This is a genomic window from Paenibacillus sp. FSL R5-0912 (genome assembly GCF_000758605.1).
Classification (GTDB): domain Bacteria; phylum Bacillota; class Bacilli; order Paenibacillales; family Paenibacillaceae; genus Paenibacillus_AQ.
Window position 1 is genome coordinate 5,707,964 of record NZ_CP009282.1, and the last position, 57,671, is coordinate 5,765,634.

55 protein-coding genes and 1 pseudogene (2 of these 56 running past the window's edge) are annotated in these 57,671 nt (G+C 45.4%); 15 read left to right on the forward strand and 41 right to left on the reverse strand.

The genetic code is table 11. The annotated features are described in order from the left end of the window. The 5 genes from carB to pyrR form a co-directional block, all read right to left on the reverse strand. Nucleotides 1-1,624: the 5' portion of a carbamoyl-phosphate synthase large subunit gene (gene carB / locus R50912_RS24190; protein ID WP_042238473.1), read on the reverse strand. The gene continues 1,598 nt to the left of window position 1, outside the view; the window shows 1,624 of its 3,222 coding nt (coding positions 1-1,624); the start codon lies at nt 1,622-1,624; its stop codon lies off the left edge, out of view. A 1-nt stretch (nt 1,625) separates the two neighbouring features. Then, nucleotides 1,626-2,804: a glutamine-hydrolyzing carbamoyl-phosphate synthase small subunit gene (gene carA, locus R50912_RS24195; RefSeq protein WP_042139367.1), complete on the reverse strand. Its 1,179-nt coding sequence runs from the start codon at nt 2,802-2,804 to the stop codon at nt 1,626-1,628. A gap of 76 nt (nt 2,805-2,880) precedes the next feature. Beyond that, a complete protein-coding gene (locus R50912_RS24200) occupies nt 2,881-4,161 on the reverse strand; it encodes a dihydroorotase (protein ID WP_042238474.1) in 1,281 nt (426 codons plus the stop codon). A 116-nt stretch (nt 4,162-4,277) separates the two neighbouring features. Further along, nucleotides 4,278-5,186, reverse strand: a complete 909-nt coding sequence (locus R50912_RS24205) for an aspartate carbamoyltransferase catalytic subunit (protein WP_042238475.1) — start codon at nt 5,184-5,186, stop codon at nt 4,278-4,280. A 2-nt stretch (nt 5,187-5,188) separates the two neighbouring features. Continuing rightward, nucleotides 5,189-5,767, reverse strand: coding sequence for a bifunctional pyr operon transcriptional regulator/uracil phosphoribosyltransferase PyrR (gene pyrR / locus R50912_RS24210; RefSeq protein WP_042243170.1), 579 nt, complete (start codon nt 5,765-5,767; stop codon nt 5,189-5,191). A gap of 79 nt (nt 5,768-5,846) precedes the next feature. On the opposite strand from pyrR, the gene R50912_RS35750 reads away from it, so the two are divergent. After that, nucleotides 5,847-6,149: a hypothetical protein gene (locus tag R50912_RS35750; protein WP_197072975.1), complete on the forward strand. Its 303-nt coding sequence runs from the start codon at nt 5,847-5,849 to the stop codon at nt 6,147-6,149. A 173-nt stretch (nt 6,150-6,322) separates the two neighbouring features. Here R50912_RS35750 and R50912_RS24215 read toward each other — a convergent pair whose 3' ends face one another. Then, nucleotides 6,323-7,135: an inositol monophosphatase family protein gene (locus tag R50912_RS24215; protein ID WP_042238476.1), complete on the reverse strand. Its 813-nt coding sequence runs from the start codon at nt 7,133-7,135 to the stop codon at nt 6,323-6,325. A gap of 281 nt (nt 7,136-7,416) precedes the next feature. Between R50912_RS24215 and R50912_RS24220 the strand changes: the two genes are divergently transcribed. Further along, entirely contained in the window at nt 7,417-7,980 is a 564-nt protein-coding gene (locus R50912_RS24220; protein ID WP_052416661.1) for a GNAT family N-acetyltransferase, read from the forward strand. 288 nt (nt 7,981-8,268) lie between these two features. Here R50912_RS24220 and R50912_RS24225 read toward each other — a convergent pair whose 3' ends face one another. The 5 genes from R50912_RS24225 to lspA all read right to left on the reverse strand — a co-directional run bounded on the left by R50912_RS24225 (nt 8,269) and on the right by lspA (nt 12,596). Next, a complete protein-coding gene (locus R50912_RS24225) occupies nt 8,269-9,168 on the reverse strand; it encodes an IS3 family transposase (protein ID WP_052416189.1) in 900 nt (299 codons plus the stop codon). A 35-nt stretch (nt 9,169-9,203) separates the two neighbouring features. Continuing rightward, nucleotides 9,204-9,527, reverse strand: coding sequence for a transposase (locus tag R50912_RS24230; protein WP_042236251.1), 324 nt, complete (start codon nt 9,525-9,527; stop codon nt 9,204-9,206). Between the two features lie 243 nt (nt 9,528-9,770). Further along, the gene (locus R50912_RS24235; protein ID WP_042238477.1) at nt 9,771-11,024 is read right to left on the reverse strand and encodes an LL-diaminopimelate aminotransferase; all 1,254 of its coding nucleotides are present in this window, start codon (nt 11,022-11,024) and stop codon (nt 9,771-9,773) included. 100 nt (nt 11,025-11,124) lie between these two features. After that, nucleotides 11,125-12,096, reverse strand: a complete 972-nt coding sequence (locus R50912_RS24240; RefSeq protein ID WP_039304352.1) for an RluA family pseudouridine synthase — start codon at nt 12,094-12,096, stop codon at nt 11,125-11,127. Then, entirely contained in the window at nt 12,093-12,596 is a 504-nt protein-coding gene (gene lspA / locus R50912_RS24245) for a signal peptidase II (protein WP_042243176.1), read from the reverse strand. Before lspA ends, R50912_RS24240 begins: the two co-directional genes overlap by 4 nt. Nucleotides 12,597-12,852: 256 nt before the next feature. On the opposite strand from lspA, the gene R50912_RS24250 reads away from it, so the two are divergent. Next, a complete protein-coding gene (locus R50912_RS24250) occupies nt 12,853-13,581 on the forward strand; it encodes a TraR/DksA C4-type zinc finger protein (RefSeq protein ID WP_042238479.1) in 729 nt (242 codons plus the stop codon). A gap of 33 nt (nt 13,582-13,614) precedes the next feature. On the opposite strand, the gene R50912_RS24255 is transcribed toward R50912_RS24250, so the two are convergent. The 8 genes and pseudogenes from R50912_RS24255 to R50912_RS24290 form a co-directional block, all read right to left on the reverse strand. Continuing rightward, entirely contained in the window at nt 13,615-13,917 is a 303-nt protein-coding gene (locus R50912_RS24255; protein ID WP_156123494.1) for a DUF5665 domain-containing protein, read from the reverse strand. Between the two features lie 394 nt (nt 13,918-14,311). Continuing rightward, nucleotides 14,312-17,404, reverse strand: coding sequence for an isoleucine--tRNA ligase (ileS, locus tag R50912_RS24260; RefSeq protein WP_042238480.1), 3,093 nt, complete (start codon nt 17,402-17,404; stop codon nt 14,312-14,314). Between the two features lie 820 nt (nt 17,405-18,224). Beyond that, nucleotides 18,225-18,335, reverse strand: a pseudogene (locus R50912_RS36365) (pseudaminic acid synthase); the annotation flags it as partial. A gap of 183 nt (nt 18,336-18,518) precedes the next feature. Then, complete coding sequence (locus R50912_RS24270; protein ID WP_042238484.1) at nt 18,519-18,863, reverse strand: glycosyltransferase; 345 nt, start codon at nt 18,861-18,863, stop codon at nt 18,519-18,521. 323 nt (nt 18,864-19,186) lie between these two features. Continuing rightward, nucleotides 19,187-20,200, reverse strand: a complete 1,014-nt coding sequence (locus tag R50912_RS24275) for a sugar phosphate nucleotidyltransferase (protein ID WP_042238486.1) — start codon at nt 20,198-20,200, stop codon at nt 19,187-19,189. A 358-nt stretch (nt 20,201-20,558) separates the two neighbouring features. After that, entirely contained in the window at nt 20,559-21,773 is a 1,215-nt protein-coding gene (locus tag R50912_RS33515) for a glycosyltransferase family 2 protein (RefSeq protein ID WP_052416662.1), read from the reverse strand. Nucleotides 21,774-21,813: 40 nt separating this feature from the next. Continuing rightward, a complete protein-coding gene (locus tag R50912_RS24285; RefSeq protein WP_042238488.1) occupies nt 21,814-23,364 on the reverse strand; it encodes a glycosyltransferase in 1,551 nt (516 codons plus the stop codon). 165 nt (nt 23,365-23,529) lie between these two features. Beyond that, nucleotides 23,530-24,189 carry an acetyltransferase gene (locus R50912_RS24290; RefSeq protein WP_042238490.1) on the reverse strand — a complete coding sequence of 220 codons (660 nt, stop codon included), beginning with the start codon at nt 24,187-24,189 and terminating at the stop codon, nt 23,530-23,532. A gap of 182 nt (nt 24,190-24,371) precedes the next feature. On the opposite strand from R50912_RS24290, the gene R50912_RS24295 reads away from it, so the two are divergent. The 10 genes from R50912_RS24295 to R50912_RS24340 all read left to right on the forward strand — a co-directional run bounded on the left by R50912_RS24295 (nt 24,372) and on the right by R50912_RS24340 (nt 34,494). Further along, complete coding sequence (locus R50912_RS24295) at nt 24,372-25,301, forward strand: glycosyltransferase family protein (protein WP_042238492.1); 930 nt, start codon at nt 24,372-24,374, stop codon at nt 25,299-25,301. A 54-nt stretch (nt 25,302-25,355) separates the two neighbouring features. Continuing rightward, complete coding sequence (locus tag R50912_RS24300) at nt 25,356-26,051, forward strand: acyltransferase (protein WP_042238493.1); 696 nt, start codon at nt 25,356-25,358, stop codon at nt 26,049-26,051. 14 nt (nt 26,052-26,065) lie between these two features. Next, complete coding sequence (locus tag R50912_RS24305; RefSeq protein WP_042238496.1) at nt 26,066-27,178, forward strand: DegT/DnrJ/EryC1/StrS family aminotransferase; 1,113 nt, start codon at nt 26,066-26,068, stop codon at nt 27,176-27,178. Next, entirely contained in the window at nt 27,165-28,121 is a 957-nt protein-coding gene (locus R50912_RS24310) for a Gfo/Idh/MocA family protein (protein ID WP_042238498.1), read from the forward strand. Before R50912_RS24305 ends, R50912_RS24310 begins: the two co-directional genes overlap by 14 nt. Before the next feature lie 16 nt (nt 28,122-28,137). Continuing rightward, a complete protein-coding gene (locus tag R50912_RS24315) occupies nt 28,138-29,115 on the forward strand; it encodes an NAD-dependent epimerase/dehydratase family protein (protein WP_042238500.1) in 978 nt (325 codons plus the stop codon). Then, nucleotides 29,112-30,206, forward strand: coding sequence for a DegT/DnrJ/EryC1/StrS family aminotransferase (locus R50912_RS24320; protein WP_042238502.1), 1,095 nt, complete (start codon nt 29,112-29,114; stop codon nt 30,204-30,206). Before R50912_RS24315 ends, R50912_RS24320 begins: the two co-directional genes overlap by 4 nt. A 206-nt stretch (nt 30,207-30,412) precedes the next feature. Beyond that, nucleotides 30,413-31,075, forward strand: coding sequence for a glycosyltransferase domain-containing protein (locus R50912_RS24325; protein WP_042238505.1), 663 nt, complete (start codon nt 30,413-30,415; stop codon nt 31,073-31,075). Between the two features lie 121 nt (nt 31,076-31,196). Further along, on the forward strand, nt 31,197-32,144 hold the full coding sequence (locus R50912_RS24330; protein ID WP_042238507.1) for a glycosyltransferase: 948 nt from the start codon (nt 31,197-31,199) through the stop codon (nt 32,142-32,144). Between the two features lie 12 nt (nt 32,145-32,156). Beyond that, complete coding sequence (locus R50912_RS24335; RefSeq protein WP_042238509.1) at nt 32,157-33,479, forward strand: UDP-glucose dehydrogenase family protein; 1,323 nt, start codon at nt 32,157-32,159, stop codon at nt 33,477-33,479. Between the two features lies 1 nt (nt 33,480). Beyond that, nucleotides 33,481-34,494: a GDP-mannose 4,6-dehydratase gene (locus tag R50912_RS24340; RefSeq protein WP_042238511.1), complete on the forward strand. Its 1,014-nt coding sequence runs from the start codon at nt 33,481-33,483 to the stop codon at nt 34,492-34,494. 23 nt (nt 34,495-34,517) lie between these two features. On the opposite strand, the gene R50912_RS34505 is transcribed toward R50912_RS24340, so the two are convergent. The 3 genes from R50912_RS34505 to R50912_RS24360 form a co-directional block, all read right to left on the reverse strand. After that, a complete protein-coding gene (locus tag R50912_RS34505) occupies nt 34,518-37,070 on the reverse strand; it encodes a glycosyltransferase (protein WP_052416664.1) in 2,553 nt (850 codons plus the stop codon). A 171-nt stretch (nt 37,071-37,241) separates the two neighbouring features. Beyond that, the gene (locus R50912_RS24355; protein WP_052416665.1) at nt 37,242-37,985 is read right to left on the reverse strand and encodes a glycosyltransferase domain-containing protein; all 744 of its coding nucleotides are present in this window, start codon (nt 37,983-37,985) and stop codon (nt 37,242-37,244) included. 103 nt (nt 37,986-38,088) lie between these two features. Beyond that, nucleotides 38,089-39,429: a nucleotide sugar dehydrogenase gene (locus R50912_RS24360; protein ID WP_042238514.1), complete on the reverse strand. Its 1,341-nt coding sequence runs from the start codon at nt 39,427-39,429 to the stop codon at nt 38,089-38,091. 311 nt (nt 39,430-39,740) lie between these two features. On the opposite strand from R50912_RS24360, the gene R50912_RS34510 reads away from it, so the two are divergent. Continuing rightward, nucleotides 39,741-40,007 carry a transposase gene (locus R50912_RS34510; protein WP_442950530.1) on the forward strand — a complete coding sequence of 89 codons (267 nt, stop codon included), beginning with the start codon at nt 39,741-39,743 and terminating at the stop codon, nt 40,005-40,007. Nucleotides 40,008-40,241: 234 nt separating this feature from the next. On the opposite strand, the gene R50912_RS24365 is transcribed toward R50912_RS34510, so the two are convergent. After that, nucleotides 40,242-41,213: a CgeB family protein gene (locus R50912_RS24365; RefSeq protein WP_042238516.1), complete on the reverse strand. Its 972-nt coding sequence runs from the start codon at nt 41,211-41,213 to the stop codon at nt 40,242-40,244. A 112-nt stretch (nt 41,214-41,325) separates the two neighbouring features. Between R50912_RS24365 and R50912_RS24370 the strand changes: the two genes are divergently transcribed. Next, nucleotides 41,326-41,763 (forward strand): hypothetical protein, encoded by a 438-nt coding sequence (locus R50912_RS24370; RefSeq protein ID WP_042238517.1) that lies wholly within the window; start codon nt 41,326-41,328, stop codon nt 41,761-41,763. Between the two features lie 136 nt (nt 41,764-41,899). On the opposite strand, the gene R50912_RS24375 is transcribed toward R50912_RS24370, so the two are convergent. From R50912_RS24375 to murD, 18 genes are all read right to left on the reverse strand, one after another. After that, the gene (locus R50912_RS24375; protein WP_039304308.1) at nt 41,900-42,385 is read right to left on the reverse strand and encodes a DivIVA domain-containing protein; all 486 of its coding nucleotides are present in this window, start codon (nt 42,383-42,385) and stop codon (nt 41,900-41,902) included. Nucleotides 42,386-42,548: 163 nt separating this feature from the next. Then, a complete protein-coding gene (locus R50912_RS24380; RefSeq protein WP_042238520.1) occupies nt 42,549-43,331 on the reverse strand; it encodes a YlmH family RNA-binding protein in 783 nt (260 codons plus the stop codon). 4 nt (nt 43,332-43,335) lie between these two features. Then, on the reverse strand, nt 43,336-43,578 hold the full coding sequence (locus R50912_RS24385) for a YggT family protein (RefSeq protein ID WP_042243191.1): 243 nt from the start codon (nt 43,576-43,578) through the stop codon (nt 43,336-43,338). Nucleotides 43,579-43,612: 34 nt separating this feature from the next. Next, a complete protein-coding gene (locus R50912_RS24390) occupies nt 43,613-44,056 on the reverse strand; it encodes a cell division protein SepF (RefSeq protein ID WP_039304302.1) in 444 nt (147 codons plus the stop codon). 11 nt (nt 44,057-44,067) lie between these two features. Next, a complete protein-coding gene (locus R50912_RS24395) occupies nt 44,068-44,754 on the reverse strand; it encodes a YggS family pyridoxal phosphate-dependent enzyme (protein WP_042238522.1) in 687 nt (228 codons plus the stop codon). Then, nucleotides 44,755-45,612 carry a peptidoglycan editing factor PgeF gene (pgeF, locus tag R50912_RS24400; RefSeq protein WP_042238523.1) on the reverse strand — a complete coding sequence of 286 codons (858 nt, stop codon included), beginning with the start codon at nt 45,610-45,612 and terminating at the stop codon, nt 44,755-44,757. A gap of 145 nt (nt 45,613-45,757) precedes the next feature. Then, entirely contained in the window at nt 45,758-46,102 is a 345-nt protein-coding gene (locus R50912_RS24405; protein WP_039304293.1) for a YlmC/YmxH family sporulation protein, read from the reverse strand. Between the two features lie 165 nt (nt 46,103-46,267). After that, complete coding sequence (gene sigG, locus R50912_RS24410; RefSeq protein ID WP_039304289.1) at nt 46,268-47,050, reverse strand: RNA polymerase sporulation sigma factor SigG; 783 nt, start codon at nt 47,048-47,050, stop codon at nt 46,268-46,270. Nucleotides 47,051-47,128: 78 nt separating this feature from the next. Beyond that, nucleotides 47,129-47,848 carry an RNA polymerase sporulation sigma factor SigE gene (gene sigE, locus R50912_RS24415; protein ID WP_039304286.1) on the reverse strand — a complete coding sequence of 240 codons (720 nt, stop codon included), beginning with the start codon at nt 47,846-47,848 and terminating at the stop codon, nt 47,129-47,131. A 23-nt stretch (nt 47,849-47,871) separates the two neighbouring features. Continuing rightward, nucleotides 47,872-48,837, reverse strand: coding sequence for a sigma-E processing peptidase SpoIIGA (gene spoIIGA, locus R50912_RS24420; protein ID WP_197072976.1), 966 nt, complete (start codon nt 48,835-48,837; stop codon nt 47,872-47,874). A gap of 210 nt (nt 48,838-49,047) precedes the next feature. After that, nucleotides 49,048-49,932, reverse strand: a complete 885-nt coding sequence (locus R50912_RS24425; RefSeq protein ID WP_042238524.1) for an Rpn family recombination-promoting nuclease/putative transposase — start codon at nt 49,930-49,932, stop codon at nt 49,048-49,050. A 127-nt stretch (nt 49,933-50,059) separates the two neighbouring features. Continuing rightward, nucleotides 50,060-51,175, reverse strand: coding sequence for a cell division protein FtsZ (gene ftsZ, locus R50912_RS24430; protein ID WP_042139382.1), 1,116 nt, complete (start codon nt 51,173-51,175; stop codon nt 50,060-50,062). A 64-nt stretch (nt 51,176-51,239) separates the two neighbouring features. Further along, a complete protein-coding gene (gene ftsA, locus R50912_RS24435) occupies nt 51,240-52,502 on the reverse strand; it encodes a cell division protein FtsA (protein ID WP_042238525.1) in 1,263 nt (420 codons plus the stop codon). A gap of 340 nt (nt 52,503-52,842) precedes the next feature. Then, nucleotides 52,843-53,607, reverse strand: a complete 765-nt coding sequence (locus R50912_RS24440) for a cell division protein FtsQ/DivIB (RefSeq protein ID WP_042238526.1) — start codon at nt 53,605-53,607, stop codon at nt 52,843-52,845. A 66-nt stretch (nt 53,608-53,673) separates the two neighbouring features. Continuing rightward, a complete protein-coding gene (murA, locus tag R50912_RS24445; RefSeq protein ID WP_042238527.1) occupies nt 53,674-54,957 on the reverse strand; it encodes a UDP-N-acetylglucosamine 1-carboxyvinyltransferase in 1,284 nt (427 codons plus the stop codon). Between the two features lie 184 nt (nt 54,958-55,141). After that, complete coding sequence (murG, locus tag R50912_RS24450; RefSeq protein ID WP_042238528.1) at nt 55,142-56,257, reverse strand: undecaprenyldiphospho-muramoylpentapeptide beta-N-acetylglucosaminyltransferase; 1,116 nt, start codon at nt 56,255-56,257, stop codon at nt 55,142-55,144. Between the two features lie 5 nt (nt 56,258-56,262). Continuing rightward, a complete protein-coding gene (gene spoVE, locus R50912_RS24455) occupies nt 56,263-57,360 on the reverse strand; it encodes a stage V sporulation protein E (RefSeq protein WP_042238529.1) in 1,098 nt (365 codons plus the stop codon). Nucleotides 57,361-57,409: 49 nt separating this feature from the next. Then, nucleotides 57,410-57,671 carry the final stretch of a UDP-N-acetylmuramoyl-L-alanine--D-glutamate ligase gene (gene murD, locus R50912_RS24460; RefSeq protein ID WP_042238531.1) on the reverse strand. Its footprint extends 1,160 nt past the window's final position, so the window shows 262 of its 1,422 coding nt (coding positions 1,161-1,422); the start codon falls outside the window, past its right edge; the stop codon is at nt 57,410-57,412.

The following is a 57,671-nucleotide window of genomic DNA, read 5'->3' on the forward strand; positions in this document are numbered from 1 at the left end:
TTGAAGCTTCGAATTCGGCGGCGCAGGTATCGACCATTTTGAATACCGGAACCAGACCCTGCTGCAGACGCAGCACGCGTACTTCGGATTCCTTGGTGAATGCCCCGCCCGGACGCCCTTCGGCACGGATCTCGGCAATCGCCCGGTCGGTGAAGCCCTTGCGCTTGGCCTGATAGAGAATTTCTGCGGACAAGGTTTCTTCCGCGCGGATCTCGTCCTCGAAGCTCACGAGGCCTTCGATCTTGGACAGGAACCACCAGTCAATATTCGTCATATCCTGAATATCCTGCAGCCCGTAGCCGCGGCGGAACGCTTCTGCGATCAGGAACAGGCGCTCATCATCCGCTTTGGCGAGTCTATTACGCAGTACACTGTCTTCAAGCAGCTCTGCGCCAGGCAGACGGAAACGGTGCACACCGATCTCCAGCGACCGGATCGCCTTGTGAATCGACTCTTCGAAGGTACGCCCGATGGCCATCACTTCTCCGGTTGCCTTCATCTGGGTACCCAGCTTACGGTTCGCAGAGATGAACTTATCGAACGGCCAGCGCGGGATTTTGCTGACGATATAATCCAGTGTCGGCTCGAAGCAGGCATAGGTCTGTCCGGTAACCGGATTGACGATTTCATCGAGCGTGTAGCCGAGGGCGATTTTGGCAGCCATCTTGGCAATCGGATACCCGGTCGCCTTCGACGCCAGCGCCGACGAGCGGCTTACGCGCGGATTCACTTCAATGACATAGTATTGATAGCTCTGCGGGTCCAGTGCGAACTGCACGTTACAGCCGCCTTCGATATTCAGCGCGCGGATAATCTTCAGTGAAGCGCTGCGCAGCATCTGGTACTCACGGTCAGACAACGTCTGGCTTGGCGCCACTACGATACTGTCGCCTGTATGTACGCCAACCGGATCAAAGTTCTCCATGTTGCAGACTACAATACAGTTGTCGTTCTTATCACGCATCACTTCATATTCGACTTCCTTCATGCCGGCGATGCTCTTCTCCACCAGACATTGGCCGATCGGGCTGTAACGGATACCTGCTTTGACGGTTTCGCGCAGCTCTTCCTCATTGTCACAGATCCCGCCGCCTGTTCCGCCTAGCGTGTAGGCCGGACGGACGATCAGCGGATAGCCGATGCCGGCGGCGAAGCCCATCGCTTCTTCCACACTTGTGATGATGGCACTCTCAGGAACAGGCTGATCCAGCTCACGCATCAGCTCGCGGAACAAGTCGCGGTCTTCTGCTTTCTCGATGGATTCCAGCTGTGTACCCAGAAGCTTCACATTCTCGGATTTCAGTACGCCTGCACGGGCCAGCTCCACTGCCATGTTGAGGCCAGTCTGTCCGCCCAGTGTCGGCAGCAGTCCGTCCGGACGCTCCTGACGGATAATCGCCGTTACGAATTCCAGTGTGATCGGTTCAATATATACTTTGTCAGCCATATTGGTATCGGTCATGATCGTAGCCGGGTTGCTGTTAATCAGCACAACCTCTACGCCTTCTTCTTTGAGCGCCTGGCAGGCTTGTGTGCCCGCATAGTCAAACTCGGCGGCTTGGCCGATGACAATCGGACCGGAGCCGATAACCAGAATTTTTTTGAGTTTATCGTTCTTAGGCATGTTATAGTGCTCCTTTCACGGCTTCAAGCTGTGCTGCAGGTTTCGGTGCCGTGATTCTGGCATTGGCCGCAAGCTGCGCCTGGCGCGAGCCTGCCGGCAGTTTCGCCTTGTGGTCTGCGATCATCTGCAGGAAACGGTCGAACAAGTAGCTGCTGTCATGCGGTCCCGGCGCCGCTTCCGGATGGTACTGCACCGAAAAAGCGGGGTAACGGGTATGCTTCAGTCCTTCGACGGTCTTATCATTGTTGTTAATATGCGTAACTTCCAGATCCGTGTTCACTACGGATTCTTCATTAACCGTATAGCCATGGTTCTGCGAGGTGATGAAGCAGCGTCCGCTCTCCAGCTCTTTGACCGGATGGTTACCGCCGCGATGTCCGAATTTGAGCTTCTCGGTGTCAGCGCCGCATGCCAGCGCGAACAGCTGATGACCCAGGCAGATGCCGAAGATCGGATATTCGCCGAGCAGTTCGGATATGGTCTTAACTGCATATGGCACATCCTTAGGGTCCCCAGGGCCGTTCGACAGCTGGATTCCGTCGGGATTCAGGCGGCGGATCTCATCTGCAGTCACATCGTGAGGCACGACAACCACATCACAGCCGCGGCTGTTCAGCTCGCGCAGAATGCCTGTCTTCGCGCCGTAATCTACCAGCACGATACGTTCCTTATTACCGGGACTGCTATATGTCTTGGTTGTGGAGGTACGTGCTACCTGATTGCGCAATTCTTCAATTGTAGTATCGCCCATCATTTCCATCAGTTCTTCCACACGTTTATTCGAAGTGGTGAGGATCGCCTTCATCGTGCCGTGGTGGCGGATAATGCGGGTCAGCATCCGGGTGTCAATCTCGCTGATTCCGGGAATGCCGTATTCCTTCAGCAGATCGTCTACACTGTATTCAGCACGCCAGTTGCTGGGCACAGTCTCGTGACGACGCACCACAAAGCCGTGCACAAAAGGGCGCACAGATTCGAAATCATCACGGGTAATGCCGTAATTTCCGATCAGCGGATACGTCATGGTGACGATCTGGCCGCAGTACGAAGGGTCCGACAGCACCTCCTGATATCCCGTAATTCCTGTGTTAAATACAACCTCGCCCGTCTTTTCGCCTTCCGCGCCAAATGCGGTGCCTGTAAACAGCGTTCCGTCCTGAAGCAGCAATCTCGCCTGCATTCCCTTCCACTCCTTCTTGTTTCTGTAGTCTGATGCTTATGTCACGGCCGGCAGCCTGGCTGCCAGTAACCGTCAGTTATACTTCACTCCATACGGCTCTGCCGTCTACCCAAGTCTTCACCGGCCAGCCCTTAAGCTTCCATCCGCCAAAAGGAGTATTCCGCCCTTTGCTGGCAAACGTTGCCGGGTCCACTTCCTTCTCTTCATTCATATCAATCAGTGTCAGATCGGCAGGCGCGCCTACTGCAAGGCTGCCAGTGTTCAATCTGAACACCCGGGCCGGATCAGCGGTCATCCGCTGGACCAGCAGGGACAGATCCCATTTGCCAGTGGCCACAAAAGCGGTATACAGCAGCGGGAAGGCTGTCTCAAAACCGACGATGCCAAACGGTGCAAGCTGCATGCCTTTTGCTTTCTCTTCCGCACTGTGCGGTGCATGATCGGTAACGATGATATCCAGCGTGCCGTCCAGCAGGCCTTCGATGCAGGCTTCCACATCGCGGCGCGAGCGAAGCGGCGGGTTCATTTTCCAGTTCGCGTCCATGCCCGGAATGTCTTCCTCCGAGAGCAGCAGATGATGCGGGCACACCTCAGCGGTCACCTTGATGCCGATCTGCTTAGCCTGACGGATCAGCCGTACCGATTGCTCGGTGCTGACGTGGCACACATGGTAGTGAACGCCCGTAGCTTCAGACAGCAGTATGTCGCGCCCTACATGGATGGCTTCCGACTCATTCGGAATTCCCTTAAGTCCATGCTTGTCGGCAAACGTACCTTCCGCTACCGCGCAGCCCTCAACCAGCGAGTTGTCCTCGCAGTGGGCAATGACCGGCATATCCATTCCTGCCGCCAGCTTCATGGCATCCTTCATCATTTGTGCGCTCTGTACGCCTACACCGTCGTCGGTGAAGCCAATCGCTCCAGCCGCTTTCAGTGCCGCAAAGTCAGTCAGCTCAAGTCCCAGCTCATTCTTCGTAATGGCCGCATAAGGCAGCACCTTCACGAGTCCGGCTTCACGCGCCTTATCTTTTACCAGTTGGACGATCTCTGCACTGTCTGTTACCGGGCGTGTATTCGGCATGCAGGCGATAGTCGTGAATCCGCCTTTGGCCGCCGAACGTGCGCCGGTCTCAATCGTTTCCTTATGTTCAAACCCCGGTTCACGTAAGTGCACATGCATATCGATCAGTCCCGGGATCAGCAGCTTGCCTTCCGCTTCGATGATCTCTCCTGCTTCATCTACCGCTTCAGCGGCATCCAGAATCTTAGAGATTACCCCGTTCAACACGACAATATGCTTGCGCTCCAGCACGCCTTCTTGGCCCAGTACACTGGCGTTTTTAATGATCACGGTTATGATTCTCCTTTGTGCCTCAGGCCGCAGCCGTAAGCTCTTTAGTTATTATATAATAAAAATTCATCTTTGTGTATATTTATTAGTAAAGTTATGTGAGGTTTTTTTACGGAATCTTGCTACTGAAGTGCTCTCTCCATCACTGCCATCCGTACCGGGACTCCATTCGCCATCTGCGGGAAAATCCGTGACTGGCTGCTCTCCACCACTGCATCATCGATCTCCACATTGCGGTTGACCGGCGCCGGGTGCATGATGATCGTTCCCTTGTCCAGCTTCGCAGCGCGTTCTTCCGTAAGTCCGAAGTGCTCCCGGTACTCTGCTGCCGATAAAATAATACCGGAGGCATGCCGTTCCAGCTGCACTCTCAGCATCATAACCACATCCGCTTTCAGCGCTTCTTCCATTGAAACGTATGGAGCGTACGCGGCAAGCTCAGGAGCCTGCATATTCGCCGGTGCGCAGAACTGGACGCTTGCGCCCATCTTGGTCAATGCCCACAGGTTGGAGCGTGCCACCCGGCTATGCATAATATCTCCGATAATCGACACTTTCAGGCCCTTCAGTTCTCCGAAATGCTTGCGCATCGTGTACAGATCCAGCAGCGCCTGTGTCGGGTGCTCATTGTTGCCGTCTCCGGCATTGATCAGCGGGATGCTTACCTTCTCGGCCAGCTGCTGCAGCACGCCTGCAGGCTTCAAACGCACAACTCCGGCATCGATCCCCATCGATTCTAAGGTGCGTACGGTATCGTAGATCGACTCGCCTTTTTCTACACTGGAAGCTGCCGCCGTGAAGTTCAGGACCTGAACGCCCAGCCGTTTCTCGGCCATTTCGAAGGAGAAGCGGGTCCGTGTGCTATTCTCAAAAAACATGTTGGCAACAAAATGCGATCTCAGCACCGGCGTGAGCTTCTCGCTCTGATTGTCCCAGTAAGCCGTTCTGTTCAAAAGCTGGCTGATTTCCGAAGCGTCCAGTTCCTTAATCCCCAGCAGACTGCGTTCCTTCACTTTGGTTGCCGTCATCATTGTTATCGTTCCTCCCGGTTTGAAATAATGTACACTTCGTCCTTGCCGTCGAATTCGGTCAGTGACACTTCAATCTGCTCATGCCTGGAGGTGGGTACGTTCTTGCCAATATAGTCAGGGCGGATCGGAAGTTCCCGGTGTCCGCGGTCAGCCAGTACAGCAAGCTGGATCATCCGCGGCCGTCCGCAATCCATCAGCGCATCCATCGCTGCCCGGATCGTTCTGCCGGTGTACAGCACATCGTCGAACAGAATCACTTTCTTGTCCTGGATGCCGCTGCTGCCCGGGGGCAGGATCAGATTGCTGTTGACCACAGCCTTGTCCATCGACTCCCTGTTGTCGCCGCCTTCGCGGTCATCGCGGTAATGCGTGATATCCAGCTCACCGTAAGGTATATCCACGCCTTCAATCTCCTTGATGCGCTCCGCAATCCGCTGGGCCAGATAAATCCCTCTCGTACGGATGCCGACCAGCAGACAATTCTCAATACCCTTGTTCTTCTCCAAAATCTCATGTGCAATGCGTGACAGTGCCCGGCGAATCGCCGTTTCGTCCATAATGACATTTTTTTCAGTAACCATCATCGTGCCATCCTCCTACTTGATCGCCTGCTCAAGTTCCCGGATAAACAAAAAACTCCTTGCCCGAAACAGGCAAGGAGTGAAATCCGCAGATTCAAAAAGATGGCGTGTCCGCGCGCATAAAAAGGCACTCCGTACTCATACGGATTCCTGCTTCCATGTTCGCGAACCTCGATTCACGTTACCTTGCCAGCCTCACGGGACTGATTTAAAGGCGCATATTCAACTAAAGGGAATTATGACAGAAGAAAAGGGTGGTGTCAAACTTTCTGCAAGATTTGTTTTGGTGAAGGGCGCGGCTGCGGTGATTTTGGACTTCCGGCCGCTGTTATGTTTGGATTTCCTGATTATTACCGCCGCCGCGGTAGAAATCCAAACATAAAGGCGGACGCTCCGCTCCTTCCAGTTCCAAAATCCCCTCCGCCGCTTCCACCTAAACGGGGTGAAAGATTCCACCCCACCCCGAGTTGGGTGGGGCAGGAAAGGCGGTACTATAGCGCTGCGCTGATAGTGCATACTCGGAACTAAAGCTATCCTGAAAAGCGAATGAACCTTTTATTCAGATTCCTTCCGCAATAATGTCAAGAGATCATCGAAGATTCCGGGTGTAGCGAATACGGCCTCTTCACCATTGAGTTCATTAGGGATGTGATCAGGCACCATATGTACATTGCAACTTAATGCTCCCGCCTCCCGTGCAATCAAGCCTGCGGCGGCTACGTCCCACGGTGAAAGACTTTCCGTATGCGCATCTAATTTACCGGACGCCACATAACAAATGTCTACTGTTGGTGCGGCAAAACGCCTAATGTCGCGGCAGTTCCTTCTGAGTCGGTTCACTCTTTCGATTGCTGGCTCCAATTTTGCTGGATCATGCGGAAAACCTGTGCCTATGACAGCATCTAGCAGCGAAGTACATGTACGAATTTGTAAACGCTCACCATTGCAATAAGAGCCTTCTCCTTTAATCCCAACATAAGTACAGTGCAAATCTGGCGCATATACTGCTCCTGCCAGCACTACGCCATCAAGGGCAAAAGCCAATGAAACGCCGTAATGCGGCAGGTTGCGAGCAAAATTAACTGTTCCATCTAAGGGATCAATTACCCAAACCGGACCGTCAAACTTGAAATTATCCCAGTTATGTACTCCATTTTCCTCAGAAAGAATTCGATGACCTTGAAATTCATCCATTATGGCTTCTTGAATGATTTTTTCCGATAACCAATCAGCGGATGTCACAAGTTCACCATAATCCTTGTAATTCACTTCAATTTTTTCCCGGATGCGCAATTCGGAAATTCTGTCACCCGCTTTTGTTACAGCCTGCTCTGCAAACAACGCTAATTCACGAAGGTCGAACTTCATTTCGTTCACATTCCTCCTTATAGTGCGTTTCTTTTATGTAATTTCTTAAATACAGTGTTGATTATGGTATCTGCTTAATATGGAATCATCAACTATTTGAGAGACAACTTGATGACTCGGTTGCTTCAATTTAATCATACCTTCAAAAAATAATCATTGCGTAAATTCACAGAATTATCCAGCTTATAAAAAATTCGTGAAATGATTGAACTATCCTGCCCGCTGGCATATTTTCGTTCCCGCCCCGCCTCTGCTATGATAAAAATGGAGGCGAACAGATCATGGACCTGGAGTTTATTACAGTAGATAAATGGGATGAACAGCTCTGGAAGCAGATGGAGCCGGTGTACCGGGAGGCTTTCCCGAGCGGCGCTAAGTCAAAAGGGATTCTCCGCAGTATGCTGGAGCGGAAGATTGCTTATCTACATGCGGGACTTGATCAGCAGGGGCAGGTTGTCGCTATGGCCGTTACTGGGGTCGTGGGAAAGACTGACGATAAGGTACTGATCATAGATTACTTGGCGGTCGATAAGGAGCTGCGCGGGGCGGGTATGGGAACCTGGTTCCTCGTACAGATCAGGGACTGGGCTGTTCAAGAACACAACGTACGGGGAATCATCATCGAAGCTGAATCCGGAACCTCGGATACACACAAGGAGCGCATTCATTTCTGGGAGCGGAACGGATTCGTCCTGACCTCCTATGTCCACCAGTATGTCTGGGTGCCCGAGCCTTATCAGGCGATGCTGCTGCCACTGGATGGTAGCGGAAATGTACCGGACGATGGCGAAGCGCTATTCCGTTATATTAATGCCTTTCACAGCAAGGCCTACCGGAAAGGTTAGGCTGCTGTTCCAGGTCAGCCGTGAGTTTCCGGCTGGCTTATCTTTATATTCGAGGCTGCTAACCCCACCTTACTCTCACCGTCACATGCATACTGTCCCCCCCTGTTACCGGCCTGTCCAAGTAATGTTGCACATTTTACAGGATTTTTGCTCCGTAAATGCATCATTGGGTTTAATGTTTTATTTTTTACAGCATTTAGTATGAATATGCACTTACCTCTGAAGCGGATCGGTTCGGCCCCTTAATTATGGAGTCATTCTCTTGAAATCTCTGGTTCTTGCAGTTTCTTAAAGTGAGATGTTTACCTCTGCCACTTGGCCTGCTCTCCATGCCGCATGGTATTGGTTAGGACTCAATCGGTTTAAACTGCCGTGAAAGCGGCGTTCGTTGTAAAATTCAATGTACTCCGTGACAGTCTCGTAGGCTTCTTCAAAGGTTTCAAAGTACATTTTGCTGTAGAGATCTCGTTCTAAAATGCTGTGGAAGGACTCAATATATGCATTCATATTCGGCGTTTTAGGCGGAATCCGTTCATGAATCAAAGGTTCATCCGGGTCCATACACATCTCTGCAAAAGCATGACTGAGAAATTGAGGACCATTGTCTGAGCGAAGAATAGGCCTAGCCCCTCCAGGCTGTATACGGGCCTTCAACGCCTGCTTAATGGTCGTGCAGATCTCCTTTGCACTGCAACTTGCACCCAAGTGGTAGCCGACAATACAGCGGTCAAACACATCAATCATGTCAAAGATAAAAAAGAAGCGGTCGTAGCCATGAACGTATCCGTACTTAATATCTATTTGCCAAAGTTGGTTGGCTCCGGTAACCACGCGGTTTTGGGCAAGCCGTCTTGGATATCTCACTTTCTTGTCAGGCTTCTTTTGGAGCAGCCCTAGCTTTTTACAAAGCCGGTAGGCCTTCTTGTGGTTCAGAATTAAGTCATGCTGGATGTAGAGGGCATGCGCTAAGTTACGGTAACCGTAGCCGTGTTCCTCGCCTGCAACGAGTTCGCTAAGCCATTCTTCGATCTGCTCGTCGCTGACCTTCTGGCCGTCTTTCGTCAACGAATACGCTGGGATCGGTCTTCCGGCTGTCCCTAAGCTTACCGTAGATTTGGTGTTCTCCTTTTGACGCTGTTTGCGGGCATAGTAGGTCGATTCCAGCACACCCACCAGCCGAAGTACCACCGATACCGCATAGCCCCGCTTAATGCTTTCATCGGCTATTTCAAGTCTGTCTTGTAAGCGGGGTTGGTCTTTTTTAGCAGTTCACGCAGGAGTTCGATCTCCAAATCCTTTTCGCCCAGCAGTTTAATCGCAGTGTCCATTTTGGTCTCTAACTCTTGGACACGTTTGGCATCTTCAATACGTTCGTTAACTGAAGGTGTCGCTTGCTCACCAAATCGTTCTTTGTAGAACTTCACCCAGTTCGTAATCGTGCTGGGAGAAACTGAATATTTACGGGCGAGGAAAGAGAGCTTCGTCCCATTAATCGCTTCCTGGGCAACTTTAATCCGTTGTTCATCGTACAACTTGTTACTTTTCATGTCCTCATCCCCTTCTCTATTAGTGTACCTTATGCATCTTTAGGACTCCAATTCGATTAGGGGGCTTAAGAGGGATTGTTGTAAAAAGTGCAGGATTTGCGCTTTCAGTGCCTGTTTCGTCTGAGTAAAGTTGCAGTTTGTAACATTTGACCAGACCGAAGTGGATAGTGAGGCTCGGGAGCGATCGGCTGCCATAATAAAAAGCCGCCGCAGATTCCTCTGCAGCGGTCTCATCAACCAAACTTAAAATTCGAATTCAACGTCGCTAAGGCGTCTTTGAATTTCAGAAATTACACGCTTCTCATCTTCTTCACCTTTGGCGACGAAAGTCACGGAGAAACGCACGAACGCGCCGGCATCATCCCAAGGCACGGTGGAGATCAGCTTCTCGCGGATCAGGAACTGCGAGAAGTCCTCGCCGGATTCGAAGCGGCGTCCGCCTTTGACACCTTTTGGAGCAGCTACATACAGGAAGAAGGACCCCTTCGGTTTCTCTGCCTTGAAGCCCAGGCTGTTCAGTGCATCCACCAGCATGTTGTGGCGGCGGGAGTATTTGGCAGCAATCGCTTCGGTAATCTCTGGATGAGACAGACCGTATGCGGCAGCTTTTTGAATCGCGATGAATTGGCCGGAGTCATTGTTGTCCTTCACATCACTGAAAGCCTTAACGATCAGCGGGTTGCCGGCAACGAAACCGATTCTCCAGCCGGTCATATTGTAGGACTTGGACAGGGAGTGCAGCTCCACGCCGACATCCTTGGCCCCAGGTACGGACAGGAAGCTCAGCGGCTTCACGCCATCATACGTCAGTGCTGCATAAGGAGCGTCATGGATAACAACTACATCGTATTTCTTCGCCCAGGCTACTACTTCGCTGAAAAATTCAGGAGTTGCGCTTGCGCCTGTAGGATTGTTCGGATAGTTCAGGTAGAGCAGCTTCGCCTTGTGTGCTACATCCTCCGGAATGGAGTTCAGGTCAGGCAGGAAGTTATTCTCCTTCTTAAGCTCAACGGAGAATACTTGTCCGCCCAAATACTTGGTGTGGGTGCCCAGCACCGGATAACCCGGAACGGTCATGATCGTGATGTCGCCCGGATTAATGAAGACGGACGGCATCATCGCCAGCGCAGGCTTCGAACCGATGGAATGTACGATTTCATTTACCGGGTCGATGCCGTCTACCTGGAACACTTCCTTCAGATAAACAGCAGCAGCCGCTTTGAATTCAGGAATCCCGTTGTCAGAATATCCGCGGTTTTCTTCTTTGGCAGCTTCAAGGGCAAGTCTTGCCACAATGCCTTCATCCGCCATTTCGTCCGGCTCACCGACGCCCATGTCGATCAATTCAATGTTAGGAAAATCCTGCTTCGCCGATGCTTTGGCGCGTTTGATTTTCTCGAATTTGTAGATGGAAGTGTCCTTGCCATATCCGGCGCCGCCGATGCGGTCCGCAAAATTAGTCTGAATGAATGTATCCTGATAGTGTTCAATACTCATAATCTTCGTCTCATCTCCTGGCTTTTGTTGTGAATCCATGATCTAAATATGAAGCAAAGCTGCCTTAGAAGCCATGGACTTATAATCTATTCATTTGTACTTATCTGCTGCGCAGTGTGTACAGCACTTCTTCCATATCTGCCGGAAGCGGCGCGCTGAACTCCTTATACTCTCCTGTGGCAGGATGCACAAATCCCAGTACAGCAGCATGCAGAGCCTGTCCAGTCATCGTCGTACCTTTGCTGCGTCCATAGATTGGATCGCCGACCAGCGGATGGCCGATGAACTTCATATGCACACGGATCTGATGCGTCCGTCCGGTCTCCAGCTGCAGCTCAAGCAGCGTACAGTCGCCGAACCGCTCAAGCACCGTAAAATGCGTCACAGAACGTTTGCTGTTCTTCTCAGTGACCATATACAGCTTACGGTCATGCGGATCACGGCCGATTGGGGCATCTACTGTGCCTTTATCATGAGACAGATTGCCATGCACCACTGCGATGTAGCGGCGGGTTACACTGTGCTCCTTCAGTTGGGCGGCAAGTGAAGCATGACTGGCGTCATTCTTAGCAGCCATAATCAGACCGGAGGTATCCTTGTCGATACGGTGCACAATGCCCGGACGAATCTCGCCGTTAATACCTGACAGGTCCTTGCAATGATACATCAGCGCATTGACCAGGGTGCCTGAGGGATGTCCTACTGCCGGATGCACCACCATACCGCGCGGCTTATTCACCACGATAACATCGCTGTCTTCATATACAACCTCAAGCGGGATATTCTCCGCAATTAAATCCGTAACTTCGGCTTCCGGCACCGTAACAGCCACCTTATCGCCTTCATACAGCTTGTAGTTTGCTTTGACAGGCGCGCCGTTCACCGTCACATGTCCGCCGCTGATCCACAGCTGAACCTGCGAGCGGGAAACCTCTTCTTCCCAAGACTCCGTAATGTACTTATCAATCCGTTCCCGGGCATTCTCCGCGGCAACCATCCATTCGGTGACGTCTCTTTCTTCTTCGAGGGCGCCAGACACCGCCTGCTCATTGACGTCTTTATTCAAAATCATTCATTCCCTTCTTTGACTTCCTGTGATTCCTTAACTTCGGTGACTTCCTGCTCGCCTTTCACATCCAGCAGCGTATCAAGAATGATCAGGGCTACCCCTACCACGATGCAGGAATCGGCTACGTTGAAGATCGGGAAGGTATAGCTGCCGAAATTGAACATCAGGAAATCCACAACTTCACCGTTCAGAATCCGGTCGATGAAGTTTCCGATGGCTCCTCCAAGCACCAGAGACAACGCCGTAGGCAGCAATTTGCGGGTCTTCCGGGCCTTGTTCAGATACCAGACGATACCGGCAACAACTATAACCGTAATTACAATGAAGAACCACTGTTGTCCTTCAAGAATTCCGAAAGCGGCTCCACGATTGCGGTGGGACGTGATAATGAAGAAATCCTTTATAACCGGAATCTGCTCTGCGATCTCCAGCCGGGTAGCAATCAGATATTTGGTACCCTGGTCAATCAAAAATACAATTAGCGCAATCAGAAAGTACACCACAGAAGTTGTCACTCCGTTCTTATTTTTCCCGCGGTCCGCGGTACGAATACTGTATAAAGACTTGTATATTGTAGCACAGGCCTCAAGATACAGTCCATTGCATGGCACTCTAAACCCTCCAAAGTACGGGTACTATTTTCCATCGCTAAAAAAGGGCCCCTGCGGCCAAGCTATACAAGCGGAAACGGCTTTGCCCTCCTTAATAAAGACGGAACCGTTTCAGCGAGGATTAAGCCACCGAAAGGAGCTCACAGCAATGAGCCATCTGACATCAACCCAGCTCTCCGGGCTGCGCGCATTACTGCTACAGCAGCAGGAGGACATCAAGCACAGGCTGCAAAATAATGAGCATTACGGACTGCAGGAAGCTATGCGCGATACTACCGGAGAGCTGTCCGAGATCGACAACCATCCCGGCGATGCCGCCACCGAGCTATATAACCGTTCCATGGATATTTCCCTGCTGGAGCGGGACGAGCATGAGCTGGACGATATCGAAGCGGCGCTGCGGGCGATGGATGAAGGCACCTATGGCATTTGTATAGCCAGTGGCGAACCGATTCCTTATGAACGTCTGGCCGCGATTCCATCCACCCGCTACACCAAAGAGCATGCACCACGCCAGAGCGCTCCGTTTACACGCCCGGTGGAGGAGGAGCTGTTGTCACCACCTTTTGGACGGACCAGCCTGGATGAGCGGGAGGACCAGAACGGCTTCGACGGGGAGGATGCCTGGCAGATTGTAGAGAGCTGGGGCAATTCCGATTCCCCTGCCATGGCCGAAGGCAACAACATCAGCTCCTACAATGATATGGAGATCGAAGCGGACGAAACCGAAGGCTTCGTGGAGCCGTGGGAGAATTTCGTCGCTACCGACATTACGGGAAATCATCTAACCATCATCAAAGGCAACAGCTACCGCCATTACATGGACGACGGGGAAGGTGACTACCTGCTGGACCCGCTCAAAAAAGAAAGGGAGTAGCCCCGTGCTGCTCTTTTTTAATTTGGACCCGGGTCAGAAGGTCTTCAGCTCCAGCTGATGCTGCACGATCCGCACAATGTCCGCAATATAGTCCCCGATAATCGGCAGATTCAATGCCCCAAGCACCTGAAGCACATAAATAATCGTCGCCGCAAAAAAAGTAAACCCGAGCGCAATCCCCAGCCCCCGGGCTACTCCGGAAAAAATATTCAGCCATATCAGCCGGAACGGCGAATGCAGCAGCTCCGTATATTCTGCAATCCGCGATTTCTCCATCTGCTGGGCCAGCTGGGTGGTCATCCGGTACAGCGCGTTCAGCTTTTCCTCCTGCGGCAGATCCGCCGGATCACCGGCTGCTGCGAGCGCGGCTGCAGGCTTTTGAGAAGAAAATGGTGTCTGTATACGCTCCCCGGAATGCAGGAATTGGCGCTTCTCCTCCGGTACTTTACCGGTATCCATGCTGCTGTCTACTCCCGAGGCCTGAATTGAAATTCTGCCCGGCCCTTCCGGCCTCTCCGGCTTCCCGCCCTCCGTATCTCCATCTTTCCATCCGCCCATGCCTCGGACACCTCCCTCGAATCTCTATGACCCGCAAAGCAAACGAGCCCGGTTAAAGAGACTTCTCTCTTTAAGCACGGGGCTCGTCATTTTGCATTCTAACCCATAGAATCTTTTCTTTGCAGCTAGTATATGCCATATAGGGACAAGTGATGCAGGGTGCAGGTTTTACTTAAGCGCCGATATGAATTCCGATGCTCTTGCCGCCGGCATCCACAGTTTCATAGGTATAGTCTCCGTCAAAATCAACCGTAGTCACCAGTACATTCTCGCGCAGTATATGCTCGAATGCGGTAACCGCAGCCTTCAGCTCGTCATCCACATGCAGCGTAAGAGCAATCCGTTTGTCGATCGGCAGATCCAGACGTTTACGGTAATCCTGCACGGCACGGACCACCTCGCGTACCCAGCCTTCCTGCACCAGCTCCGGTGTGATTTCGGTGTTCAGCGCCACCGTCAGTCCATAACCGGAAGCCGAGGCAAAACCCGGTTTGGCCTGCTTCTCGACCAGCAGCTCCTCGGATGTGATCTGCAGCTCTTCCCCGTCCGGCGATACAATGGCGAGTCCGCCGTCCTGTACGGTTTTGCGGGTAGCGTCACTGTCCATGGCTTTGAGGAAGCCCTGCAGGAAGCCAACGTTCTTGCCGTATTTCTTGCCTGCGACCTTCAGATTCAGCTTCAGGGTGAAGTCTACAAAGCCGCTGTCGCTGTGCTCGATCACAATATGCTTCACATTGATTTCGTCTTTGATCAGCTCTTCATAATCTGCCACATTGAAGTTATCGTCAATCGAGGCGATCAGCTCAGACAAAGGCTGGCGGGTCTTGATGCCGCTCTCGTTTCGCACGTTGCGTGCCAGCTCCACGATCCCTCTGGCGCTCTCCATATCCTTTTCCAGTGCAAGATCGATCAGGCTTTCATCCGCTTCCGGATAATCTGCGAGATGCACACTTTCTCCTCCGCCCAGGTTCGTAAAGATATCCTCGGACAGCATCGGTGTGAAAGGTGCCATCAGCGTAGCTGTGGTCAGCAGTACATGCGTAAGTGTGCGGTATGCATCCAGCTTCTCTTCGCCCAGCCCGCTGCCCCAGAACCGGTCACGGGAACGGCGGATGTACCAGTTGCTCAGCTCATCCACGAAATTCTCAATTGCTTTGGACGTATTCACGAAATCGTTAACGGCAAGACCTTTATCCACCAGCAGGATCAGGCTGTTCAATCGGGACAGAATCCAGCGGTCGAGCTTATGCCGAGGCAGCTTGAACGGGTGATCCGCAGGATCGTAGCCGTCGATACCAGCATACAACGTCAGGAAGGCATGCGTGTTAACCAGCGTATCCACAACCTTGGACTTCGTCTCTCCCACCAGACCGCGCGAGAACCGTTTGTTGTTCCATGGCGCACTGTCGGACAGAATGGCCCAGCGGAACGCGTCGGTGCCGTATTCGTTCATGATCTCCCAAGGGTCGATGACATTGCCTTTGGATTTGGACATCTTCTGGCCGTTCTCATCGAAAATATGACCGTGGGCGATTACCGCTTTGTAAGGCGCTTTGCCCGTGAACAGCGTCGATACGGCAAGCAGGCTGTAGAACCAGCCGCGTGTCTGGTCAATCCCTTCACAGATCATATCTGCCGGATACTGGTCTGCGAATCTGTCCTCATTCTCAAACGGATAGTGACTCTGGGCGAACGGCATCGAGCCGCTGTCGAACCATACGTCGATGACTTCCGGTGTGCGCACCATTACGCCGCCTTCACTGAAGGGACTCCGCAGCTTGATGTTGTCCACATACGGCTTATGCAGCTCGATATCCTCTGCTACTTCGCCGATCGCCATCGATCTTAGTTCAGCGATACTATGCGGTGCGAATTCCTTGCCGGTGTCCTGGCAGACCCAGACATTCAGCGGCGTGCCCCAGTAGCGGTTACGGCTGATATTCCAGTCCACCAGCTCCTCCAGGAACTTGCCGAAGCGGCCTTCACGCACATGGTCCGGATACCAGTTCACACTGTTATTGTTGGCGATCAGCTGATCCTTGATCGCTGTCGTCTGGATGAACCAGCTGTCTGTTGCATAATAGAGCAGCGGAGTATCGCAGCGCCAGCAGAACGGATAGCTGTGCTCGTATTTTTCTTTACTGTAGAGCAGTCCACGTTCGGACAATACCTTCACGATATCGAGGTCGACGTCTTTGACGAACCGTCCGGCAAAATCGCTCACTACACCGGTATATTTACCGGAGGTATCCACCACGTTGACGAAGCTGATGCCATTCTCGCGGCAGCTCTTGTAGTCATCTTCACCATGTGCCGGAGCCATATGCACGATCCCGGTACCGCTGGAATCTGTAACAAACGATGCGCCTACGATCACATTATGCTTCTCTGCCTTAATATAATCGAACGGCGGAGTGTAGCTCTGGCCGATAAAGTCCGCACCTGTATGGGTGGACAGGATCGTATACTCGCCTTTGAGCACCTCATCCACGAGATTCTTGGCCAGTACATATACGCCGTCTTCCTGCTGGGCACGCACATATTCCATATTCGGGTTCATTGCCAGCGCCATATGCGCCGGTAGTGTCCAAGGCGTGGTCGTCCAGGCCAGCACATAATCGCCGCTGCCGTCCAGCTTGAACTTAGCTGTAGCACTCAGATCCTTGACTGTCTTGTAGCCCTGCGCCACTTCATGGGAGCTCAGTGTCGTCTGACAGCTCGGGCAGTACGGGCTGACGCGGTGTCCGCGGTACATTAAGCCTTTGTCATGTACTGTAGCGAGGATATTCCACACACTCTCGATGTAGGTGTTATCCAGCGTAACGTAAGGGTTATCCAGGTCCGTCCAGTAGCCGATCGCTTCGGTGAACTCACGCCACTGCTTCTCATAGCCGAATACACTTTCCTTACATTCCTTGATGAACTTCTCCACGCCGTATTCTTCAATATCCTGTTTGCCGGAGATTCCAAGCTTCTTCTGCACACCGAGTTCAACCGGCAGGCCGTGGGTATCCCAGCCCGCTTTGCGGATCACACGGAAGCCTTTCATCGTCTGGTAACGTCCAACGAAGTCCTTGATGACCCGGCCCAGCACATGCCCGATATGCGGCACGCCGTTCGCCGTCGGAGGTCCTTCATAGAACACATAGTTCGGGCTTCCCTCGCGGTTCTCCATGGATCTGCGGAACGTATTCTCGTCGCTCCATTTCTTCAATATCCGGACATCTCTGGCCCGTGCTTTTTCTTTGACATCTACTTTATGCATGATGGTCAATCCTTCCGTTTAGTCTTTAAACCTTATTCGGATTTCATCCGAGCCTTCTTTAAAAGCTTTCAAACCTATCAAAACCTTTCAAAGCTTTTCGATCCCTCCCAAACCCTCCCTTCGCCAAGGGAGGGCCCCAAGGGCTCCGCCCTCTGGACACCCGGAAAGTTTGTCGATCTCCAGGGGAAAGGGGTTTGGTAAGTTAATTTTGTTGTAATGCCCGCTTACGCCGCAAGCGGCACGCTCTACCTCAAGCTACCGGCCCGGGGTCTGTCGGTGTAGTTGAGGCCCCGCAGGCGTACCCGTCAGGGCAGCCTAAGAAGGGCCGCGCCCTCCGCCGCAGTAATCCTTCCCCTTCCGCCATCGTCACTCCCCATTCGGAGCACTTGTTGCAGGTGTCTAGAGGGCGGCCAGCCCTCGGGGTCCCCCTTGGAAAGGGGGATTTAGTGGGATGTAAACACAAATGAGCGCCATCCCGCCCCCACAGGGGCGAGACAGCGCTCGCGATACCACCCTAATTCTGCACCTCACGCACATCCTTAAGGGGAGTGTATTCAGTACAATCTCAGTTCCGCATGCAGAAATGCCACACGGGTCCGGGATAACGTCCGGCAGACGGCATAGCTTACACACGTATGCATATACGCTTCAGCTTAGCTTCTAGGGGAGGATCTTCCGGCAAGGCGTGAACGATCGGCTCGCAGCAAACACCGACTCTCTGGAGAACGTTACCTTATCGTACTTGTCCCGTCATCGAAGTTCTGTTCAATGGGATATATGCTATAGTTATAGACTTTTTCGAACAAATTGTCAAGATTCACTATAATAACTGCTCCCAGCTTTTCAAATCTTTTTTCATTGGTTTTCCCAAAAGCAGGTCATAGTATTTCGGAGCTAAGCCATATCCCGGACGTATGACTTTAATATTGTCCTTCGCGGCGTAATTGCTGCTAACCTTATGCTTGATGAGCTGTACAAGATATATGATATCCAACAATAAGTAACTGACTTCATATGGACTCAGGTTGTTTAGTACAAAACCCGGAGCAGCTGACTCTTGCGAAATAGTTAGAGCTATAAACGGCATTCAGAACATCCTGATCCGGCATGGTCGTCATTGGGAAATTGCGCAAGAAATTAAGCATTTCTTCATACAGGTTTGATTATTGCGGATATTGTTCAGCTGAAACAGAATGACCCCTGAGTTAAAATACAGCTCCCCATTCAGCCCCAGTGAGACGAAGTACTCAAGCAACTTTTCGCCCTGGTCCAGCACTGCGCCCAAATAACGTTCTCGCAGGTCGATGCTCCACAATTCGTTAATATCCATATTGACCAAAATGTCGCAGTCCATATAGATAACCCTGTCAGCCTGAATAAATATCGGAAGCAACAATCGGTACATACTAGCCATTGTCCAATAGTCGATTTTATGCACGCCAGCTGAAATTTCCTGCATATCCCCAGGAATTGTAACATGATAAAAAAGATGTTGTGATGAAATACATCAACCAACTGAGTGAGCTTTAACTTGTTCTCTTCACTTAGGGAATCATCATGCACAATGTGCACATTGATCGATTGCTGGGTATTGTAAAAGACTGATGCAAGAACAACACCCGCATGTTCCGTATAACTCCTTCCTTTATTCTTAATCGTCAAAACCAGCTCAATTATTTCTCAAGGACCACCTACCCTTAAAAGGTATGTTTACCCTGGTGACTGGAGTGGACTATTTCCTAGTACGTATTCTATTTATTTTGAATCGTTCTGCAAGTCAGCTTAGATTCTTGTGACCGTCGCATGATCGCCTAGGATATGACGGGCTGGCTGCTCCTGAATTTCTTGTTCAGCCAGATGAACATATGATCCAAAAACACTTCCCTCCGCATGAATATGGGACAATTTAACCTGATCGGTCAAAATGCTATTGGTCAGAATGCTATCTTCAACCACGCAATTCGGACCAATATACACATAAGGCCCAATTACACTGTTCGTTACGCTTGCGGTCGGATCAACCCTAACTGGAGGAATCCATAGAACAGACCTGTGAATGCAGGATGGATCCGCAAAGTTCTGTGTATCTCGATCCATCTTGTAGCGGTTCGCTTCAAGCCAGCGTTCGTGGGTCCCGATATCAAAAAACGCTGCGGTCGTTATGCTGTACGCAACATGCCCGCCCTCTGAAATTAACATTTGGATGGCATCCGTCATCTCGTATTCTCCTCGCGGGGAAGGCACTAGCCTGTCTATTACCGCCCAGATAGCTGCAGTAAGAGCATACACGCCGACAATAGCCAAATTGGATTTGGGATAGCGGGGCTTCTCTTCCAGATTGACAATTTGCCCATCATTAATGACGGCAACTCCAAATTGACCAGGTTCCTTAACCTGCTGAAGCAGTATCGACGCCGCAGCCTTATCTGCGTCCAGTGATCGGATTAATGGCTTTATATCACCCTCATACAAATTATCGCCAAGCATCAATAAAAAAATGGAATCCTCCACAAAAGGCCGCGCGCTTTTGACCGCATCCGCCAGTCCCTTAGCTTCTTTTTGCAGCAGAAAGGTTAAAGAGGCGTTCCACCGCTCCCCATCCCCAATCATTTCCCGGATCTCTCCTTGAGAAGGGTTCACTACGACTCCAATATCGGAAATTCCGGCCGCAACAAGTTTTTTTATAATTGAGACAAGAATATACTCCCCGTTAACAGGCAGCATGCACTTTGGTTTGGTATAAGTCGAAGGCTGCAGTCTCGTCCCCCGGCCGGCGCACAAGATTAGTCCTTTCATAAACGTCCCCCTACTCATTAAATTAGCAAACTGCGAGACTTGGTGCAAATGATATATATATATATTTTATGCACAAACTATGAAAGAGCTTGGGTACATATTAAGCAGCAATAACCTATTAAACTTTGATCCGGAAGGCATATGCCTTATGCAAATCAGGGGAACAATCGGGCTGCAAGCAGAAAAAAGCCCCAACATCCATATGTACATGGATATTGAGGGCATACCAAGGGGCTTCTTCGTACTTTGCTTTCTTTCGGATCCAATACCATCCCTGTTGAAATAATCATCGGCTTTCCTTTTGATGTGACCTTTCTTAATAAAGGGATATCATTATTTTCGAAGGGTTTCTAAAAATTCAATGTTTTTCTACGGTATAATAAACATCTTTAATATGGTCATAATTTGCTGCAATTTGCCGTAAAGTATCATTAGCTTTTAAATCAGCGGCAATTACGGTATCAAAATGCTGACTAATTCGAATCAATTCACTTTTATTTTCGTAAAATATAAAATGAACTGCTTGATGTGGATATATTTTTGTAAGATATTCTTTAAAATGAAAAGGTACAGCCAATTTTAGAAGTATATTATCTTTATACATTCTTTTGGTTTCTTTTATCATCGTTTCAAGATCGCTATTTTTTTCCGGATCAGAGCAGAAAAGCAAAATAGCCCTATTGTAATCATACATACAACTGCTATTAGTTAGCGCTAGATCAATTTCTTCCCTTATTCTTGCAAGTTCAATGTTATTTTTTATTTCAGTGTAATGATGTTTAACAATTGTTGGTGTATGTTTTTCCCGTAGAAGTCTCCCTGCATTTTTCCTTTTCTCGTTTTTTTCTTCAGTAATATAACTTTTGGATTTATAATGATAAATATAGCAATCATCGGCAACCTTTAGTTTAAACCCTGCATTGACTGCCCGAATACAATAATCATCCTCTCCCCCATAGCAAGGAAAGTTTATTTCATCCTGATCACCTATTTTTTCAATGACGGAACGGTTAATCATATAACAAAACCCATTCACTTGATTAACAACCGGAAATATTTTTTTTGATTGTTGTTCTATAAAATATGCCATTTGTTCAATGGTTAGCTCTTTACCGCCTAATTTCTCTAATTCGTTTACCGTGCCTCCATTTCCATTAACATCCTTAGGTACTGACTGATAGCTGGCCGAATTGGATAAAGGTCCAACAATCCCTGTACTGCTTTCAGATTCCATACAATCCATCAGTTTTTCTAACCAATGAATAGATACAATTGTGTCACTATTTAATAACACACAATATTTTGATGTAGACAATTTCAGTCCTTGATTTGATGCAATTGTGTAATCAGTCTTTGAGTGATTAGTTTTTAATTTACAATCATATTTATTTGCGAAAGAAGCTAAATAGTCTTTTGTTTCTTTTTCACTCCCACTATCCACAATAATTAAATTGAATGGAATGGTTTTTTTGGCTATCAAGGATTCTAAGCACAATTTGACATACTCCAACGCGTTATATACGCAGACTATTACATCTATAGTATGAGATCTGTTTAAATTACCACTTTCCAATAATCTCACCTCTACCTCTATTTTTTCTCCCTTTTAAAGACTAAAAGTTCATTCTATATAAGCGATTTCGCATTTTAATAATATCTGGACGTCTTTTTGAAAGACTTAATGAATCAACAATAAAAGTTGAATTAGCAGTTGGAATTAGTTCATGCTTAAACCCCTGTGAATAAGTGCGTTTAAATATTTCTTGTGTTGCCCCACCATATTCATCAACACGCTCACAGAACATGCCAGCTTTTATTAGATCATTTCGGTAAACACAGGAGAAGTTCTCAACAAATCCTTTTATTGTTCCTTTTGTACCAAATAACCATTTTTTAGGCATTAGATTTTTGACAAATTCACTAATAGCATTGGAATGCATACTTATACGCTGATCGCAAAATACTAAAATATCACCACTTGCCTCTATGATCCCTACATTACGAGCTCTAGCTAGCCCATAATCATTTTCCTTTCGGGATGTGTTTCGATATACAACTGGAAAAGAGACTGAACGTGCAAATTCCTCTATTACTGACTGATTTTCACTATTCGGATTGTCATCACAGATAATTAACTCTTTATTAACATAATCTTGGGCAGCAATAGATTGTAAACAATTAAGTATTGTATGATTATATTCATAAATTGTTACAATTACAGAGACTGGGGTTCCAGGAAAAAGGGAACGGTAAAGCTTTTGATAATTGTATGCTCTGCGTTCGTCTGCTTGTTTTGAGCCAATTTGCCAAGCTCTCTCGCGCATAATTAAGAGCTCTTGCTCGTTGCTCAGAAGATTCTCAATAGCATTTGTCAATGAAGCGACATCATTTAATGGAGACTCTAATAATCGCATACAATTCTTTTTGTTAAGTTCTGGCACATGTCCGACTAAACGGGAAAGAATGGGCACCCCAGAGATCATGGCCTCTAATATGGAAACAGGTCCAATCTCACTTTCATCCGAATTACAAACGAATAAGGTAGATTGATAATACAATTGTTGAAGTTCTTCCTTACTCATCTCTTGTCGGTAAGTAACACTTCCAGTTTCTAACACTTTAGTTAAATAGCTTTCATCCGATTTTCGACCAACCAATAAAAGGTTTAGCCCAAGGTTACGGCATGCAACTGCTACTTCAAAAACTCCCTTTTCTTGCTTTATTTCATCGGTAACCATAATCAAATTTTTATTCTTCGTCCACTTGTCATTAAAAGTCCAGAAATTAGTATCCACTGTTAAAGAAATAAACACGCTGCCACGTATTCTTCTTTGCATCGTTTTATTTGAATAGACTACTTTATCAAACATGCTATATTGACTGTTATTTAGATCATCAGGAATATGGTTGGTTAATATTTTTTTCTTTTCTGAAAGCCAGGAATACCTGTTTAATAGCAAAAGCGCAGTATGAGGATGTTGAAAATCAATAATGTCTGCATCCTTACCGTATTTTTCGAATCGCATAAGTTGAGAAGTACTTGGGGTTGTAGGATGTACATCGAAAACTTGGTAATCATAGCGATCCATATAGGGCAATAAACCATTAGCTAGATAATCTATATCTGAACCGATCTGGTCAATTACGCTAACTATTTTCAACAAAATTATATCCCCTCCTTTCCTCCCACTATAAAATAATAAATACTCTTGTTTACTCACTCGTTCTTAGATTTTCCACTCACATCCTCAATTAACTTATGTCTCAAATTTAATCATTGTCACTTCATTTGAAAAAAAAGGCTACTGATTGTATCCCCCCCGGCCACATCAGCGGGTATATCTTAAAAATTTTGCTGGGTTACCAACAACTACATTGTTTTTCGGAACATCACGCAAAACGGCACTATTCATCCCAACAAGTGAAAAATCACCTATGGATACATTTTGTTTTATTGAGCTATTTGTTCCTATATAGCATGATTTACCAATTGCAACAACCCCGGAAATACAAACTCCACCTGCAATACAGGAGTAATCGCCGATAACATCATCGTGACTTATCACTGTATTTGGAAGGATGATTACATGATCACCAATTTTAACATTTGATGTGATCGTGACATTCTGGAAAATAACCGTCCCCCGACCAATATCAGACATGTTTGATATATGGGCAGTAGGATGAATAATAGTTTCGAATTTTTCGATACCGACTTTCGTCTTTGCTATAATAGATTCTTTTTCCCAAAAATTCCGGGGACTTCCTATACCGTTCACAAAAAAATGCGATGAAGGAAGATCTATGGCAGTGGGAAGCGGGCCAAGAATGGGTAACCCCGCAATCCTTTGTCCCCAATGATCTGGGTTATCATCAAGAAATCCGACACATTCATATTTTAATTGAATAGCATTAATGTCATTTATTGTATCCAAAATATCAATACAGTTTCCACCTGTACCTAAGATAACAATGGGTCTGATTGTCATTATTACACCCTCCTTGAAATTCGATTAGTTATATTAATGTATGAGGCATTAAAAATGTGTTTTATCGGAAATTCCATTCATGTCTATGGAATGTTAAACATCCAATGCATACTATAATTTTGAAACTTGTAGATGGATTTTTCATGAGTGGATTGTATTGACTAATTTGAAAGGAGTAGCTTATGGAAAAACTCAAGATATTATATATTAGCCGTGATTTTTCCAAAAAGACGGAAAAACATCCATATTATCTCTCTCAGGCATTGTCTAAGGTAAGCGATTTAGTGCTATGGAGTGAGCCAGGGGATATTCAAAATATCCTGAATCATATCAGGTTTAGGCCGGATTTTATATTGATCAATGATCCGGTCGACAATCGTTCTCCCGTCATCACCGGACTCTCCTCTCTTAATATCCCATTCGGTGTTTTCATGTATGATCTTCATCGACTCGTGCAAGAACGTATCCTTTTTATTGAGCAGAATCAGGTTCCATATATTTTTACACTTTGTCGAGATTACTTTATAAATAGGTATCCCAAATATCTCCAAAGAATGAGGTGGCTGCCTCACTTTGCCAATGAAGAGGTCTTTAAAGATTATGGGTTACCTAAAGACATCGATTGTTTAATGATGGGGGTAGCAAGGCGGTATTATCCGTTAAGAAAAGTCATGTATGATGCTTTAATAGATAAGCCTTTTTTTGTTTATCATCCACACCCTGGTTACGAAAACCAGGATGAAACCAGAAAAAATATTATTATAGGAGAAAAATATGCTAAGGAAATTAATCGAGCAAAATTATTTTTAACATGTGATTCAACTTTCCATTATCCATTAGCAAAGTATTTTGAAGTTCCGGCTTGCAACACTCTTTTGCTTGCGCCCCCCTTACAAGAGCTAGAGGATATAGGATTTATACCGGATGTACACTTTGCCTCTATTAATGAAAAGAATTTCATGGAGAAGATTGAGTTCTATTTAACCCATGATCAAGAACGGGCAAAGATGGCAAATGAGGGTTATAGAATGGTTCATACAAAACATTCAGCGACGGTACGCGCCTTAGAGTTAGTAAATATGATTAAGGGTATCTTAGGTACTCACAATTGATATAAGAAAGTGGAGTTACATTTTTTTAATTTGATACCAAAAAGAGGGATACAAATGATTGATAGATTTAGAGAGAATGCAAATATAGGTGAAATGGTCGTAATTCAGGAGGATGTCGTATTAGGGAAAAACGTTTCTATCGGGCATCATACGGCTATTTTGGGAAATACCCGAATTGGGGATAACGTAACGATAGGATCTCACTGTATTATCGGGGTTTATCCCGGTGGAAATGCAAATATGCGAAAAACGGAGACTACTTTACCTCCACTTGAGATCAAATCTAATGTCAAAATAGGAAATCATGTTTCGATTTACACGGGAACTATAATCTCTGAAGAAGCATTCATCGGGGATCAAGCAAGTATCCGTGAAAAAGTACGGATTGGAGCGAATACTGTCATAGGTCGAGGTGCCATGGTTGAATTAAATACATCCATTGGTTCGCATTGCACCATCCAAACCTTAGCTTATGTTACGGCAGATACTACGATTGAAGATCACGTCTTCATTGGTCCCTGCGTTTCCATGTCCAATGATAAATATATGGGAGCAAAAGAATATACATTGAGAGGTCCTTATATTAAGGAAGGAGCAAAAATAGGCAATAATGCATCATTGTTACCTGCCATCATTATAGGTAAGAATACTGTGGTTGGTGCAGGGGCCGTTGTGACAAAAAATGTGCCGGATTTTGAGACAGTTGTAGGAAACCCGGCAAGAAAAGTACCGGATGAAACTACCTTGTAAAGGAATGAAAACAAATGATACCTCAATTGGATTTGAAGGCGGAATACGAGAGTGTAAAGGATGAGATACAGAAGTCAGTGCATGAAGTTCTGGAAAGTGGATCCTATATTCTAGGGAATAAAGGAAAGCAAATTGAAAAATTGTTATCCGAATACGTAGGGACCTCTTATGGCATTGGGGTTGCGAATGGGACAGATGCACTCCTTCTTTCATTGGAAGCCATGTCTATTGGGGATGGAGATGAAGTCATTACTCCCCCCTTTACCTTCTTTGCCACAGCAGAGGTTATTGCTCGTGTCGGGGCAAAGCCTGTTTTCGTCGATATTGATCCCATAACGTATAATATGAACCCCGCTTTGATTGAACAAGCGATAACAAAAAAAACGAAAGCAATTATGGTTGTACACCTTTTCGGACAATCGGCAGATATGGAAAAGATTATGGAAATAGCCAAAAAATATCGTTTAAAGGTTATTGAGGATGCATGCCAATCCATCGGAGCCACTTTTAATGGAAAAAAAGTAGGATCATTTGGTGATACAGGTTGTTTTTCGTTTTTCCCTTCCAAAAATCTCGGAACATATGGAGATGGAGGTATGGTAGTAACGAGTGATAAGGATTTATATGAAAAAATTAAAGTATTGAGAAATCATGGAAGCGAAAAAAAATATATACATTCTGATATCGGTTTAAACAGCCGGTTAGATGAAATCCAAGCAGCCATATTAGAAGTGAAATTGAAGAGACTAGATGATTGGAATCAAAAAAGGAGAGAAATTGCGAACCGCTACTCAGAAAAGTTGATAGGTTTGGTTAAAACCCCTATTACGGTTAAGAATCGGGAACACGTCTTTCACCAATACAGCATTGAAACAGACAATCGCGACGAATTAGCCTCATACCTAAACCATAGAAAAATTGCTACAGGCATCTATTATCCCCTACCCCTTCATCTTCAACCTGTCTTCCAGGAACTCGATTATCAAAAAGGAGACTTTCCAATAGCAGAAAAGGTTTCGGAAAAAATCCTGGCCCTGCCGATTTATCCAACGTTAAAAGAATACGAACAAGATGATGTAATATCCTCAATTAAAGAATTTAAGGGTGATAGTAATGGAATTAATTAATATTGGGGTAGCCGGAGTCGGAATTATGGGCATGAATCATTGCCGGACCCTGGATAAGATGAAAAATGTCCATTTTGTTGGTGTTTATGATAACGATATGAAACGGTGCCTGAAAATAGCTAATGAGTACGATGTTTTTCCTTTTGCGTCATTTAGTGAATTATTAAAAAAAGTGGATGCAGTCATCATTTCTGTTCCAACCAGTTTACATTTCACTTTCATCCAACAGGCATTGCAGGAAGGAAAACATGTTTTGGTTGAGAAACCATTCGTCAGTTCGATGAAAGAGGTGGAACAAATCAAACCATTAATCAAGGCTAAGAATGTCATTGTTCAGGTAGGACATGTGGAAAGATTCAATCCGGTAATTCAACAGCTAAACAAAATTATCAATCGCCCCAAAATGATTTCCATTGAAACGAGGCGATTAGGGTCCCTCAACCGAGTGATAGACATAGATGTTATTTTCGACCTTATGATCCATGACATTGATATTGTCTTAAGTTTGGTCGGAAGTCCGATTCAAAGCCTTTCTGCGGTAGGTTATAGCCTGACGGAATCTGGGCAGATGGATGTGGCTAATGCTGTGCTTACTTTCAAAAATGGGGTCATAGCAAATCTGGTAGCCAACCGCTTATCCCAGGAAAAAGTAAGGACGTTGACAATCACCGAAAGAGATCGGTTGATCAAATCTGACTATATGACCAAAGAGTTATTTATCTATCAAAAAGTGGATTCTGTTATAGAAAAAAATCTATCCTACCGACAAGAAAGTATAGTTGAAAAGATCATCGTTCCCAACACTGAACCCCTTTTGGCTGAAATCGATCATTTTGTACAATCCATTCGAATGAAGCATTGTTCCATTGTAGGACCTGAAGAAGCATCCAAAGCCTTGGAAGTCGCACAGATGATTAGAGCATACATCGAGGGGAACAAGTAACAAGTGGAGGTGGACTATGAGGCCTAAAATAAAAAATAGCACGATATTAGTTACCGGCGGTGCGGGATTTATAGGGAGTCACTTGGTAGAACAATTAATGATGAATGAAGCGAAACAAGTCATAGTTGTTGACAATATGTTTTTAGGAAACAGAGAAAACTTATCAGACGCATTGTCCAAGGGAATGGTCTTATATGTAGATGATGCTGAATTAAAAGGCTCTCTGGAATATATAATTGAAAAACATAAGATTGATATTGTTTTCAACTGTGCCACCAAGGCATTGAATTATTCCTTTATCAATCCATCGAATGCCTATATGACAAATGTGATCGTTTTAAATAATCTGCTTGAGTTACAGAGAAAAGGAGCATTTAAAACACTCTGTCACTTTTCATCATCTGAGGTTTATGGCAGCGCACAATATGAGCCGATGGATGAACAGCATCCGATACTTCCAACTACGGCCTATGCTGCAGGCAAGGCCGCTGCTGACACCATGTTACACAGTTATGTTAACATGTTCGGTCTGGATGCGTTTATCGTCAGACCCTTTAATAATTATGGTCCTAGGCAAAATTATGAAGGCCCTCTATCAGGAGTGATTCCTGCAACGATTATGAAATTGTTAAATGGTGATGCTCCGGAAATCCATGGAACCGGTCTACAAAGTAGAGACTATATTTATGTAGTAGATACAATCGATTCTATAATCAAGGTTTATGATGTGATTAAACGTGGAGATTGTGTAAATATTGCAGCCGGTAATCACATTTCCATTAAAGACATTATCTTAAAAATATCAAAAATCCTCAATTATAAAGGTCCTATATTATATAAAGATTGTCGAGCGGCAGATGTAGCCTGTCATCATGCAGGCAATCAAAAGATCAAGTCGATGATTGATTTTAATGTAGTGGATTTTGATGAAGGGTTATTAAAAACGGTGCGATGGTATAAAGAAATATATAACAAGAGGAATGTTCTTAAATGATAAAATTAATAAAACCTTATATTACCTTTCAAGAAGTTGAAGAAGATTTCAAAAGAATATTTGAATCTGGAACTTTTACCAAAGGAGAATATGCAAACAAATTCTTACAGGAAATAAAAACTTATATAGGAGTCGATCATGCCTTCCTGACCACCTCTGCGACTACAGCATTGACAATGTGCTTAAAATCACTCGGAATAGGATTGGGAGACGAGGTGATCGTATCCGACTTTTCTTTTCCGGCAACCGTAAATGTTGTAGAGGATATCGGAGCGATGCCAATTTTTGCGGATGTGGATCAGGATACTTTCAATATGAAACCGGAAGAACTAGAAAGGAAAATAACCAAAAAAACAAAAGCAGTCATATTCGTGGATGCGTTCGGAAACCCAAGCGGAATATCTAAAATAAAAGGGATATGTGAAAAACATCAAATACCGTTGATTGAAGATGCTGCTTGTGCCATCGGGAGCAGTGAAAATGGAGTCAAAGTAGGTACAATCGCAGATCTTACCTGTTTTAGTTTTCATCCCCGGAAATTGCTTACGACTGGCGAAGGAGGAGTGATTACAACCAATAAGAAAGAAATCGCGGAAATTATGAGTGTTAAATTAAACCATGGAGCGATTGTCCGAGATGGAATGGCTGACTTCATTAATTATGGATATAATTACAGACTATCGGAGCTTCAGGCAGCAATGGGAATACAACAATTAATTAAATTAGAATCAATTGTGAAAAGTAGGAACTGTATAGCTGACGAGTATAAAAAGAGACTCCATCTTTTAGGTTTTAAAAGGCAAAATTCACTGGACAATGTGATTCATAATATTCAATCCCTCGTTTTTAGGGTTCCCGAAGGGATGAATAGAGATCATTTAATCGCTTATTTAACGGAAAATGGAATTGAATCCACAATAGGAACGTATTGCCTGAGCAACACAACTTATTATAAGAACAAGTATAATAGTGTTCAGCCAATTGCAAAATATCTTGAAAAAAATACCGTAACTCTTCCTTGTTATGATAACGTGGATCACAAATATATTAGCAACATAATAGAAAAATATGTGAGGACTCTCGAGGATTAAGCAGTCCAATGGGATGGCTGCCGATTTCTTCTATTTGAAAACACCCGTCAAGGCTAAATGAACGCTTCGTGGCCTTGACGGGTTTACGGTCCCGGACAACTACTCCAGCTATTTTCGGACAACCCGCCCCATCCTCTTTTGGACATTATGTGATACGTAAGTTATCTTAAGCGATCATTCGCTAATAGACTTGAGGAGGGCATACTATGAAGGTAGTTGTTTATACTTCATTATTTGGTGATCATGATTCCGTTAAAGAACCCTTATGTATAGATAAAAGTGTGGATTATATTCTGTTTACGGATGACCCGAGCATAAAGTCTGAAAAATGGACGATTAAAGTATTGGAAAACCAATTTGAAAGCCCAAGAAAAATGGCTCGTTTAATCAAATTGTTATCTCATAAATTTCTACCAGAACATGACCTAAGCATTTATTTGGATGCAAATTTCAAATTAAAAGCAAAAGATATTTATGAGATGATAGTGGAATGTCTAGAGGGCCAAGATATTGCCTTATACAAGCATCCAAGACGAAGCTGCACCTATCAAGAATTAGAACACTGTTTAAAAGTCAACAAAGTAAGCACCGAAATTGCGGACCGTGTAAAAATAAAGTATCTAAATGAAGGATTTCCTCGTGATTATGGATTATTTGAGAGTGGATTTATTATTAGAAAAAACACGGAAAAAATAAACCAGTTGAATGAACTTTGGTGGAACGAAATCGCTACTGGAAGCGAACGAGATCAGTGTTCTCTAGTGTATTGTCTGTGGAAATTGGGAATCACTGCAAATGAAATCAAAATTGGCCAACAAATTCGTATAAATCCCTATATCATTGGGTATAAACATAAAAATAATTCATAAAAAAACCTTTTGTTTCAAAAAATTCTTGAATATATTTTGCAGACCGTTTAGGCATTTTAATTAAGCATAACAAAATTTAACGCATATTATTATATAAGACTATTTTGGGAGGGGCGTAAAAGTGGGAATAAATCCAATTAAGATAACATTCATCCCAAAAAGAAGGCCTTTTATAAAAAATGCCACATCAAGACTTCGGGCTTTATATCTAATAGATCATCTTCAAAAGTTATTTCCCAACAAGTATATAGCTAATCTTGATGATCCGGAGAATGCTGACATTATTGTTGTGAATCAAACCGCTTCACAAGAAAATTTAATAAAAATTCTAGATCAAAAAAAGAAACGAAAGGTTTTTCTCATCTATGATGTGGTAGGGCGGCAGTACGATGATGCCAGAGAATCATTTAACCAAGTTGCGCAGCAAGCTGATTTAATTACTGTTGCAAATGAAACTCAAAAAGCGCGGATAGAGGAATTGAAGCTAGGTAAACCTTGTTGCATTTTGAATGATGGTATCGATTATGTTGAACAATTGAACCCTTCCCTTTCACCGTTTAACGGAAAAGTAGTTTGGTTTGGTAATCACCAACTAGGTAATTTAGAATCAGCCATGTGGGCAATTGATTATATATCCGCGCAACCTAAATATTCAATAGGTGTTATAGGCAATAAAGACATTAAATTAGACAATGTTGAGTTAATAGAATGGAAATATGAAGGATTTATTAATAATCTAAAACGCTATAGTCTATGCTTTTTGTCTCACGATAGTTTGGAAAAACAAAAGAGCAATAACAGATTGCTAGTGACGATTGCAAATGGTATTCCCACAATTGTATCAAATTCTGCTGCTTATTCTGAGTTACTTCGTAAGTTCAAGTTAGATTATGCCATTGTCAATAATGAAAATGAATTACAAAAGGCTCTTTCCATCCTTAGTGATGAGGAACAAAGACAAAAGTATTTAAGTGAGATACAGCCTTATATTTTAGAGAACTACAATTATAATGCTGTAGCAAAAAGGTTTGATCAGATATTAAATCTCTACTACTTAAAAGGTATATAAGAGGTGTAATTAATGTCCAGAATTGCCGTAGTAGGTACAGGTTATGTTGGTTTAGTGTCGGGAGCAATCCTGTCAGACTTTGGCCATAAAGTTACATGTGTTGATATTGATCAAAACAAAATTGCTCGTTTAAAACAAGGGATTATGCCCATATATGAGCCAGAATTAGAAACAATGCTCGAAAAAAATTATTATTATAAACGACTATATTTTACAACTAATATCCAGGATGCTGTAGAAAAAAATGACATTATCATCATTGCGGTTGGAACACCGCCAGCAGATGACGGAAGTGCTGATCTTCAATATGTTCTTACTGTTGCCGAGAGTATAGCGACTTACATGAATGGATATAAGGTGATTGTCAATAAGTCGACTGTACCCGTAGGAACAGGACAAAAAGTCAAGTCACTGGTGCAAGATGCTCTAAACGAAAGAGGGGTAGACTATACTTTCGACGTGGTTTCAAACCCTGAATTTTTAAGAGAGGGCTCTGCAGTTAGAGACTTTACTCATCCCGATAGAGTAGTTATCGGTGCTGAGAATGAAAAAGCTATCAATCTAATGAAAGACGTATATCGAGTCCTATATATCAATGAAACTCCTTTTGTCATCACGAACATTGAAACGGCAGAAATCATTAAGTACGCATCAAATGCCTTTCTTGCCATGAAAATCACCTTTATTAATGAAGTAGCTAATCTTTGTGAAAAGGTGGGGGCTGACGTTCAAAAAGTAGCTAAAGCAATGGGAAAGGACGGACGCATCTCCCCCAAATTTTTACATGCAGGTCCTGGTTATGGAGGAAGCTGTTTTCCAAAGGATACCAGATCTCTCGTCAAAATTGCCCAAGATAGCGGTGAACCTCTCTCTTTAATAGAAGCTACTATAAAAGCTAATGAAAGACAAAAACTTAGAATGGTAGATAAGATCGTGGATGCTCTGGGTGAAGTTGAGGGGAAAACTATAGCGGTTCTAGGGATTACTTTTAAACCTAATACAGATGATATGAGGGAAGCACCTTCATTAGTCATCTTACCAGAATTAGTGAAGTATGGCATAAAGCTAAAGGTATATGATCCAAAAGGACGTGAAGAAGGTACATGGCGTCTTCATGATATAAAAGATAACCTGATTTGGTGTGAAGAAACTTACGAGGCTATTACAAATACGGATGCTACTTTGATTCTCACTGAATGGAATGAATTCAGAAACCTGGATTTTGATAAATATGATGAACTGAATAGTGGAAAGTATTTCTTTGATTTTAGAAATATTTACGATAAACAAGAATTAACCGGAAAAGGATTTAAATACTATGGTGTAGGTGTGTAAAATGAATTTAAAACCTGTGGATAGCACAAAAACATATCTTGTTACAGGTGCAGCCGGCTTTATTGGTATGCACCTTTCCCAAAAGTTATTGAGCATGGGTTGCAAAGTAATAGGATACGACAACATGAACGATTATTATGACGTGAACCTTAAACTTAGCCGTTTAAACATATTGAAGAAATTTGATCATTTCACTTTCCATAAAGCAGATTTAATTGACAGGGACTATCTTGAAAACTTGTTTTCAAAAAACAATATTGATATAGTAATCAACCTGGCGGCACAAGCAGGTGTAAGATATAGCATTGAGAACCCACATGTTTATATACAATCCAATATTGTGGGATTCTTCAATGTTCTCGAGATGTGTAGACACCACAAAGTAAGCCACCTGCTTTATGCTTCCTCAAGTTCTGTGTATGGTTCTAATCAAAAGATACCATTTTCAACAGAAGACATGGTTGATCAACCCGTTAGTTTATATGCAGCTACAAAAAAGTCTAATGAACTAATGGCACATGCTTATAGTCACCTTTATAAAATACCTGCAACCGGATTGCGTTTCTTCACAGTTTATGGTCCGTATGGAAGACCTGATATGGCATATTACTCTTTTACAAAGGCTATTATTGAAGATAAAATGATAAAAGTATTTAATAATGGAGATATGTACCGGGATTTTACTTATATTGATGATATTATTGAAGGTGTCACTAGACTTATAGAAAACTCTCCTGCAATAGTTAATAAAACCTTACCCTACAAGGTTTATAATATTGGGAATAATAAACCTGAAAGACTAATAGATTTAATTCAAGCGATTGAATATTCAACTGGTAAAAAAGCGATTAAAGAATATTATCCAATGCAAGCTGGGGATGTGTACCAAACCTATGCTGACATAAAAAATTTATTTGAAGATGTAGGCTTTAAACCAAATACATCCATTGACGACGGTATCAACAAATTTATAACCTGGTATAATCAATATTACAATCAAGTGGACATGAATTAGGGAATTGACTTATGTGTATTCTGTCAATTCCCTTTTTCTTTATTATTTAACATATGATCGAAAAACTGATACAGCGAAAGACTTGCTTTTTCTATCGAATAATTTTTAGCAGTTTCTATTCCATTGAAGAAAAATTTATTTCTTATGCTTTTATTTTCTACTAAATAACTTATAAAATGAATAACCTCTTCATTATTAGCAGTATCCACTAAAAAACTGTTGTATCCATGTACCGCATATTCATATATTCCTCCTATCTTTGGAAGGATAGTAGAGCACCCCATTGCCATTGCCTCTAATCCTGAACGTCCAAAAGCTTGATAAGTTGATAAATCAATAAAAATATTGGAGTCTTGTAAAAGCTCTGCAACTTGTTCCCTATGGAGTATCCCCTGATTTTTAAAATCAAAATTCAAAGGAACATTTAAAGAGTTCAATTCATTATCAGAGCAACCAAATATAGAAATTTCTATTTTTGAATTATATTTTTCTTTTATCGCTTTCAACACATTCATTGTTTCTTTAGGCGATCTTCGAGGAGTTTTTGGCCTGACCATTGCCACAATATGAACAACATCTTTTTTACTATTATTTATTGTCACTGCAGGTTTAAAAAGCATGTTGTCTAAACTCGGAGCAATTTTATAAACCTCAATTCCATGATTTTCTTTTATTATATTACGGATCCAATTCGTTTTGGCAAAAGCATTATTATTTAGAATTAATGTATAAGATTCTATCGCTTCTTTATACCAATGATGATCTTTATCAAACATCAATGGTTCATAATCTTGTATATAGTAGGAGGGTTTTATATAGGGGTGACATTCGATGATGTTTTTTAACATTTTCACCGTTGTAAATACGGTAGCTACTACGATGTCAAAGTGTTGAGAAAGGCGAATTAATTCATCTTTATTTTTATAATAAACACAAAATTCATCAACATTTAAGTATTTTTCGGAAAATGGAATCTTATGGTTAAGATTGTTGGCTATTTTTGCATTTATATTCAATGTACGAAGTCCCATTGTTTCCTGTACAACTGAGTGTGATCCCCCATCTCCTCCTTTTGTTGGCAAAATAAATAAAATCGAGATATTACTTCTTTTAAACTTTTCACCGTTTTCTATCGCATTTTCAACTTTTTCCCTCAAAGTGTTTAGTTCCTTATTTTCTTTTAAAACTGTCATACAATCTCTTATTTTTTTACTGGAATACTTTCTGCAAATTAGCTTATCTGCTTGTTTTTTCAACAATTTTTTTTGGTCACTCGTGTAACTACTAGATTTATAATGATACAAGTAACAATCATCGGCTACTTTTAGTTTGAAGCCAGCATTTTTTGCTCGGATACAATAATCATTTTCTTCGCCATATCCTTCTGAAAAAGTCTCCTGATCAAAATAACCAATTTTATCTATAACCTCTCTTTTAACCATTAAACAAAATCCATTTAAAAGTGGAACTTCTGGATAACATTTATCGGACTGGTTTTCCACTACATTTGACATTTGTTCCAAGTTCATTTTTTCTGGGAGTGAATTTATTGCCCAATCATTTTGATCAAACAATTTTGGTACGGATTGCCAAGAAGCTGCATTGGAAAGAGGACCTGCTATACCTACAGCCTTCTCAGATTCCATACATGCAATTAGCTTTTCTAACCAGCGAAGTGTAACGATTGTATCACTATTAAGTAACACACAATATTTAGAAGAGGATGCCAGCAACCCTATATTAGCGGCAATTGTATATCCTTGTGCATAATCATTTCTAATAAGCTTACAATTATAGACTTCAGCATATGCCCTTAAAAATCTACTTGTTTCCTTGTTACTGCCATCATCAACTATAATAATATTAAAGCTTAATGTTCTCTTAGCAATTAATGACTCGAGACATACTTTTACTTCCTCTAAAGCATTATGCACACAAATGATTACATCAATTTCTTCAGTATTAGTTTCATTACGTTCATCATTACTTATTAGATTTTGCTTATTCAGTCTGTCTTCTTCTAAAATCAAACTTATTAAGCCCGGTTTTTTTTCAGTCATTTCATTATTCATATTTTCGTAAATTTGTCTCTTTGTTCTAGCATAATCCCAAATTCTAACATTAGTAATTTCACCAATAAAAAAACCGTAATTACTCAGACCCCCGATTATCCCTGAAGCAAAAACATTTGTTTTCAGGCTTTTCAAACCCATTTTTCTAATCTCACCATTAATAAAAAGATATGGGGTTTTATCACGATAAACAATTGCAATGTGAGTCCAGTCAGTAATACTTGTTTCATATACTAAAGTAGCTGGCAGATGATTTGCTGTATGTTCAAAAACTGAAATACCATTCGTCCCTACTGACACTCCTGTTCCAGCAGACTCATTATCGCCCCCATAACCAGCTGCAATAACATACCTTTGATCTGAAATACCTGAAGCACCTATAACTGACTCTTTTCTAATTTGATGAGTTGCTTCAGGCTTAACCCAGAATTCATATGTGAAGTTATTCATTACTTCCTTAAATATGGATTGAATGGTTAATTTATCGCTACCACTGAACCTCATTTTATTATCACCCTTTTTCTTTGACCATTAGCATTGCATCGAGCTGTCCATGCAAGTAACGGTCACTTTCGCTTAGAGAGCCCCCTCCCCGGCTGGCTCTCACTTATTAACTCAATGGCTCTATCCCACCGAAATATTCATTCTTCGTGACTTTAATACTTCGTATTGACATTAGATCAAAGATTTTTTTCGATTTGTCTCATGGTCGTGAATTCTCCATTTGAAGTATTTATTATCCCTAATGTAATCATCGAGAATAGAAAAAGGGGTATTATACTTCCAAGCGATATAATTAAAGCTCATCTGATCTCTTTTACTGAAGTTTTCAACTTCATTCCACCAAGCGTCCATTGTTTCTATAATTTTTGGATCATTGTGTCTCCTTAGAATTACTCCAGTAGAAATAAGGCCATTATTTTCTGGATATCTCTCTTTTTCATATTTTTCAGCTTGGGCAAGAATGACATTTTTGTCATCTTTGTTTCTCCGTATGCAAACTTCTGCCTCTTTATATATGCAGTTTCTTCCATCAGAGTGCCTAAAAAAGACAAGTGAAGATTCCTTCAAATAATTTTGCAGCAACTCGTGTAGATCTCCAACGATAGTAATATTTGCATCTACCCATACACTGTAGTTATAGTCTTGAAAAAACAAGTGAGGTTGTATTTTTACATATCTTGCCTTTCTTGTCGAATCAAGATTCTCACGCGGGAAGGGTATTATCTTCCAAAAATTTGATTTTATATCCAGATTATCAGTGAAGCATACATAATCAAATTTATCGGATTTATACTGGGGTTCATAAAGATTGTCATAATTAGCTGTGATAGCAGTATAAACGACAACTTTATTTTTATTAATTTGACCGACTGAAGTACCTACTTCAGATTGATATATTATTTTGTTTTGCTCCATTAGTAAATACCTCCAGTATGTTTGCTAATCTAAACGTGTACCACTTACACAGCGTCTGCTAACGCAAAAGTCTGAGCCAGGTACCTGTTATGCTGAATGAAGCTCAGCAACCTGGATGAGAATCTCCGATCCTTACAATGTTAGGTTTATCTATATTTTTAAAGGCATTTCTTGTATCCATAATTAAGTTGGAATTTTCCGAAATCTCGTGGTAGTTATAAACATTATGGTTTGTTAATAAGATAATACAATCAAAATTACGAAGATTTTGATGATCCAATTCAATGGAATGTACAATATTTCCTTCATTATCTGTAAACTGGGTTGCATAAGGATCATTGTATTCAACTATAGCGCCCATTTCTTTTAATGTATGATAGATCGAAAGACTAGGAGATTCCCGTAAATCATCAATATTCGGCTTATACGCCATGCCTAGTAATAATATTTTAGAGTTTCTGACAGATTTATTAACCTTATTAAGCGCTATTTCAACCTTATTTAACACATACTCCGGCATATAATGATTTATTTCATGTGCTAATTCAATGAAACGGCTATAAAAGTTTAATTCTCTTGCTTTCCATGATAAGTACATAGGGTCAAGAGGAATGCAGTGTCCTCCAACACCAGGGCCAGGAGAAAAGGGCATAAAACCAAAGGGTTTTGTACTCGCCGCTTTAATTACTTCCCATATATTTATTTCTAATTTTTCGCATAACATGGCCATTTCATTAATGAATGCAATATTCACACTGCGAAATGTATTTTCTAAAAGCTTACTCATTTCGGCTATCTTAGGGGAAGAAACAGTCACAAGTGATTGAATGGCATCCTTATATAACAAGGTTGCTATTTCAGTACAGAATTTTGTTTTTCCTCCAATTACTTTTGGTATGTTTTTTGTATTATATTTTCCATTACCAGGATCTACTCTTTCTGGGGAAAAACAAAGAAAATAATCCTCGCCAGCTTTATATCCTTTTTGGGTCAATTCATATTCGATCAATTCCTCTGTTGTACCCGGATAAGTAGTACTTTCTAAAATAATGAGTAATTCTTTATGCATATATTGTTTTACTTCTTCAACTACTGATTTTATATACGACATATCCGGGATGTTATCCTTTGTTAAAGGAGTAGGAACACAAATGTTAATAGAATCTAAAGATGAAATTACTGAAAAATCATTTGTAGGAATAAATTTTTTACTGTTTATCACTTCGTGTAAATCTTCTTTATTTACTCCTGACATATAGAAATCCATGTTCTTTAATCTACTGATTTTTTCTACATTAATATCAATTCCATAAACTTGGTAACCTTTTTTTGATAATTCAATTGCTAAAGGCATCCCTACATAGCCAAGTCCAATTACGCCAACTTTAGCCTTTAGAGAAATTAATTTTTCTTTTAAATTAGAATATGGTGAGTTCTTCTCCAATTCTAAAACCTTCCTTCTTTCTACTTTTCACTTATAATTACATTATTTTTTAGTTAAAATGGATTGAATGGATTGCGTGATATAACAAGCATATTGTAACTAGCATAACGTTCCACAAGCCCCATAAGCCAAGGCATGGGTTATCTCACTGGTTTGTCAAAGGCCTAGGAAGATTGGCTATTCGTATGAGGTTTGGACGCAGCGTCTTCTGGCTAAGTACGTTCGAGAACATGCAGTGGCTGAAGGGTATGAATGCAGGAGCGTCACCGGAGTTGTGAATTGTTTATAGCCATGAATTACGCATCCAAATCATACTGGATAACCACTCTGCCCATATTTCCAAAGAGACCAATGCCTATCTAGCAACCTTACCTGAACGGTTTGAATTTACGTTCACACCAAAACATGGTTCATGGCTAAACGTAATTGAAAGCTTCTTTGCAAAAATGACAAAACAAGTTTTAAGGCATCTTCGTGTCAAATCGAAGGAAGAGCTCAAACAAAGAATTGAGTTGTATCTTGAAGAGGTCAACAATAATCCTGTCCCGCATCATTGGAAATACGGGTTAGAGCGTTAAGCCTACGAACGTTATTTTATGAGCGTTCTACTAGTCATGATTATAGGTACCCAACATATAACCTCCCTTGCTGTTTACTCCCTATAATATGACTAGAGAACAAAAAGGTAATAGGTTAGAAGACTAAATTTTCAACGATTTACATAATGTTTTTTTGCATATACAGTCGCATAGTAAAAAAACGCTTAACAGTTTTCCTGTCAAACGTTCTTTTATCCCGGGAAATTATGATCTTTAAGATTGAACTTTCAGCAACAAGTGATGAATCCGATGCTGAAAAGTATGTGAAATCAGAACACGTTTTCTAGCTTCTTCAGCAATTTGTTTGCGTTCTTCGTCATGTGCAATATAATAATGAGTCTTCTCAAGTAAATCATGCTTATCCTGGTAAGAAACAACTTCTTTCCCTTCCTCAAAATGATTTGCCAGCTCTTCTTTGAAATCTGTAAGCTGGAATGCTTCACAACTGGCAGCGTCAAAGGTACGGTTGTTGATACTTTTAGCAATAATACCTATACGATTTTTATTGTATTTCTCATTAGAAAGACGGTGACAATTTAAAACGATCTTGGAACCATTATAGTAATTAACAACTGTTTCAGGCTTTACCCATGCATTCACCAAATCTAAATCCCGGTTTTTTTTAACCCATTCATTATAATACTTCCCCCACCCTCTCCCAACGATTTGTATTTGATAATCTGTTCTCTCCAGCAAGAAATCAATAAGCTCAATCCGGTTACTGTAAGGCACTCCCACTAAACAAATATCACTTGTGAACTCATCAGAGACTAGTACGGGATGAAATATTTCCGGATCTGTTCCCAGTGGCAGATGATACACCTGTGGATGCCCAAGTTGTGTATATTGTTCTAATGCAGCTTGATCAATGGTGAAAATGTAGTCAAAATAAGGGATTAACGGAACGGTCCAATCCATATAATATGGATCCTCCGTCATCCAGATGGCTGACTTTACTTTTGTTTGTTTTATGAATTCCAGCATAGGTTTGGAGATTTTCAAGCCGGCCATGACCAATATTAGCTCTGGCTGCAAGGATTGCTTCTTAAGCTTTAATGCATTTAAGCCATTATTTAATGTAAAAGATTCACAATAGTGACCTGCATTATGTAATGCTTCTACTATAGTTTGCTCAAAAAAGGAATACACTGCTCGAAAACCCGAAGTAATAAAAAGAATTTTCATTTATCTTCCTCCCTTGAAAATATAAGATTTTTTTTAATTTATAGGATATTGCCACAAGCATAAAATAATAATCACCATATAATGCTTCTATGAAATATGTGGAGGTGAACTTATGGCACATACTTTAGTTGAATTTGCTAGAAGTCTACAGACCAATTTACACAACGGAGTAATTGTCCCAATTGATGCAACACCAACCTTGATATTAGCATTTGGTATGAATGTTCCTACTGCAACCAATTTTGTAGAACTCACTACTATAGTAGGTTGGCAGGTGACAAACGTTTTTGCTACACCACCAGATCAGCCGATACTATTACTTCAAGTCCTTATGGATGGAGTGGCAGTTGGTAGTACTGAACATGAGTCCATTTCAAACGATGAAGATGGACCACTTGAAATGACCACAACGTTCCAGACTATTCTTACGAATGTTTCCGTTGGATTCCATGCATTTCAAGTGTTTGCCACAAACGAGGAGGACCTTCAGGGAGACATCACTATAACAGGCCCAGTGAGTATCACTGGTAAAGTATATGCACCTGCTTAAAAATCCAAACAAAAAAACTCCTTTGTAGAAGTCTTGTTTATTCTAAAACAAACAAGATCACTTCTACTAAGGAGTTTTTTACTCACATGCGTTCCGAATCGTCCCGGAGGTTCGGATCATAAGACTGTATCCGCGCTCAAAGCGCGTTCTCGCTTACCTCGCGGCTCTCAAGCGCATTCCAGTCATCCTGCGACAGCAGCTCCAGCTGGGCTTCCAGCAGGGTCCGGAAACGGGTGCGGTAGATGGAAGCCTGCTTGCGCAGCTCCTCTGTCTCGATCGCTACCTTGCGGGATTTGGACAACGCTTCGTTGATGATCCGGTCCGCATTTTTCTCCGCTTCCTTGAGGATCAGCTGTGACTCTTTCTTGGAGTTGTTCTTCACATCATCTGCTGCCTCCTGAGCCACGATAATGGTCTTGGACAGGCTTTCTTCAATATTGACAAAATGATCAAGTCGCTCCTGAATGGATAAAAGCTGGTTGTGCAGCTCTTTGTTCTCTCGAATAACGCTTTCGTAATCCTTAATGACCTGATCCAGAAATTCGTTGACCTCATCTTCGTCATAACCGCGGATTCTCCGAGAGAATTCCTTGTTATGTATATCGAGCGGTGTTAATGGCATGCTGTGCACCTCCTAGAAATTTCGGACATCCATTGTCCCTGAACGATATTCCGTCCGGAAGACAAAGATGAAAGACTGCTTGCTTGGATATCCCCAAGTGTAAGGGGGGTGTTTCCCTGAGAATATCAATTTCGACAAGCACGCCTGTAATCCTGCAAAGAACTCAGACAAATTTGCCTACCAGAATCCGGTAACGGCCTTTCTTCGTCAAGCTGCCGATCTCCAGCACCTTGAACCGTCCGAAACCCTGGATAGAAACTACATCACCGTCTTTCAGACTGCAGGACGGATCTTCCTCCACTTTCCAGTTCACCCGCACACGTCCGGCTTTGATAGGAGCCAGAATTTTGCTCCGGCTTAGCCGGGTCACATCTGCTGCAATTCCGTCAAGTCTCAGAGAAGCCACAGTGAAATCCATCGTTTCGAGCTTAACCTGGCTGCTGCGTAAGCCGGATAGCGTCAATATCTCTGTACTAACGCTGATCCGGTGCACACCGGTCAGATTCATGGACAGATAATCGGCAATATCCTCAGCTACCACAACGTGACAGCCGTCCTCCAGCACATGAATATCACCGATCTTGCCTCTTTTGATGCCGAGTCCCAGGATGGCGCCCATATAATCACCATGCTCCAGCGCAAGGAATTTCTGCTCCCCCGAGGTAATGGCCAGCACTTTCAGCTCCATGTCCTCACCCGTGAGATCACGGTAATCCGGCGCAACCATAGCCCGCTTCCGCTCGGCATCGTCAGAACCGCCCTCCCAGCGTACAATGACATCGGGATGGCGGTTCACCAGGCTCTGCAGTATATATCCCTGACGGGGATCGAGAAATTCGGTCAGCTTGGTCTCATGGTACTCTCCTGCATTCGTAACCCATTCCCAGGCCTTGTCCACAAATTGCCGTTCATCCGGGTGGAAGTGGCCGTAAATTTCATTCTTCATGTGATTAGCCGAACACCAGGGCCACAATGGAATGAAGCCCGCCTACCGCAAACCGGAGCACGACAATCGCAATAATCGGGGAGATGTCGATCGTTCCGAATAGCGGAGGAATAATCTTCCGGAATGGCGTCAGATACGGCTCGACAAGCTTGCCGAGCAGTTCACCGATAAAGTTCTCACGCAGATTAGGCAGCCAGGACATGAGAATGTATACGATAATCATGTAATAGTAAATTGTAAATAGCATGTCTATAATCGAAGATATTTGATCCAAAACCTGCTCACCTCATTCTGTTGTAGTCTTGATCGTCACCAAGAATTTCTGTTATGGAGCCTTGGATTTCCACTGTATCTGGAGTGCACATAAATATATTGCCCCCAATTTTGGATATTCCTCCACCCAGGGCATAAACTGTTCCGCTTAAAAAATCAATAATCCTCATTGCCTGGTCGTTACGCACCCGCTGCAAATTAATAACTACCGTGCGGTGAGCACGCAGATGGTCGGCAATCTCCTGGGCCTCGTCATATGAACGCGGCTCGTAGAGCACAACCTTCACATTTTTTTGCGAATGGATACTGACGACGTTAGCCCGCTGATTTTTGCGTGTTTCTACAGGGGCGGGTTCGTATTCATCCTCATCACGGGAGATTTGCTCCCGCTCCACTATTTCCTCTTCCTCCTGCAAACCCAAGAAACTCATAAACCGGTTCATCACGCCCATCAATCTCCCTCCTAATGACCTACTAGTACCGTACCCAGGCGCACCCGGGTGGCTCCTTCCTGTATCGCCACTTCAAAATCATTCGACATTCCCATCGACAGCTCTTGTATAGGCTCAGGTGTCAAAGCAAGCTGATTAAGTGAATCACGCAGCTCACGCAGCCCCCGGAATACGGGACGGGTAAGCTCCGGATCTTCCTCATGCGGGGCCATGGTCATTAGTCCGATTACCTTCACACGGTTTAGCGGGGCGATGTCCTTCAGGAACCCCTCCACCGCTTCGGGCGGTAAACCGAACTTTGTATCTTCTCCGGAAATATTCACCTGCAGGAACACCTTAACATCCAGTCCGGCGGCGTCCGCCTTCTTGTGGAGTTCCCGTGCCAGCGATAGCCGGTCGAGCGAGTGTATATATTCAAATTTACCGATAACGTCTTTTACCTTATTGGTCTGCAAATGCCCGATAAAGTGCCAGATTCCCTTGTGTCCAAGCGCATTCCATTTAGGCTCTGCATCCTGCCAGCGGCTCTCCGCAATCTCCGTGAGCCCTGCTTCCAGTACAGCAGCTACCGTGTCCAGAGGTACATATTTCGTCACCGCGATAACCTTGACGTCACTCACCTCACGGCCGCTGACCGCGCAGGCCTGTGCGACACGTTCCATGGTGATGGCGATTCTTTCCTGTAATGAGGCCAACATTCAACTCTCCTTTATTCCGATCCAGCTCGTCATTCTCCCTGTAACCCCATTTTCCTTGCGGTACGAAAAGAACAGATCACTGTTACAGCTTGTACACCAAGATGTACATTCGATATGAGTCGGCAATATTCCTGCTTTTATCATAATGCGTTGATTCATTTCTTTCAAGTTCAGCATACTTTTGCTGCTGTCCTTATCCGAGCTTCTATATAAGTCCGGCGCCCCTTCCACCATCATCAGCGGGTTCAGCCCGGCCTCCAGCCGGCGGACATGGTCCATTACATAATCATCTACCTCGTAGCAGCATTCGCCAATCGAAGGGCCTATAGCAGCCTGGATATCCTCCGGACGGCTTCCATACTCCTGTTCCATTCTGTCCGCCATCGCTGCTGCGATCTCTGCCACAGTCCCCTTCCAGCCTGCATGTGCCAGCCCCACAACACTGTACACGGGGTCATAGAAGTATAGCGGCACACAATCCGCATAAAAGGAAGTCAGCAGCACACCCGGCATATTAGTCAGAAGCCCGTCGGTAGCCTGAAAAGCTGTAGACCGGTCCAGGCTGCCTCTTCCGCGGTCCTGTTCTGTAATTACAGCTATATCTTTACCATGGGTTTGTTCTCCGCAGGTCCAGGACTGGAGCCCGAAACCAAGACTTTCGGCCAGCAGCTTCCTGTTGCTAAGCACAATAGCCGGATCATCACCGACATGAAGCGCACAGTTGAAGCTGTCATACGGCTTCGTACCGCTGCCGCCCTCTCTGCCTGTGAATCCTGCTGTGATTGCATTATACTTCTCACGCCACGGCTCCAGATGAAGCAGCCTAGGCGTTCCGTCAATCCGCATAAACGGTTCCATATCTTCACCTCCGCTTAAGTGTAACATAAACTCAGCCCCATAAACTCTACCCCACAAACTCTACCCCACAAAGTGATGTAACGCTGCACTCTCCTGAGCCCACCCTATGCCTTTACCCATATACGCAGAAAAAAGACGCACCTGTTCAATAAGTGCGCCGCTCGCTGCGTTCCGGCCGCTCCAAATACATCATCTCCCGCTCTTCCTGGCCCTGAGGCATCCGGGATTCCTCAATCTTTACCAGGACGACATCGGCACCGATCTTGACGATATTCCGCCACGGGATAATCAGATCGGCACCGCCTCCGAACAGTCCCATGAACCTTGTATATCCCGGTACGATGATGGCATCAATAACCCCCCGGCGCAGATCCAGCTCCAGATCACTAATCTGTCCGAGCCGCTTGCCGTCCACAATATTAATAACATCCTTGGTTTGAAAATCAGAGATTTTCATCTTTTTGCCTGACCCTACGGAATCTTCATTCATCCTGCCACCCCTGTACATTCAGACCTATAGCTCCAGTATATGTCCTTAAGGCTTGGCAACATGTCTTAATTCATTTCCGGCATTCGTTGTTACATACAAAAGGATACCCCGGGCAGCCGCTTACGCGCCTTCCGGAATATCCCCCGCTTATCTATAGCCTGCTGTTTAAGACTTCACATGCTTTTGCATTTGCTGGATAGCCGACTTCTCAAGCCGCGATACCTGCGCCTGTGAGATCCCAATCTCATCCGCTACCTCCATCTGGGTTTTACCTTCAAAGAACCGCATGGACAAAATACGTTTCTCGCGCTGTCCCAGCCGCTGCATCGCTTCACGAAGAGCAATCTCTTCAATCCAGGATACATCCTTGTTCTTATCATCGCTGATCTGATCCATCACATAGATCGGATCACCGCCGTCATGATAGATCGGCTCGAACAGGGATACCGGGTCCTGAATAGCATCAAGGGCAAAGACGACATCCTCTTTAGGTACACCGAGCGCTTCTGAAATCTCGAGGATCGTCGGTTCCCGCGAATTCTGATTGGTCAGGCTGTCACGGACCTGAAGGGCCTTATAGGCAATATCCCGCAGCGAGCGCGATACCCGGATCGGGTTGTTGTCACGCAAGTAGCGGCGGATCTCTCCGATGATCATCGGCACCGCATAGGTAGAGAACTTGACATTCTGCGATAAATCAAAATTATCGATGGCTTTCATGAGTCCGATGCAGCCTACCTGAAACAGATCATCCACGAACTCCCCACGATTATTGAACCTTTGAATTACGCTAAGAACAAGTCTAAGGTTACCATTTACCAATTTCTCTCTGGCGGATCGCTCGCCCTGCTGCTGCAGCGAAGTGAACAATGCCCGCATTTCCACGTTCGTAAGAACGGGCAGCTTAGCGGTGTCCACACCGCAAATCTCGACTTTATTTCGGGTCATGATGATTTACCTCCCAAGGAGAAACATTACTGTACATTATCTCCCCGGTCCGGCATTTTATTCCTCGGTTCCCTCAGCTTACACCATCTTGTTGAACTCCTTGCGCAGCCGCTTGATAATTCTTTTCTCCAGCCGCGAGATGTAGGATTGGGAAATGCCAAGCAAATCAGCGACATCCTTTTGGGTTTTTTCCTCACCGCCGCGCAGTCCGAACCGCAGCTCCATAATTAATCTTTCCCGTTCACTGAGCTTCTCCAGCGCCTTCTGCAGCAGCTTGCGGTCCACCTGTTCTTCGATATTCCGGTAAATCGTGTCATTCTCCGTTCCCAGCACATCCGATAGCAACAGCTCGTTGCCGTCCCAGTCAATATTCAGAGGTTCATCAAACGAAACCTCGCTTCTAGTTTTGCTGTTGCGCCGCAGATACATCAGAATTTCATTCTCAATACAGCGTGAGGCATAGGTGGCCAGTTTTATTTTTTTCTCCGGATCGAAGGTGTTGACGGCTTTAATCAGTCCTATCGCCCCGATGGAAACAAGATCCTCGATATTGATCCCTGTGTTCTCAAATTTGCGGGCGATATACACCACCAGCCGCAGATTGCGTTCAATCAGCATGGCCCGGACCGCTGCATCACCGCTCGAGAGCCGCTGCAGCAGGAATTCTTCCTCTTCCCGAGTAAGCGGAGGAGGCAGCGCTTCACTGCCCCCGATATAATATATTTCCTGGCTCTTCAGTCCCAGCAGAAACAGCATGCGATAATACTGCAGTTGCAGCACAAGTTTGAATTTGACCATTTATTGTTCCTCCTATATGTTCCTTAACTCATAGCCTTGTCTGCCGGCGCCTCTACAGCGCTCTCATTGTGGGTCAGGTCAGGATGTATGACCGCCCGGTACGCCCCGTCTCCCGACAGTGTCCCGCCATCCAGCCCGATGAGAACCCTCTTGCTGTAGAAGGTTTCGCCGCCAAGCTTTATCATCACTGAATCCGGCTTCAACGCGAGCATGAAGGATGCCCCGCGGTTAACGCCTCTGTACGGCACCAGCCGTATTCTGTCCTGCCAGGCGAACGACTGCCCGTCCGCTTCCAGCACAAGTGTATCTGCCCCCGTCTGTGTCAGCCTCCCTTTCCATGAGGCCGGCAGATGGCCTTCCCATAATGAGGATTCCATAACCATGACCGGAATTCGCGTAAGCGGATCATTCAGCCGGTTTCCGGTATCCAGCAGCCCGGGGCAAGTAACAATAACACCGTCAATCTCCACAGTCACTTCACCGATATATGTCTCCAGCTGCTCCCTGCGCCTGCGTGAGGCTTGAATCAGCTTGAAGAGAAGTAGCACCAGCGGAAGCATCGCAAGTACGAACCAGAATCCAATCTTCAGCCGGTAAGCTTGGCCGCCTGAAGAAGTAAAGATAATGCCGTTCCAGATGTCGCCTGAGCTTTGCAGCAAATAATGAATCCCTACTATACCTCCTGCCGCCGCAAAATTAATGATATAAAATGCCCCCAATGCACGAAGATAGCTTTGCAGACTTCTAAATCCAAACGCGATCCACAGCATCACTACCGACAACCCAAACTTGATGAGGAAGGTGTACATGAAGGACAGCTCCGGTACAAACATCATCACGACATAGAGCGCGCCAACCAGCGCAGAGAGAGACAGGCGCCACCAGGACACCTTCAGCTTGACCAGCCAGCTGGTCAGCCACAATAGAATTCCGTCGATCAGCAGATTGGCGGCGAAGATCAAGTCAATATAAACAACCAGTGTTTTCACCTGCCTGGTAACGGATATCTAGCCGGAGGCCAGGGTGAAGGCTCTCTTTTTAGACGATAAGATTAGTATAGGAACTCTCGCATTCAAAGTCTGTCTAAACTTGGGGGGCGTACTTACGTTTTTTTTGTCGAGTTATAGGTCAGCAGAGATATTAAGAGGATAAAACAAAAAGCCAGCCTGTAGAGGCTGACTTCAAGTTCGAATATTTATTTAACTAATAGATTTCAATTCTTCTTCAGTCAGTCCGGTTGCCTTCATTACAGAAGGAAGATCCATCCCCATAGCCAAGAGATTCTTGGCTATTTCCAGCTTTGCCTCGAGCTCACCTTCTGCTCTGCCTTCTGTTCTGCCTACTTCTCTGCCTTCCGCTATGCCTTTAGCAAACCCTTCTCTTTGTGCACCGTCTCTCTGCGAGGCTTCGTCAAGCAGAAACTTCTGGCGGTCCTCATATTTACGCCGGGCTTCCGAATCCTGACTCAGAAACTCCAGGGTTTCCATCGCCTTCCTCAAAGCAGGCTCGTTCATCAACAGCACCTCCCAATCCGAGTGGTTTATTCCCTTCAAGAACAGCAGCCAGTTCACCAGGCCGCCTTGGCCGGGAACCGCTGGCTGATTCAGCTTGGGTAATTCCAGAAAATGAATTTCAATATCATCCGTGAGCGGCATTCCGGTTGCATCCTCCCGTAAGTGAAACACACTATGCGGATGTTCGTTAGGCAGCACCTTATAATTCAGAATGTTGATTGTTACGCATTTCTTGAGGTCTGTGTATTTGCCGCTTACCTGAAGCTGGCCCGCGTAACGTTTGCTCCAGTAATATAAGGTCCTTTTCTCAATATCATATTTGTTGAACAGCTGCATTTCAATATTGATCAGCTTGCCGTCTGCAGACTTCGCCCAAATATCAAATATTGATAGCTTATCCAGCGGATCATCCTTATCTGTATAAGGATTGAGCAGCACTACTTCCTCCAGCGGCGGATCTCCCGCATCCATGAATATCCGGTTCAGAAAAGCCAGCAGCACATCCTTGTTACTCTCGCTTGCAAATATCCGTTTAAATACAAAATCCACCCGGGGGTCCAGCAGCTCCATTCCATCGTCTCCCGTTATCGTTATTATAACAGCCTGAAAAACAAAAAAACACCGTATTCGTCCCGGCTCAAGGCGGGTTGAATACGGTGCTTCCGTAAAAAGCTATGCAGTTCATTGCTCTTAGTTCTTAATCATTGTTGCCGCGTGTCCGGTTGCGCAGGAAGGTTGGAATATCCAGCTGATCAGAGGTTGTCTGATTGCCGAACGGACGCAGATTCGCATTCTTATCCTTGTCCGCTGCCGGCTCACTGCTGGATGCAGGACGGCGAGCAGGCGCTACAGGGGAAGGCTTATGTTCAAAGCCGGTAGCAATTACCGTAACCTTGATTTCGTCCTTCATGCTCTCTTCGATAATGGCACCGAAGATCATATTCACTTCGGGGTCCGAAGCAGAAGTAACAATCTCAGCCGCTTCATTAACCTCGTACAGGGAGAGGTTAGAGCCCCCTGTGATGTTCATGATTACACCGCGCGCACCTTCAATCGAGGTTTCGAGGAGCGGGCTCATAATGGCTTTGCGGGCCGCCTCTGACGCACGGTTCTCGCCGGTGGCAATTCCGATGCCCATAAGCGCCGAACCGCGTTCTGTCATGATGGTCTTCACATCGGCAAAGTCAAGGTTGATCAGGCCGGGAACGGCAATGAGATCAGATATCCCTTGCACAGCCTGGCGGAGTACATTATCCGCTTCACGGAAAGCCTCCAGCATTGGTGTTTTCTTATCCACAATTTCCAGCAGGCGGTCATTCGGAATCACGATCAGCGTATCCACTTTTTCTTTCAACGCTTCGATTCCCAGTTCTGCCTGATTGGAACGTTTTCTGCCTTCAAAAGTAAACGGACGGGTCACGACGCCAACCGTCAATGCTCCGCACTCTCTGGCAATCTCAGCAATTACAGGCGCTGCGCCTGTTCCGGTACCCCCGCCCATACCTGCGGTTACGAATACCATATCTGCACCTTTAAGCGTATTTGAAATCAGATCGCGGGATTCTTCAGCCGCTTTCTTCCCCACCTCAGGATTGGCTCCAGCGCCAAGTCCGCGGGTCAGTTTATCCCCGATTTGCAGTTTATGCTCCGATTTGGCCATATGCAGCGCTTGGGCATCTGTATTAACCGTAATGAATTCAACACCCTGAACGCCATTTTCAATCATCCGGTTTACAGCATTGCTTCCGCCGCCGCCTACGCCGATGACCTTTATTTGGGCTAAGCTCTCCATTTCAAAATCAAATTCCAACATATTGTTTCCATCTCCCCCTTGAGTAGTGCTTGGATGGCCAGTCCAAGTATATCTGGACTTACACTTATATGAACTCGCTGAACATATTCTTTAGACGTTCTACCAGCCCCGGCTTCTTGGAAGAATCCTGGCTAGGTGCAGCACTTTGCTTGCTGCGGTTAACCGTCTTCTTATTGGCGCTTCCGCCGCTGCTTCGTCCGCGGAATCTGCGCACAACGGTATGGAGTATACCTACACCGCCGGTGAACCCGGGGTCACGTACTCCAATATAATCAGGTACGGCAATACGTACGGAGGCTGCCAGCTCAGTCTGGGCGACCTTCAGGACACCCGGCATCGAAACGGTGCCACCCGTTAGTATATAACCTCCCGGAAGCTCATTGTAACCAAGCCGCTTCACTTCCTGGCGGATCAGATGGAAGATTTCTTGAACTCTGGGCTCAATAATCGCCGCCAGATCCTCCTGGTTGAATTCCTTCTCAACATTGCTGCCGATCCGCAGAACCTTGAACACGACATCCGAGGCGGCGTCATCAATCCAGGCACAGCCATATTTCAGCTTGACCTTCTCAGCCTGATCGGTAAGCGTTCGCAGACCGTATGCAATATCATTGGTTATAAATTCTCCTCCGATCGGAATCGTAGAGGTTGCGCACAAGGAACCTTCTTCATATACGGCTATCGTCGCCTGGCCGGCACCGATATCCACCAGTACTGCTCCCATTGATTTCTCATCCTTGGAAAGCGCTAATCCGCCTGCCCCGAGAGACATAAGCACAAGATCTTTAACCTTCAGACCTGATTTCTCCACGCAGCGCAGCAGATTATGTATTGGTGTCTTAGCCCCGGTAATGATCGTTGCTTCAACCTCGAGGCGAACTCCGATCATTCCGCGCGGATCTTGAATTCCTTCAAGCCCGTCGACGATATATTGCTTGGCGACAACATCAATGACTTCGCGCTCAGGAGGCAGTGCTATGACCTCAGCAGCCTTGATTACGCGGTCGATATCTTCTTCGCCGATCTCACGGTCTTCATTCTGCACGGCAACTACACCGTGACTGGATTGCAGGCCGATATGATTACCGGATATACCGACATACACCTCGGATATTTGAATACCGACCATTTGCTCCGCATGCTCTACGGCACTCTTGATCGATTGCACAGTCTGATCGATGTCTACAATCGCACCCTTGCGTATTCCTTCCGAATCAGCAGATCCAACGCCAATAATATTAAAGGTTCCATTGGTAACTTCCCCAATTATTGCCCGAACTTTGGATGTACCGATGTCCAAACTAACAATGATGTCATTGTTGCTCAAGCCCTATGGCACCTCCTGTTATAATCATAATGAATTGTGAAGCCAAATAAATAGAAAATGCGCTTTGATCCCGGTCCCGGGAAACTTCTCTGTACATATTCAACATCCCTAATCCTTTCCCTCTTTTTTCTACAAATTTTTTGAATGGAATAATATAACAGCCTTTTGGCATGCAAACAACTGCTTTTAATTTTTTCTAAAGCATATAAGTTCTACCTTTTAAGAAATGACAGCTATATCCATGAATGTATTTCAAAAAATCCGCAGAAAAAAGAGGGAGGTTGCTTATTGCCCGTAAAACCGATTGTAGCATTTTTTCCGCTCTATTAGTAGGGACTATTTACTCTTGTGTGTCTGCATCCTCCCCGGAATCCTCCGCTTCCGTATGAAATGGGACATAAGAATCGGCCTCAAGCATCTTGATCAATCCCGGCTGCTCATTTTCAATTACTTGATTTAGGTATTCCACTTTGTCCTTAAGCAGTGAAATTGCCGTAATGACCTCAAACCGTGAACGTGTATACAGCTTAATACGGTCCGGAAAAGACAAAGTCGGGGAGGGGACGATCTCGGATATATCACTGGTCAGTTCATTCGGAATATCAGCCAGCGCCTGGCACAGCTTCGTCTTGTACGGATCATCAGCCTTCCAGTTGGTTAATATCGGCTTTTCAACGGCAATCCCTGTATCCTTGACAGATACTGCAGCTCCGCTGGACAGAATCGCCTCAAGCGATCCAGCCTCATCCAGCTCGTATGCCACTGCGGGGAATTCCTTAATGCTGATGTTAATCACACCGGGGAAACTCTTGTCCACAGCCGCTTCCTGAACCGTCTTCAGTTCTGTCAATGCACTTTCCACGGAATCTCCGGAGACTGCGAAGAACTGTCCGCCGATCGTAAGACCGCTTGCGGCAAGCAATTCCTCCCGGGATGTATATTTATCCCCCTGGAAATGGATAGCTGTAATCTTACTGACGGACGAACGGAAAAATATCACGGCCAGCAGCGCAATAAACAACAGTAGCAGGATAATGGTAATTTTACGGCTCATTCTCTTACTGGGCTTGTCCTCTTTAAGAAGAGGCATTCGGGTTTTAGGCATTCTCATATCTCCGTAATAAGGCCCTGTCTCCTTCCCGCGCACTCGGGCCGAAGGAGACAGGGAGCTTTAATTGGCCAAATCCAGAGGGTCCGGCACAGGTACCTTGCGACTAATCCGTGCACCCAGCTTCTGAAACAGTACCTCAATGCCATCATATCCGCGGTCAATATGATGCGCCTGCTCAACAACGGTAGTCCCTTGAGCGGCAAGTCCGGCGATAACCAGGGCAGCTCCGGCACGCAGGTCGGTAGCTTCTACCGTAGCTCCGTACAATCTCTGCACTCCGCGTATAAAAGCCCGGTTCAGGTCAATGGAAATGTCGGCTCCCATCCGCGCCATCTCCTCTACATGCTTAAAGCGCCCTTCAAATACAGTTTCTTTAATCACGCTGAATCCGTCAGCCAGGGATAAAAGGACCATCACCTGGGATTGCAGATCTGTAGGGAACGAAGGATAAGGAGAGGTTACAATTCTTTCTACTGCACGCGGACGCCCCATACAGCTGATATTAATTATATCATTGCAAACTGTAATTTGAACACCGGCACGCCTCAGAACATGGATCAGAGAAGTCAAATGTCCTGCGTTGGTGTGGGTCAGCGTCACATTCCCCCTTGTAGCTGCCGCAGCGATCATTACGGTCCCGGCGACAATCCGGTCGGGAATGACCTCATAATTGCACGGATACAGCTTGGAGACGCCCTGGATGGTGATCGTATCTGTTCCTGCACCGATGATTTGCGCACCCATCGCATTCAGGAAATTCTGCAGATCCTGGATTTCCGGCTCTCTGGCCGCCCCAGACACCGTCGTTGTCCCTTCCGCCATAGCGGCTGCCATCATGATATTCTCCGTGGCTCCAACGCTTGGATAATCCAGATGAATATCACAGCCCGTCAGTTTGGCAGCCCGGCAGCAGATCATCCCGCTGGTTTCCTCAATCTCCGCCCCGAGCAGCTTCAGACCCTGCAGGTGAAGATCAATTTTGCGTTCCCCGATGGCACAGCCGCCCGGCTGATAAATCGTCACTTCACCAAACCTGGACAGAAGCGGTCCCATTAGAAAAATGGAGGATCTCATCTGCCGCATTAAATCCTCCGGAACATGCGAGGTTGCGACGTAGGTTGTATCGACCGTAACCGTTTCGTCTTCATGCACGGCCCTGCAGCCCAGCCTTTCCAGAATATCCAGCATAGTTTCGATGTCCAGCAGCTTCGGCACATTATGCAGTGAGTGAACTCCTTCGGCCAGCAGGCTTGCCGCCAGAATCGGCAGGGCCGCATTTTTCGCTCCATGGATACGTATGGTGCCTGACAGGGGATTTCCACCCTCAATCACCAATTTGTCCAATGTATCACCTCCGAGATTACCGCTCACCCACCGTTGGGCACTTCCTGTACACAGATCAACAGAAATAGGCCGGGAAGCTGCCCGCTCCACATTTCATGAACTGGAAGTGCTCTGGGTGATTGTCACGATTATAGGATCATCCTATGTTCGTGACCTCTCGTGTGTGACAATGTAAGCCCGGATTCTAGCGTTTCCGGCCTGCAGCCAGTCTGCGGAGCTCGGCGACAACCAGCGAGGCGGAATCTCTTTTACCCAGCCGCCTTGAGGCATCAGACATACTGCGGCGTGCAGCGTCCGCTCCGATAATCTTATGCACCGCTGCGAATAGTGCCTCGCCGCTCAGATCCTTCTCCAGCAGCACAACGGCTGCCCCTTCACGTTCAAGCTGTCTGGCATTCGCTTCCTGGTGATTATTCGTCACATTGGGAGAAGGGATAAGCACAGAAGGAATGCCAAGCGCAGTAATCTCTGCAAGAAACGATGCCCCCGCCCGGTTCACGATGAGTGAAGTACAGGCCAGCACCTCGGGCATATTATGAATATACGGAAGAATATGCAGGGAGTTCGGCAAGCTTCCGAGCTTCTCGCGCACAGCTTTACGGGTTTCCTCGAAATAAGCCTCTCCGGTAACATACACATAGTGAACACCATTACCCTTACCCACAAACGGAGCCATTTCAATCATCGCCCGGTTAATTGCCTTGGCGCCTCCGCTTCCTCCGACTACCAGCACAACCGTACTGCCTTCAGGAATCCCAAGTGAAGCGAATCCCCGCTGCGGGTTGGCAGTCATTACCGTAGTTGCCCGGGGGTTGCCCGTGTAGATTACGTTCTTAGCCCCTGGAAAAGCGGGCTCCGTGCCTTCAAAGCTTACGGCGACCGTATCGGCATACCGGCTTAGGAAACGGTTGGTCAGGCCCGGAATCGCGTTCTGTTCATGGATAAGGGTCGGGATGCCTAGCCGGGATGCAGCGTACACTACCGGCCCGCAGACATATCCGCCGGTACCGATAACGACATCCGGCTTGAACTCCCGCAGCATGGCTTTGGAGGCCTTCACCCCCTTCAGGAAACGCATTACCGTCTTCACATTGTCCATCGAGAGCTTACGGCGGAAGCCGGTAATATCAATTGCTTTAAAGGGTAGATTCTCTTGGGGAACAAGCTTGCTCTCCAGACCGCGTTTGCCCCCGATATACAGGAAGACGGATTTCTCTTCTTCGGATTCCAGCTGTCTGGCTACGGCTACGGCCGGATAGATATGTCCGCCCGTACCGCCGCCGCTTAATACAATACGCATGTCTTTCACCTCGCATAACGGGATAAATTAAGTAGAATGCCAAGGGCTGTAAGCATCAGGGTCAGCGATGAGCCTCCGTAGCTGATCAGCGGAAGCGTAATGCCGGTAACCGGCATGAGGCCGATAACCACACCGATGTTGATGATCACCTGAATAGCGACCATACATACGATGCCTACGGCCAGATAGCTGCCGAAACGGTCCGGCAGACTCATTGCTACCTTCATTCCGCGCCAAATCAGAATCAGGAAGAGCAGCAGCACTGCCAGCCCCCCGATAAACCCAAGCTCCTCAGCCAGTATGGAGAAAATAAAATCGGTCTGCGGCTCCGGCACATAGCTGTACTTCTGCCGGCTCATGCCGAGACCCAAGCCCCCCAGTCCGCCGGGTCCAATCGCGTACAGTGACTGTATGATCTGATATCCGGCCCCGAGCGGATCGGACCAGGGGTCCAGGAAGGCCGTAATCCGCTGCAGACGGTAAGGTGCGGCGGCAATAAGCCCCACGAACCCTGCGATACCCAGCGCGCCCAGGGAGAGCAGATGCTTCATCCGGGCCCCTGCCGTGAAGACCATCATCAAGGCAGCCCCGAACATGACAGTGCCTGTACCGAGATCCGGCTGGAGCATGATCAGCGCAAAAGCGGAACCGATCAGCGCAAGCGGCGGAAGCAGTCCACGGGTGAAGCTGGAAATATCGTAATCCTCTGTTCCGAGCCATTTGGCCAGAAAGAGGATCATCCCCATCTTCATGAACTCCGAGGGCTGGATGCCGAAGGAGCTGATCCCCAGCCAGCTGCGCGCACCGCCGCGCACGACCCCTATGCCGGGAACCAGCACCAACACCAGCAGTACGAAGCAGACAAGCAAGACCGGCCTGGCGAACTTCTTCAGCACCACATAATCCGTATTCGCGGTGATGAACATGGCGATAAGACCCAGGCCTGCGAACAGCAGCTGTCTTTTGACAAAATAAAACGAGTCGCCATAATTGCGGAAGCCTAAAACGGACCCGGCGCTGTATACCATTACCATACCAATGGCCAGCAAAGCCAATATCGGAAGCAGCAGCCAGATATCGGGCGCATGACGGGATTTGTTCATCAGGAGCACACCTCTTGCATCCGTAGTAGGGGCTTATCCACCCCCCTACTTAAAGGTTATGCACCGCCTCTTTAAAAATACGCCCGCGCTCCTCATAGGATGTAAACATATCCCAGCTGGCACAGGCAGGAGAGAGGAGAACTACATCTCCTGCTTCCGCAAGAGCGGAAGCCTCCCGCACGGCCTCTTGCAGCACGGCGGCGGCGCTCTCCCCATTATCGACGGAGATGATTGTCTTTACTCCTGCCAGCTGCGCAACCACGGCCAGCTTGTCCTTCGTCTCCCCAAGGGCCACCAGGGCCTTGACGTTC

Excerpts from the sequence above, each read along its gene's own strand:
- sigE (WP_039304286.1), bottom strand. The coding sequence starts at position 47,848 with ATGGTCAAATTCAAACTTGTGCTGCAACTGCAGTATTATCGCATGCTG.
- ftsZ (WP_042139382.1), bottom strand. The coding sequence starts at position 51,175 with ATGTTGGAATTTGATTTTGAAATGGAGAGCTTAGCCCAAATAAAGGTC.
- pgeF (WP_042238523.1), bottom strand. The coding sequence starts at position 45,612 with ATGGAACCGTTTATGCGGATTGACGGAACGCCTAGGCTGCTTCATCTG.
- R50912_RS24440 (WP_042238526.1), bottom strand. The coding sequence starts at position 53,607 with ATGCCTAAAACCCGAATGCCTCTTCTTAAAGAGGACAAGCCCAGTAAG.
- sigG (WP_039304289.1), bottom strand. The coding sequence starts at position 47,050 with ATGACCCGAAATAAAGTCGAGATTTGCGGTGTGGACACCGCTAAGCTG.
- pyrR (WP_042243170.1), bottom strand. The coding sequence starts at position 5,767 with ATGGTTACTGAAAAAAATGTCATTATGGACGAAACGGCGATTCGCCGG.
- R50912_RS24250 (WP_042238479.1), top strand. The coding sequence starts at position 12,853 with ATGAGCCATCTGACATCAACCCAGCTCTCCGGGCTGCGCGCATTACTG.
- R50912_RS24425 (WP_042238524.1), bottom strand. The coding sequence starts at position 49,932 with ATGGAGCTGCTGGACCCCCGGGTGGATTTTGTATTTAAACGGATATTT.
- R50912_RS24220 (WP_052416661.1), top strand. The coding sequence starts at position 7,417 with ATGGACCTGGAGTTTATTACAGTAGATAAATGGGATGAACAGCTCTGG.
- R50912_RS24320 (WP_042238502.1), top strand. The coding sequence starts at position 29,112 with ATGATAAAATTAATAAAACCTTATATTACCTTTCAAGAAGTTGAAGAA.
- R50912_RS24370 (WP_042238517.1), top strand. The coding sequence starts at position 41,326 with ATGGCACATACTTTAGTTGAATTTGCTAGAAGTCTACAGACCAATTTA.
- murG (WP_042238528.1), bottom strand. The coding sequence starts at position 56,257 with ATGCGTATTGTATTAAGCGGCGGCGGTACGGGCGGACATATCTATCCG.
- R50912_RS24215 (WP_042238476.1), bottom strand. The coding sequence starts at position 7,135 with ATGAAGTTCGACCTTCGTGAATTAGCGTTGTTTGCAGAGCAGGCTGTA.
- R50912_RS24270 (WP_042238484.1), bottom strand. The coding sequence starts at position 18,863 with ATGCAGGAAATTTCAGCTGGCGTGCATAAAATCGACTATTGGACAATG.
- R50912_RS24395 (WP_042238522.1), bottom strand. The coding sequence starts at position 44,754 with ATGTTGGCCTCATTACAGGAAAGAATCGCCATCACCATGGAACGTGTC.
- R50912_RS24405 (WP_039304293.1), bottom strand. The coding sequence starts at position 46,102 with ATGAATGAAGATTCCGTAGGGTCAGGCAAAAAGATGAAAATCTCTGAT.
- R50912_RS24375 (WP_039304308.1), bottom strand. The coding sequence starts at position 42,385 with ATGCCATTAACACCGCTCGATATACATAACAAGGAATTCTCTCGGAGA.
- R50912_RS24295 (WP_042238492.1), top strand. The coding sequence starts at position 24,372 with ATGGAAAAACTCAAGATATTATATATTAGCCGTGATTTTTCCAAAAAG.
- R50912_RS24235 (WP_042238477.1), bottom strand. The coding sequence starts at position 11,024 with ATGAGTATTGAACACTATCAGGATACATTCATTCAGACTAATTTTGCG.
- R50912_RS24315 (WP_042238500.1), top strand. The coding sequence starts at position 28,138 with ATGAGGCCTAAAATAAAAAATAGCACGATATTAGTTACCGGCGGTGCG.
- R50912_RS24205 (WP_042238475.1), bottom strand. The coding sequence starts at position 5,186 with ATGATGACGGCAACCAAAGTGAAGGAACGCAGTCTGCTGGGGATTAAG.
- R50912_RS34505 (WP_052416664.1), bottom strand. The coding sequence starts at position 37,070 with ATGAGGTTCAGTGGTAGCGATAAATTAACCATTCAATCCATATTTAAG.
- R50912_RS24390 (WP_039304302.1), bottom strand. The coding sequence starts at position 44,056 with ATGGGCGTGATGAACCGGTTTATGAGTTTCTTGGGTTTGCAGGAGGAA.
- R50912_RS24310 (WP_042238498.1), top strand. The coding sequence starts at position 27,165 with ATGGAATTAATTAATATTGGGGTAGCCGGAGTCGGAATTATGGGCATG.
- R50912_RS24355 (WP_052416665.1), bottom strand. The coding sequence starts at position 37,985 with ATGGAGCAAAACAAAATAATATATCAATCTGAAGTAGGTACTTCAGTC.
- R50912_RS24385 (WP_042243191.1), bottom strand. The coding sequence starts at position 43,578 with ATGCTATTTACAATTTACTATTACATGATTATCGTATACATTCTCATG.
- R50912_RS24305 (WP_042238496.1), top strand. The coding sequence starts at position 26,066 with ATGATACCTCAATTGGATTTGAAGGCGGAATACGAGAGTGTAAAGGAT.
- R50912_RS24365 (WP_042238516.1), bottom strand. The coding sequence starts at position 41,213 with ATGAAAATTCTTTTTATTACTTCGGGTTTTCGAGCAGTGTATTCCTTT.
- R50912_RS24290 (WP_042238490.1), bottom strand. The coding sequence starts at position 24,189 with ATGACAATCAGACCCATTGTTATCTTAGGTACAGGTGGAAACTGTATT.
- R50912_RS24380 (WP_042238520.1), bottom strand. The coding sequence starts at position 43,331 with ATGAAGAATGAAATTTACGGCCACTTCCACCCGGATGAACGGCAATTT.
- R50912_RS24275 (WP_042238486.1), bottom strand. The coding sequence starts at position 20,200 with ATGAAAGGACTAATCTTGTGCGCCGGCCGGGGGACGAGACTGCAGCCT.
- ileS (WP_042238480.1), bottom strand. The coding sequence starts at position 17,404 with ATGCATAAAGTAGATGTCAAAGAAAAAGCACGGGCCAGAGATGTCCGG.
- R50912_RS24240 (WP_039304352.1), bottom strand. The coding sequence starts at position 12,096 with ATGATTTTGAATAAAGACGTCAATGAGCAGGCGGTGTCTGGCGCCCTC.
- spoVE (WP_042238529.1), bottom strand. The coding sequence starts at position 57,360 with ATGAACAAATCCCGTCATGCGCCCGATATCTGGCTGCTGCTTCCGATA.
- R50912_RS24340 (WP_042238511.1), top strand. The coding sequence starts at position 33,481 with ATGAATTTAAAACCTGTGGATAGCACAAAAACATATCTTGTTACAGGT.
- R50912_RS24325 (WP_042238505.1), top strand. The coding sequence starts at position 30,413 with ATGAAGGTAGTTGTTTATACTTCATTATTTGGTGATCATGATTCCGTT.
- R50912_RS24335 (WP_042238509.1), top strand. The coding sequence starts at position 32,157 with ATGTCCAGAATTGCCGTAGTAGGTACAGGTTATGTTGGTTTAGTGTCG.
- carA (WP_042139367.1), bottom strand. The coding sequence starts at position 2,804 with ATGCAGGCGAGATTGCTGCTTCAGGACGGAACGCTGTTTACAGGCACC.
- R50912_RS24230 (WP_042236251.1), bottom strand. The coding sequence starts at position 9,527 with ATGAAAAGTAACAAGTTGTACGATGAACAACGGATTAAAGTTGCCCAG.
- R50912_RS24300 (WP_042238493.1), top strand. The coding sequence starts at position 25,356 with ATGATTGATAGATTTAGAGAGAATGCAAATATAGGTGAAATGGTCGTA.